This window comes from Sphingomonas telluris (genome assembly GCF_022568775.1).
GTDB lineage: Bacteria > Pseudomonadota > Alphaproteobacteria > Sphingomonadales > Sphingomonadaceae > Sphingomicrobium > Sphingomicrobium telluris.
In genome coordinates, this window is sequence record NZ_JAKZHW010000002.1 from 583,349 (window position 1) to 638,160 (window position 54,812).

A 54,812-nucleotide genomic window follows, 5' to 3' on the forward strand; every position below is an offset into this window, starting at 1 on the left:
TCGCCATCATCACCATGGTGCGGCTGATGACGAAGCTGTTGAGCATCACCGGGATCTCGCCTGTGACGTGGAAAAGCGGGACGTTGATCAAGGTGCGCTTGGCGGCCGGCGCTCTACCTTCTTCGGTGAGCAGTCCGAGCAGGACCATCAGGCCGATCGCATAGGTATAGACGCCGGTGGTGACCGCTCGGTGCGTGGACAGCGCGCCCTTCGCCTCCCCGGTCGATCCCGAGGTGAACAGGATCGTCGCTTCGTCTTCGGGACCGACGTCCGGCAGCACTGCGTCGCCGCTCCCGCCGTCGAGCAGTGGCGCAAGAGCCTGCTCCAGTGGCTGCTCGATCCTAAGGGTCACGAGCTTGCAGGTGCCGCAAACCCCCTCGATCCGCGTAGCTCGCGGCGCGTCGGCAATGATCAGGACCGGCGTGACCAGATCCAGCGCGTGCTGCATCTCGTGCGGCTGCCACCAGCCGTTGAGAAGGGTCGCGACTGCTCCCGCTTTCACGATTCCCATGTAGCTGACGACCCACGAGGGGCAGTTCCGCATGGCGATACCCACGCGATCTCCCTTGCGGATGCCGCGCGCCGCAAGCGCAAGCGCGACCTGCTCCGACCAGCGGTCGACGTCCGCGAAGGTCAGGCGCTCTTCGCCCGCAACGATGGCTTCCACCTGCGCGTTCAGGGCGCAGAATGTGCGGAAGAAAGTCGGCAGCGTGGCAGGAAAATTGGTGACGATGGCGCGCCCGTGCTCGTCCTCGCCGATAATCACTCGTCCGCCGGGTCCGGTCACCGCAGCCAGCATCTCGTCGTACCGCCGGTCGAGATCAGTCGGCAATTCCAACTCCTTTGCCTTTGACGCAGGCGACCTTATGAGGCGCTGTCCGTAAACGGGGAAGACCTTGGCGATACAAACAATAATCGGTGCAATCGTCTGGAACGATCTCGGCCTTGATCCGGTCGCTCTCGACCTCGGGTTCTTCCAACTGAGGTGGTACAGCCTTGCATATCTGGCCGGGATCTTTCTCGGTTACTGGTACCTGCTGAAGCTGATCAAGCAGCCGGGTGCTCCAATGGCCCGCCGCCATGCCGACGACCTGGTCTTCTACTCGGCCTTGGGCATCATTCTCGGCGGCCGCATCGGCTACGTGCTGTTCTACAACCTCAGCTATTACATCCAGCACCCGCTCGACATCCTGAAGCTTTGGGACGGCGGAATGTCCTTCCACGGCGGCCTCATCGGCACCGTGATTGGCATCCTCTACCTCAGCCGCAAAGAGAAGCTGCCCTGGCTGCGCATCCACGATTACGTGGCCTGCTGCGTGCCATTCGGGCTCTTCTTCGGCCGCCTCGCCAACTTCGTGAACCATGAGCTGTGGGGTGCGCCGACCACCGTGCCGTGGGCCGTCAGCTTCCCCGAAATGATTCAGGGTGTGATCGTGAATGGCCCGCCGCGGCACCCGAGCCAGCTCTATGAGGCGATCCTCGAAGGCATCGTGCTTTTCGCTATCCTCGCGTGGATGTTCTGGAGAACGCAGGCGCGGTACGAGCCGGGCAAGCTCGTGGGCGCATTCACCTTTTTCTACGGCCTCTTCCGTTTCCTCATCGAGTTCGTCCGTGAGCCGGACGCGCAGCTCGTCGGCTTTGCGCAGGCGACCGGCCTGCACATGGGCCAGTGGCTATCGCTGCCCATGATCATTCTCGGCGCGTGGCTGATGTGGACGGCGAAGGGCAGGCGCCAGCGGATCGAGCCGATCGCGGGCACGGAGAGCGTCGCCTGACACCTCTCGAACGGGCGCTGCGGGAGAGGATCCAGGCGGAAGGCCCGATCACCGTTGAGGCCTATATGGAGGCCTGCAACGCTTACTATTACGGCACGCGCGATCCGCTGGGTCGGGATGGAGATTTCACGACCGCGCCCGAAATCTCGCAGATGTTCGGTGAGCTGGTCGGCGCCGCGCTTGCCGATTGCTGGACGCGTGCGGGGCGTCCGGCGGACGCCGTCTACGCCGAGCTCGGTCCCGGTCGCGGCAGCCTCACGGCGGATGCGCTCCGCGTCCTGAGAAGCGCGGGCTTCGCTGGCAAGGTGCATCTCGTCGAGACCAGCCCAGTCCTGCGCGAGGCTCAGGCCAGGGCCGTCCCGGGCGCGCGGTGGCACGAGAGCATCGAAGACTTGCCCGCCAGACCCATGCTGCTCGTCGCCAACGAATTCTTCGATGCGCTGCCCATTCGGCAGTTCGTCGGCGGCATCGAACGGCGCGTGATCAATGCCGCTGGCGGCCTCGCCTTCGACCGCGACGGTGAGATCGTCGAGCAATCGCCCGCGCGGGAGGACGCTATGGCCGCCATCGCCACCCGCCTTGCCGGTAGCGGGGGTGCGGCGCTCCTCATCGACTACGGCCACGAAAAGAGCGCGCCCGGCGATACGCTCCAGGCCGTTCGCGGGCATTGCTACGTTCCGATCCTGACGGACGCCGGCGAGCAGGACCTGACGTCGCACGTGGACTTCGAAGCGCTGGGCCGTGCAGCGCGCGAGGCAGGAGCGGCCGTAACTCAGGTCATCACCCAAGGTGATTGGCTGAATCGCCTCGGTATAGGAGCGAGAGCAGCAGCTTTGGCGACGGCGAATCCCGAACGAATTCCGGAGCTTGAGACTGCAATCGACCGCTTGTGCCATGAGGAGCAAATGGGGCAGTTATTCAAGGTGATAGGCGCTCACGCAGACAATTGGCCGGCCCCCGCGGGCTTCGCCGAATGAGCTTCTCGTATCGCGCAGGCAGCCGCCGCGACGCCGAGACGGTCGACCGGCTCTTCCGCACCAGCTTCATGGCCACCTTCGCCCATCTGTATCGGCCCGAGGACCTCGACGCCTTCCTCAGCAAGTTTACCCCGCAGGCGTGGGAAGCGGAGCTTGCGGACGATCGCTTCGCTTTCCAGCTTGCCGAAGCGGACGGAGAGCCGGTCGGCTTCGTCAAGCTCGGACCGGCGGAGCTTCCCGTCGAGCGCAACGGCCCGGCGATCGAGCTGCGCCAATTCTATTTGCTTCACGAATGGCGCGGAGCGGGGGTGGCGCACGCGTTGATGAAATGGACGATGGAGGAGGCGAGGGTGCGCGGCGCCCGCGAAGTCTACCTGACGGTCTACACCGACAACCATCGTGCCCGTCGCTTCTACGAGCGCTACGGTTTTCAGGAAGTCGGTCCGTACAAGTTCATGGTCGGCGAGCAGGCCGACGAAGACATCATCATGCGAGCGCAGGTTTGAGCGAGGTCGAGGTATTCCGGTCCTCAATCCTCGACCGGGTTCCGCACGGCTTCCTAGGGCGCCGCGGCGGTGTTTCCGAAGGCGAAATGTGGGGCCTCAACACAGGCTACGGCAGCGGTGACGATCCCGACCTGATCGCAGAGAACCGCAGGCGCGTCGTGGAGGCCGTCCTTCCAGACGCGCAGCTTGCGACGGTGCACCAGGTTCATTCTCCGACGGTGGTCTATGCGGATCGCGAATGGCCTCACGACGAGCGCCCGAAGGCCGACGCCATGGTGACCGACCGGCCCGGCATTCTGCTCGGTGTCCTCGCTGCCGACTGCGCGCCGGTGCTGTTCGCGGACCGCGAAGCCGGCATCGTGGGCGCAGCGCATTCCGGCTGGCGAGGAGCGTTCGGCGGCGTGAACGAAGCGACGATCGAGGCGATGGAACGGCTCGGCGCCCGCCGCGAGAGGATCGCCGCAGTCGTCGGCCCCTGCATCGCGCAGAATTCCTACGAGGTGGACGAGAGCTTCCGCGAACGGTTCCTCGAGGTAGATCCGGAGAACGAGCGGTTCTTCGTCATCGGACCAGCGGGCAAGCCGCACTTCGATCTGCCGGCATTCGCATTGCACCGCCTCATCCGGGCCGGTGTCGGCGAAGCGGAGACGCTACGGCTGGACACCTATGCGGACTCCGACCGATTCTACAGCTACCGCCGGTCGACCCATCGCGACGAGCCGTCTTACGGCCGCCAGATTAGCGTGATCGGCCTGCCGGTTCGCTAGCAAGTCAGAAGCTCAGCTTATTGCCTTTTCGGGCGGCCTGATTGGCGCAGTCCGCGCTGTCGCGCTAAGGCGCCGCGCACAGGAGACATTTCTTGCCCACTGAAGACGATATCAGCGGTTCGCCGCAGCGCCGCCCCAAGCCGTCCACGACCAGCATCGGCAATCACAAGCTCAGGCCTTCGACCCTGATGCTGGGCTACGGGTTCGACCCGGCCTTGAGCGAGGGTTCGCTGAAACCGCCGGTCTTTCTCACCTCCACTTTCGTGTTCGAGAAGGCGGCGGACGGTAAGCGCTTCTTCGAAGGTGTCACCGGCAAGCGGCCGGGCGGCGCCGAAGGGCTGATCTATTCGCGCTTCAACGGTCCCAACCAGGAAATCCTCGAAGACCGCCTGGCGCTGTGGGAAGAGGCGGACGATGCGCTCGCCTTCTCCAGCGGCATGTCCGCCATCGCGACGCTGCTGTTGACCTTCGTCCAGCCGGGCGACGTCGTCGTCCATTCGGGCCCGCTCTACGCGGCGACGGAAACCCTGATCGCGAAGATCCTCGGCCGGTTCGGCATTTCCTATCTCGACTTCCCCGCGGGCGCGACGCGCGAGGAAATCGACGCGGTCATCGCCAAGGCGAAGGAAAAGGGACGGGTCGCGCTCATCTATCTCGAGAGCCCCGCCAACCCGACCAACGCCCTCGTCGACGTGGAAGCGGTCGCCGCGGCCCGAAACGCTGCGTTCCCGGAGGCGCAGCGTCCGCCGATCGCCATCGACAATACGTTCCTTGGTCCTCTCTGGGCGCACCCTATCAAGCAGGGCGCCGACATCAGCGTCTACAGCCTGACCAAATATGCGGGTGGTCACAGCGATCTCGTCGCAGGCGGCCTCGTCGGGCGTCAGGGGCTGATCGATCAGGTGCGCATGATGCGCAACACGATCGGGACGATCTGCGACCCGAATACGGCGTGGATGCTCCTGCGTAGCCTCGAAACGCTGGAGCTCCGCATGCAACGGGCAGGGCAGAATGCGGAGAAGGTCTGCGCCTTCCTGCGCGACCACCCGAAGGTCGAAAGCGTCGGCTACCTCGGCTTCCTCGAAGAAGGATCGCGCCAGGCGGACATCTACAAGCGGCATTGCACGGGCGCGGGATCGACCTTCTCGCTCTACCTGAAGGGCGGCGAGAAGGAGGCATTCGCGTTCCTCGACGCGCTGAAGATCGCGCATTTGGCGGTGAGCCTTGGCGGCACGGAGACGCTCGCGAGCGCGCCGGCAGCGATGACGCACCTTTCGGTCCCGGATGAGCGCAAGATGGCGCTGGCGATCACCGACAATCTGGTACGCATCTCCATCGGTGTGGAAGATCCCGACGATCTGATCGCCGATTTCGAGAACGCGCTGCGGTCGGTCTAGGACCAGTCCTCGATCGCCCAGCCGCGCTCGGCCGCGAGCGTCCGCAGCGGCCCGTGCGGGTTCACGGCCACGGCCTCGTCGGCCCACTCGAACACGGGCGCGTCGCTCGCATGGTCGGAATAGAAGCGGACATGGCCGCGCTCCAGGCCGCTCTTTTCCAGCCAGTCGGTGACCATCCGCAGTTTCGCGGGCCCGTAGCAATTCTCGCCGTCGATCTTGGCGTGCACACGCTCGTCGAGCCCTATGATCGAGCCCGTCCCGATAACGTCGTCGAAGCCGAGCTGCGCGCTGATGGCCTCAGCGTAGAGGCGATAGCTGGCGGTGGCCATGACGACGCGGCGGCCCTCCGCCTTGTCGCGAGCGATCGCCGCGCGAGCGCCGGGACGGACGTTCGATGCCGCGGTCTTTTCGGCGAAGCTGTCGACGAGCGGCTTTAGCTCGCGCGGATGACGTTTGTGGCCGAGCAGCAGGCGGTGGCAGATTTCCTTGAGCCGCGCCCGGTCGATCAGCTTCAGCGCGTAAGCGGCCATAGCAAGCGCTACGAACGGCAAAAGTAGGAGCCGCCAGGGCGCGCGGCGCACGGCGCAGTGCAGCAGGAACGGCGTGTAGGTCGCGTGCCGCGTGACGGTGCGATCCATGTCGTAGATGGCGAAGTCGGTCTTCATGCGCGGCCCTCGATAATGGCCGTCACAAGCTGATGATCTGCCGGCTTGTCTACGTCCACCGCGGCAAGCGGGTCGGAGAGTTCCACCGCGCGGATGGTGAGACCGAGCTTGCGGCCGACTCCGTCGAGCGCCTGCTGTAGCGTGCGAAAGCGCAGCGCGGCGCCGAGAAAGCCGAGAAAACCCAGCTGCCAGAGCACTCGAAGCACCTTCTTGCGGTCCTGCTCAACCGACTGCCACAGCTCGAGCGCGGGCTGCACTTGCGGGCCGCCAAGCAGGAACAGGTTCGCTCCGCTGTAGGCCCCGCCGCGGAACTTCAGCCAGGTACGTTGCGATTCCGGCAGGCGCTTCAGCAGAGAACGCCGTTCGACGAGACCGATCGCGATGTCTGCTCCCTGTGCCTTTGCGATGAAGTCATCGATCATCCCGGCGGTCAGGAGTGCATGGTCGGCAGTCGTCACCAGCAACGGCCATTGGGTATTCGGGTCGAGGCAGAACGCCTCGAGCGTGGAAGCGATCGTGCCTCCCGATGCTTCAACGCTGACGCGGTCGTCGGCTGGAAGGACGGCGCCGATGCGGTCCGGCTGCTGCGCGAGGACCCGGATTCGCTCGACGCTTCTGCTCTCGAGCAAAGCGCGAACCGGCCTGCAAACCATCGGTTCGCCGGCGATTGAAATGAGCGCCTTGAGGTCGGTGCCGTAGGCCTGGGCGAACGCGTCGACGCCGGGCCTCGATCCCGCAAGGACGATCGCGGTGACTTGGCTCATGCCAGCCAGGAGACGATCGGCTCGCCGCGGTCGTGCGCAGCCGTCGCCTGCGTCAGCCGTACCGCGTGGAAGATCAGCGAGAGCAAGGTCCACAGCGCGACCAACTCGATGCCGACGTCCGGATGTCCGAAAAGCAGCGCCGCGACGAGGATCACCATGTTCGGGTTGCGCCGGGCGGTGATCAGCCGGAACTGACTGTCGATTTTCTGCCAGACGTGGATGTGCATGCGGTTGAAGCGGCGCATGAAGATGCCCTCGATCACCCGCTGCGCAATATAGCCGCCGACGATCACCCACAGCAGAACGGTGGCGTAGACCGGCTCCAGCGGCGTTCCGTACGCGTCGAGGCCGTGGATCCATGCCCACCACCAGAAGGGCGGGTGGATGAGGTCGATGCCGTGGTCAAACACATTGCCCCATTTCGACGAGGCTCCGGTGCAGCGCGCGAGCTTTCCGTCGACCGTGTCGAGCACCATAAAGACGAAGCCCGACGCGACGCCGAGCCAATAGTCGCCGATCCAGAATAGATAGAAGGCGAGGACGCAGAAGACGGCGCCGATGGCCGTGATCATGTTCGGCGACATGCCCGCCTGCGCTGCCCAGCGGGTCAGATGGAACGCCGGCCTGCGCCACAGATAGAGCGTCAGGATGTCGGTGACGCCCTTGTAGGCGCCGTCGTAGGCCGCCTTCTCGACGCCGACCGGGCTCTCCGGATCGAGCGGCAGGACGAACGGCCGTTCGCGCTTCCGAAGTTGGGCGTTGTTCAGTTCCGCGCTCGCCGCATCGACGAGCTCGTATCCGTCGAGGGAGCCGCCTCCCTCCATTGCCGCCGCTACAGGCGCAGGGTCTTTTCCGGCCGGAACATGCGCCAGGACCGGCGTCCCCTGCAGCGTCAGTACGGCCCCCGGACGCCCCGAGATCTCGCGCAGCCACGCCGGGTCCCAGGCAAATGCCATGTTCGCGAGCAGTACCGGCAATCCAGGCGTAGGCTGGTCGGCCGTCTCCAGGCCCATGTTCTTTGCGATCCGGCAGGCACGAACCTTCGCGTCCATTCCGAAGAGCTGCGCCGGATTGGTCCCGACGGGCACGAAAAGAGGGCTGGGCTGACTGGCCATGAGCGGGAGCGCTTAAAGGGAAGAAGTCGGGCAAGAAAGTGGCGGCTTGCCTTCCCCTTGCCGGGAGTCCTGAATTCTAGCAGTGTCCGCGCCACATGGCGTCGAATGCGACAACTGCCGGTCCTACAGGCAACACGCTCCGCATTCGCGGAACGCTGACCATCACGCGCGCCGCCAGCATTCAGCGCGAGATCGATGCCGAGCCGGATCCTCTGACGATCGACCTGTCAGGCGTCGAGCGCATGGACACGGTGGGCGCATATCTCGTTCACCGCGCGATCCGCGACCGCGGCGCGAAGGTTGTCGGGGCAAGCTCCGAAGCGGAAAGCCTGCTTCATGAGGTCGCCGAATACGACAAGCCCACCAAGGTCCGGCCCGAAGAGCCTTCGAGCTTCGTTCGCGTCGTCGCCGAGCTTGGTGAGTGGGTTGCGGAGACCGGGCGAACCTTTCTCGGGTTGCTCGATTTCTTCGGTGCGACGCTGATCGCGCTTTCGAACCTCGTTGCTCGCCCCAAAAAGTTCCGCCTGAACGCCGTCGTCCAGCGGTTCGATGTCGTCGGCGTCCGCGCGCTCGGCATCATCGGGCTGATGAGCTTCCTCATCGGCATCGTCATCGGCCAGCAGGGCGCGGTACAGCTCCAGCAATTCGGTGCGGAGATCTACACGATCAACCTGATCGGCCGCATCACGGTCCGCGAGCTCGGCACGCTGATGACCGCCATCATGGTCGCGGGCCGCTCCGGTTCGGCCTTCGCTGCGCAGCTCGGGACGATGAAGATCACTGAAGAGATCGACGCGATGCGGACGATTGGCGTCTCGCCGATCGAAGCGCTCGTCATCCCGCGCCTGATTGCGGCCGTGGTAATGATGCCGCTGCTCGCCTTCTGGGCGATGCTGATGTCGCTGCTCGGCGGCGGCATCTTCGTTTGGCTGTCGCTAAGCATTCCGCCGCTGACTTACGTCCAGCGCCTTCAGGAGGTCATTCCGCTGACCGACCTATGGGTCGGCCTCATCAAAGCGCCGGTGTTCGGGTTCATCATTGCGCTCGCGGGCTGCTTCCAGGGCATGCTGGTCGAAAGCAACTCGGAGGAAGTTGGCCTCCGTACGACCACCGCCGTCGTTCAGTCTATCTTCCTCGTCATCGTCCTCGATGCCGTGTTCGCCGTCTTCTTCAGCGGGATCGGCTGGCTATGAAGGATTGCGAGCCGATCATCACGATCCGCGGCCTTGCCAACCGTTTCGGCGAACAAATCATCCATGAGAATCTCGACCTCACCGTGTGTCGCGGCGAAATTCTCGGCGTCGTCGGCGGGTCCGGTACCGGCAAGTCCGTTTTGATGCGCTCGATCATCGGCCTGCAGACTCCCGCCGCGGGTGAGGTCGAAGTGCTCGGCGAGAACATGGTCGGGCGGAGCGAGGACGAGGCGAAGAACATCCGCCGCCGCTGGGGCATCCTGTTTCAGAACGGCGCCTTGTTCTCGACCCTGACCGTCGCGGAGAACGTCGAAGTCCCGATCCGCGAATATTTCCCTTTCATCCTGCCGCCGCTGCTGGACGAGATCGCATCCTACAAGATCGCGATGGGCGGCCTGCCGGTGGACGCCGGACCCAAATATCCGTCGGAACTGTCGGGCGGCATGGTCAAGCGTGCGGGTCTCGCCCGGGCCCTAGCGCTGGATCCTGAGCTACTGTTCCTCGACGAGCCGACGGCGGGTCTCGATCCAATCTCCGCGGCCGCTTTCGACGAGTTGATCCTGTCGCTTCAGAAGCGGCTCGACCTCACCGTTTTCTTGATCACCCACGATCTGGACACGCTATACGCCATCTGTGATCGCGTCGCGGTTCTCGCGGATCGGAAGGTGATTGCAGTAGGAACGATCCCTGAACTCTTGGCTTTGGATCATCCTTGGATACAAGAATATTTTAACGGGCCGCGTGGTCGGGCCGCAGCGGATACGGCGAAGGAGCACGCGCAGGCCTGATGGAAACGCGTTCTAACTACGTGATGGTCGGTGCTGTGACGCTCGCGATGCTCGCGGGCCTGCTGCTGTTCACGGTCTGGATTGCCGGGCTCTCGAACAAGACGACCAAGTGCTACGATGTCTACTTCGCGCAGGGCGTCAGCGGCCTCAACAAGGGATCGAACGTCAGTTTCTCGGGCGTCCCCGTGGGGCAGGTGCAGCGGATTTCGCTGCTTCCTAATCGGCCGGAATTTGTCTGGGTCCGCATCGAGGTCGATAACGAGACGCCCGTGCTTCAGGGCACGACGGCGGAGATCAAGGGCGTCGGCTTCACCGGTGTCAGTGAGATTCAGCTGAGCGGCGCGGTGAAGGGTGCGCGGCCGATTACGCAGGCTGGCCCGCAGGGCTGCCCGGTCGTTCCGGCGAGTTCGGGCGGCCTCGGCGCTCTGCTCAACAGCGCGCCGGAGCTGATCGACCGCATCCAGCGCCTGACGGAGCGCCTGACCGAGTTGCTCAGTGACAAGAACCAAAACGCCGTCAGCGACATCCTCGAGAACGTGAACCGGACCACCAAGGTGCTGGCCGACCGCGCTCCCGAGATGGCCGACGCCATTGGCGATGCGCAGATCGCGGCTCGCAACGCCGGCGTCGCCGCGCAGCGGATTGCGATCCTGACCGACAATACGAACCGGCTGGTCGTCGAGCAGGGCGGACCCGCCGCGGAGGACCTGCGCAAGGCGATCGCGTCGGTTCAGAAGGCCGCCGACAATCTCGACGCGATCGTGTCGGATGCGCGACCGGGGATGCAGAATTTCAGCAAGTCGACCGTGCCCGAAGCCAACCGCCTGATCCGCGACCTGCGTGAACTGTCGCAGACCCTGAAGGGCGTTTCGGAACGCGTCGAACAAGGTGGCGTCGGCGGGACACTCGGCCCGAAGAACCTGCCCGACTACAAGCCAAGGAAGCAGTGATGAACTTGCCGACGCGTCTTCTGGGATCGGTTGCGCTGGCGGTGCTAGTCGGCGGTTGCTCGCTCAGCAGCGTCCTAGGCGGTGGCGGCAAGCCTCCCGCTACGCTGCTGACGCTGACGCCCGAGCTCGCCGCTCCCGGCGAGTTCGAGCGCGTCGCCAATGCGGGGCAGGCGGTCACGATCAACACGCCAGTCACATCCAAGGAACTCCACACGCTCCGCGTGCCTGTGCAGGTTACGCCGACCGACGTCCAATATGTCACGAACGCGCAGTGGATCGACACACCCGACCGGCTGTTCCGGGATCTCCTTTCCGAAACCGTGCTGAGGCGGACCAACCGCGTCGTGCTCGATCCGCGTCAGGCCGGCTTGGACCCGGGGCTCGTCGTCTCGGGCGAGCTTCAGCGCTTTGGCTACGATCCTGCGACAGGCCAGGCAGTCGTCCGTTTCGACGCCGCGCTGTCGACCGTCGGGGGAACGCGCGTCGAAACCCGCCGCTTCGAGGCTCAGGCGCCGAGCGACGGGAGCGCGGCCTCGATCGGCCCGGCACTCAACCGCGCGGCGAACGAAGTGGCGATCAAGGTCGCCGACTGGATTGGAAGCCGTCCCGCTTCCTAAGCGAGCGACTTGCTCACCTGCTCGAACACGTCGCGCGACAGGCCCGGCGTGTTCATGATCCGCTCCAGTTGCGACCGCATGAGCGCGGATCGCTTCGGCTCGAAGCGACGCCAGCGGCCGAACGGCGGCACCAGCCGCGCCGCGACCTGCGGATTCAGCTTGTCTGCGGCGACGATCATGTCCGCGAGGAAAGCATAGCCGCGGCCGTCGGCACCATTGAACGCCCAGTGGTTGACGCCGAACGTTCCGGCGAGCGCGCGTAGCCTGTTCGGGTTGGCGATCGTGAATTCGCGATGCGCCGCGAGAGTCAGCACCTGATCCAGCGTGTCGGTCCGTTGGGCGGCCGCCTGCAGCGCGAACCACTTGTCCAGCACCAGCGCGTCCTCGTGGAAGCGCTCGTAGAAGGCGGTGAGAGCCGCCTCACGCTCCGGAGCGTCGAGCGACACGAGCACGCTCAGCGCACCCTGGCGATCCGTCATGTTGTCGGCCACGTCGAACTGCGCCTTGGCCAGACCGGCGGCACGCGCCTGATCCGCCCCCGCGATCAGGCCGAGCGAGACCGAGCGGAGGCGCCGAGTGCCCTTTGCAAGCGGAGACAGGTCTGCGCCTGATCCGGCATCGGCAGCCTGGGCCTTGGCCAGATCGTCCATCAACGCGCTTCCGAGCGCATGGCGGAGATGTTCGCGCGAAGAGTGGATCGCATCCGGATCGACCACGTCCATGCGCTCCGCGATGACCGCTTCGGTAGGCAGCAGGATCGCCTCGGCCTTGAACGCCGGATCGAGCTCGTTGGAGCGCAGCGTGTTGCCGGCCGCCCGGATCAGCGGCTCGGCGTCGACCGCCTCACCCCGCGCTCCGGCGAGCAGCGCTTCGAAGGCCAGTTCCTGCATCGCCTCGTAGCGCGCGAAGGGATCGGCATCGCTTTGGGCGAGCCGCTCGAGCTCATCGCCCTTACGCTTCGCACGGACCACGACAGGCGCCGAGAAACCACGGTTGATCGACAGTAAGGGCGCTTCGTCGAGTCCTTCGAACCGGACGGTCTGTTCCGGCCGATCGAGGAGGATGAGCTGCTCCGACGCAATCTCGGCTCCGCTGGCTTCCCCGAGCAACGCCGTTCGCAGCGGGATCGGCATGGGCGCCTTGGACGGCTGGCCGGGCGTCGGCGCGACTCTCTGGCCAAGCTTCAAAAGCGCGGTGCCGGTGTCGGCATCATAGTCGATCCGCGCGTCCACCTGCGGCGTTCCGGCCTGCGAGTACCAGATCTTGAAGGCCGACAGGTCGACGCCGCTCGCATCCTCGAGCGCCTTCACGAAATCGTCGCAGGTCGCTGCTTCGCCGTCGTGCCGGTCGAAATAGAGGTCGGTGCCGGCGCGGAACTTCTCCGGTCCGAGCACCGTGTGGAACATGCGGATCAGCTCGGCGCCCTTGTTGTAGACCGTCGCCGTGTAGAAGTTCGAAATCTCGATATAGCTGTCCGGACGGACGGGGTGCGCGAGCGGACCGGAATCCTCCGGGAACTGCGCCATCCGGAGCACGCGAACGTCCTCGATGCGCTTGACGGCGGCGCTGCCCATGTCGGCCGAGAAGCTCTGGTCGCGGAAGACCGTGAAGCCCTCCTTCAGGCTGAGCTGGAACCAGTCGCGGCAGGTGACCCGGTTGCCCGACCAATTGTGGAAATATTCGTGCGCGACGACGGCTGCGATGGCGTCGAAGTCCGCATCGGTCGCAATCTCCGGATCGGCCAGGATGTAGCGCGAGTTGAAGACGTTGAGGCCCTTGTTCTCCATCGCGCCCATGTTGAAGTCGGAGACGGCGACGATGTTGAACTGGTCGAGATCGTACTCGCGGCCGTAGACCTTCTCGTCCCACGCCATCGCGGCCTTCAAGCTGGCCATCGCATGACCGGTCTTAGGCAGGTCCGCTTCGCGCACCCAGATGGCGAGATCGACCTTGCGGCCGCTCATGGTCGTGAAGGTGTCGCGGTTCGGCTTCAGGTCTCCGGCCACGAGAGCGAAGAGATAGGATGGCTTCGGGAACGGATCTTCCCACTCGGCCCAGTGGCGGCCGTGCTCGCCCTTGCCACTGGCGAGCTCGTTGCCGTTCGTCAGCAGGATCGGGAAGCGCTGCTCATCGGCATCCATGCGGACGCGATAACGGCTGAGGACGTCGGGCCGGTCGGGGAAGAAGGTGATGCGGCGGAAGCCTTCGGCCTCACACTGCGTGCACAGCATTCCGCCGGACGCGTAGAGGCCCATCAGTTTGGTGTTCTGGGCCGGATTGATTTCGACTTCGGTCTCGAGGTCCGCGCGGTCGCCTTCGATGTCGACGACGAGCTGCGGTCCCTCCATCCGCCAGGCTACATCTTGCCCGTTCGCAAGGACGTTCAGGGGCGTCAGTTCATCGCCGTCCAGCCGCAGCGGCCGGTCATGCGCGCCATTGCGCTCGACGGTCAGGCGCGACCGCACCCGAGTGACGTCCGCGTCCAAAGCAAAATCGAGGGCGATCTCCGGCACGAGCCAGTCTGGCGGCCGGTAGTCTTCCCTGCGGATCGTAGCGTGGACGGGGGCGGGCGGAGCTTCCGGCGCAGTCTCTGCGTCCGGCAAGGTGCGTATATCGGCCATGGGCGCGACTTAGGCACGGGTTCATTGCGGCGCAATCCGAACAAGCGCAGAGGAAAGCGGAAGCCGCCAGGACGTTTCGCCCCGAAGGAGCATCTGCGATGAAGCTAGCTTTCCTTCCTCCCGTCATGCTCGCTGGATTCGCCGCAGCCTGCACTCAACCCACGAACGACGCGCCCGCGTCAGCTGCCTCGACGCCCCGCGAGTGTTTCCGCGCCGCGGAGGTCAACGGCTACCACCCGCGGACGCCCACGTCGGTCGACGTGCAGGTTGGGGCGAGCCGATACTATCGGCTTGAGCTGCAGGGCACCTGCCCGAACGTCGACTGGTCGAACCGGGTTGCGCTCAAGACCCTCGGTGGAAGCAGCTGGATCTGCCAGGGCAATGACGCGGAAATCATCGTTCCCAACGCCGGCATGCCCGATCGCTGCCTCGTCGAGAGCGTCCGTCGCCTGAGCGACGAGGAAGTGAAGGCGCTAAAGCTGCATCCGTGACTTAAGCGGCGTCGGGAGGCACGACGACGTTCCGCCCACGCGTCAGGGCTCCAAGCATCCCGCCGAGCGCCAGGAAAGCGCCCGCGACTGCCAACGGCGTCCAGCGATAGCCTTCCAGCGCCGTCGAGAAGGCCATGGCGATGATCGGCACTATCACACTCGAATAGGCCGCCTTCGCGGGGCCGATCTTGCGGACCACCGGATAGTACAGGCTGAACGTCAGCACCGACGCCGGCAGGGCAAGGTAGAGGACGCCGGCCCAATAACCGATGCGATTATCGAACACCGGCGGGCCGGCCATCGTCAGCGCGAATGCGACATTCAGCATGGCGCCGGTCGCCATCGACCAGGCTAGCATGGCGAAGAGCGGAAAGCGCCGGACTTCCGGGCGAGCCTGGTAAACGTTGGCCGCCGACGCTCCGATCATCCCCACGAACGTCAGGCCGAGGCCCACCGCGATTTCATCCGCTCGTGCGGCATGCTGCTGAAACTCATGCACGAACAGCATGCTGATCCCGACGATCGCGACGAGAGAGCTCCACACGAAGCGCTTGCTCGGCCGATGGCCGAGGAATGCCCATGCCATCAGCGTGCTGGGAATGAGAAGCAGGGCGAAGATGGTCGCGACGATGCCGGACGTGATGTGCCGCTCGGCGAGGTAGACGGCGTTGAAGTTCACGCAGAACTGGGCAAGCCCGAGGAACAGTGCCGGCAGCAGCGCTCCACGCCCCAGTCCCAGCTTTTCGCCTTTCCACCGCGCAACCGCGGCCATCGCAACGGACGCGAGGATGAACCGGTATGCGACCGACCATTGCGGCGGCACCGTGCCGATCTGGTCGCGAATGACGATCCAGGTCGACCCCCAGATGGCCGTAAAGATAGCGAATGGCAGGACGACGTCCGTCGCCCGTGAGTGCCTCACAGGGCAGCGATGGCGGCCGCCAGCCGCTCCACGGGTTCTCCGCCTTGGTCCCAGCTGGTGACCAGGCGAATTTCGCCCGGAGCCCAGTCGTAGAAGTCGAAGCCGGCTGCCCGAAGCGTGGCCGCTTCATCGGGAGTCGCGCGAACGAAAATCTCGTTGGCCTCCACGGGATAGACCAGGCGCTCGCTGGCGGCCGCCGCAATGGTCCGGGCAGCGGCGTTCGCCGAGCGGGCGTTCTCGAGCCAGAGGTCGTTCTCGAGCATGGCCAGGATCTGCGCAGCCATCATGCGGCCTTTCGAAAGGAGATGTCCGGCGCGCTTGCGGCGGACGGCGACCTCTTCGGCGAGCCCGGGCTTGAAAAGGATCAGCGCCTCGGCGTTCAGGCCGCCGTTCTTCACGAAGCCGAACGACAGTGCTTCGACGCCCGCTCGCCACGTCACGTCGGCCGGGCTTGCTCCCGTGCTGACGATCGCATTGGCAAAGCGTGCGCCGTCCATGTGAAAGCCGAGGCCGTGGGCCTTCGCGCGTTCGCCAAGGGCGCAGACTTCATCGGCCGTATAGGCCAGCCCGTACTCGGTGGCATTGGTGATCGACAGCGCTTTGGGTTGGACCTGGTGCACGTCCTTGCGGATGCGCGCGACCGCTGCATCGACCGCCTCCGGAGCGACCTTGGCGCCCGGGCCGTCGACGAGCATCAGCTTCGCGCCGTGCGTGTAAAAGGCGGGCGCCCCAGCCTCATCATTCTCGATATGCGCATCGCGGTGGCAGATGACCGCGCCGAACGGCGGGCAAAGTGCCGCCAGCGCAAGGCAGTTCGCTGCGGTACCCGTCGCGACCCACAAGGCGCTCAAGTCTGTCTCGAACAATTCCGAGAAGGCGCCGTCCAGCTTCTGGCTGAGCTCGTCGCCGTCATAGGCGGTGCTCAGCTCGTTGGACTTCGCAATGGCCTCGATCACCGCCGGATGGGCGGCTGCCGCATTGTCTGAGAAGAACCGCATGACGTGCCGAATGGCGGCGGCGGCACCGCCGGTCAATGGCAGCGAAATTTTGGGGCTTGCGCGTGCGCTACAAATGTAGCACGCTACAAAAGTAGCGCGAAAGGATTCCGAGTCTTATGCTCAACAAGCTGCCCCCAAGAGAGCGCCAGATCGTCGACCTGCTGTACCAGCACCACGGCGGTCTGCTGGTCGCGGAGATCTGCGAATCGCTCCCCGACCAGCCGAGCGGATCGGCCGTGCGGACGATGCTCAAGCGGCTCGAGGACAAGGGATACGTGCAGCGCACGGAATCCGAGAAGGGCTTCCTCTACAGCCCCGCAGTCTCCGACGCGGTCGCCCGCAAGACCGCTCTGTCGGACGTCGTCCGGGTCTTTTTCAACAATTCACCGGCCGGAGCGGCTACTGCGCTGCTCGGCATGTCCGGGCTCGACTCGTCGGAGCTGGATGAGATCGAAGCGATGATCGCCAAGGCTCGCGCCGCCAAGAACGGCAAGGGAGCGAAGTGATGGAATATCTGCTTTCAATCGCCGCCAAGTCCCTGCTGATCGCGGGCGGAACCCTGCTGCTCCTTAAGGTAATGCACCGGCGGTCTTCGTCAGACCGCAGCTGGGTCGCACACCTCGGCCTGCTGGCGTTGCTGCTGCTGCCCGTCGGCGCGCTGGCGCTCCCGGCACTGAACGTCGTCGGACCGGCCTTCCTCGCCACGGACGCGACGCCCGTATTTTCTCCCGCACACAACGGCACGATCGTGGATGCTCCCGCCGCGTCGGAGGTCGCGAGCAGTACCGAACCCTTTCAGCCTGCGACGGCAGGCGGCGGGGGCGCCGGCATCGATTGGCTCTTCTGGGCCTATGTCGCTCCGGCTGGCATGCTCCTTCTGCTCACCCTGATCGCGCTCGGTCGGCTGCGGCTGCTGAAGGCGAGGGCGAAAGTTCTGCTCGAGCCGCACTGGCTGCAGGCGCTGGCGCAGGCGCAGCACCGCATGGGCTTCAAGAACGGGACTGCACTGCTGACCAGCGATGAGCTCCGCTCGCCGATCAGCTGGGGCCTGATGCGTCCGGTGATCCTGCTCAACACCGACGCGACCAAGGCGCGCGACGAAGCCGAAGCGATCATCGCCCACGAGCTGGCGCACGTCGCCGGCCTCGACTGGGCGAAGCTGATGCTTTCGCGGATCACGGTGGCCCTGTTCTGGTTCAACCCGCTGGTCTGGCTGTTGGCTCGTGAGGCGCACCAGCTTCGCGAGGAAGCGGCCGACGACGCAGTGCTGGCAGCGAACATCGAGGATACTCAATACGCCAACCTGCTGGTCGGCATTGCGCGACACGAGTGCAACGGATTGCTGCTCGGTGCGCACGGCGTTGCGCCCGGCAAGGGGTCGCTGACACGCCGCGTGAAGCGCGTGCTCAACGCCGCGCTCGAGCGGGCACCCGGCGGGTGGCGGTGGAGCAGTGCGGCGGCGTTCTTCGCCGCTGGCATGACCGTTCCGGTTGCTGCTCTCCAGTTCGTGGCGCCGACCATCGCCTCGGCACAGTCGGAGGGAAGGTTCGTGGCCGACGCACCGCCTGCGCCCCATTCCGTGGCGAATGTCGCCGAAGCTCCCGCGCCGCTCGCGCCCCCGGCAGTTGCTCAAGTTCCGGCTCCGCCGGCCACGCCGATCGCTCCGGAGGCGCCTCGCGCAATGGTGGACGTGAGCGCAACCACGCAGGCGGCACTCGCAGCAGCGAGTCACGCGACCGCCGAAGCGCATGACGCGATCGATCGAGCGATTGCGCTGAAGGCCGTCGGCGCTTCGCCCGCCTATGCCCAGGCACTGCGAAACGCTGCGCCGAATATGCACCTGTCGAACGAGGACATTATTGCGCTCAGGGTGATGGCGATTACTCCGGAGTATCTCGGGGATCTCGCGCGATCCGGCCTTCCAAACCTCGATGCGGACGCTGTCGCCGAAGCGCGCGCGCTCAACATCGACGGCAATTACATCCGGGGAATGGCCGCGGCCGGATATCGTGGGATCTCGCTCGACGATCTCAGCCAGATGAAGGCGGTGGGGATCACGCCTGCGGACGCCGCGCGATACCGAAAGGCGAGCCGCGGTCTTCCGAGCGTGGACGCGCTGGTCACGGCCAAGACGTCCGGCCTGACGCCGGAGGACATCGACCCCGACGACGGCGAGTGACGCCGACCGACTGAACTAAATTCCGACTGACGACCAACCAACGCCCGGCCTCGGGCGAACGGGCGAGCCTTGCCCAAGCATTTTTGAAGGAGATTTGCGATGATACGTATGTTCGCATTCCTTGCCGCGATCTTTGTTTCGATCGTCGCGGTGACATCGGCCACTGCGATTGCCAGCGACGGCGGCCCGATCAGCTTCCGCATCGACGCAGACCGCGGCAACGCTGGCGAGGTCAAGGCGACCTTCAGCAAGCGGGACCGCAAGCACAACGAATGGTCCACCGGCATTCCGGTGAACCAGCTGGAAGGCTTCAGCGTCGCGAGCCTCCGGTCAAGCTCAAGCCAGCCAGTGCGTTTCGCGGTAGTCCGCGATGCCGGTCGGCTGGATTGCGCCGGTACGGGCAGTCGCTCGGTGGCTTCGGGTGGCTGCACGTTCGCGGCGAGCGCGGCGTTGAGCGACTTCCTCGCGAGCCGGGGCGTCCGGCGACCGAACGAGGATGAGAGCTTCTCGATGATGGCGCTGAACGTCCGCCGCGACTTGGTCGAGGCGCTCCATGCCGCGCGCTATCCCGCCCCAACCCCCGAAGATCTCGTCGGTCTTACTGCGCTCGACGTGAACACAGCTTACATTTCGGGCTTGTCCCGCGTCGGTTACAGGCCGCCGAACCTGGAGGCGCTTCTTCAGTTCAAGGCGCTGAACGTCACGCCCGATTACATCGAGGGCTTCGTTCGCCACGGCTATGGCAACATGAACCCGGATGAGCTGGTCCAGCTCAAGGCGCTCGACATCAGCGCCGATTATGTCGCGAGCTTCCAGCGTGTCGGCTATCGCAACCTCACCGCCGATCAGCTTGTGCAGCTGAAGGCGCTTGGCGTGACTGCGGACTATGCGCAGGCCGTGCAGCGCGGGAGCGCGCAGCTGCCTTCGCCGGACAAGCTGGTCGAGCTTCGAGCGATTGGCTTCCAGCCGCGTTGACCGCTAGCCGGCGCGCGGGCTCGCCTGCCATCCGCCTCCTAGCGCGCGGAACAGGTCGATTTGCGCGTCGGCGACCTGGCCGTTGATGTCGGCCACCTGGGCCTGCGCTTCGGCGAAGGTCCGCTCTGCGTCCAGCAAGGCGAGCGAGTCGACCTGCCCCTCGCGCTGCTGCGCGCGAACGATGTTCGCAGCGATCTCCGCCTCATCGCGCGCGGCCTTCAGCGCCTCGCGGCGGCGCAGCGCGTTCGCGTAAGCCGAAAGCGCCGTTTCGGTTTCCTGCAGTGAGCGCATCACCGTTCCGTCGAACTGCGCCAACGCCTCCTGAGTGCCTGCCTCGGCACCGGCGACCCGCGCTCTTGCGCGCGCGTGATCGCTGAACGACCAGCTGATCAGCGGTCCCAGCAGGAAGCCGATGGGATTGCTGAACAGGTTGCCGAGGCTTCCCGCGCTCGAACCCACCGACCCGCCAAGGGTCACCTGCGGGTAGAGCTCCGCCGTGGCGACGCCGATGCGCGCGGTTGCGCCCGCCAGCCTGCGCTCGGCTGCGCGAACGTCGGGCCTCCGGGCGAGCAGTTGCGCGCCGTCGCCGACCGGGATCGGGTGCGCGAGGTCGAGCGAAGAGGTGCGCGCGCCCGCATTTACGGGGAGTTCGGCGGGCGCGCGGCCGGTCAGCACAGCCAACCGGAAAAGAGCGGAATCGCGTTCGGCGGCAATGGTCGGAAGCTCCGCCTGCCGCTGGTTGCGGAGCGCGGCGATGCGCGCAGTATCGAGCCGTGTAGTCTGGCCGATGTCGACCTGCTTCTTCGTCAGGCGAAGCGATTCATCGAGCAGCGAAACAATACGCTGTCCGACCGCCAGCCGCTCGGCCGCGCTCGCCGCATCGGCGTAGGCTCGCGCCGTATCGGACACGATCGCGATGCGGACGGCGTCGGCGTCCGCGTCCGCAGCTCCGACGTCGGCGCGGCCCGCTTCGACATTCCGGCGGACTCGCCCGAACAAATCGACCTCGTAGGCGACCTGAAGTCCGGCATCGAAACTCGTCGACGCGTCGGACTCCGTAACATCGCGGCCGTGGGTCACACCCGCGTTCACACCGCCCTGCGGCAGGCGATCCACCTTGATCTCACGCAGCGCAGCGCGTGCCTGGGCAAGGCGGGCGACCGCCGCACGGACGTCCGTGTTGTGAGCGAGCGCGTCGGCGATGAGGCTGTCGAGGACCGGATCGTTGTACAGCCGCCACCAATCGTCCGGCACCGGCGCGAGCGCCTGCACCGACGGATTGTTCGCGGCAACGAACGGACCGGCTGCCGTCGACGCGGTTGCGGGCCGAACATAGTCGGGTCCGCTGCTGCATGCCGCGAGGGCGAGCGCCGACACTGCGATGGTCAGTCTCTTCATCGTGAAATTCCTTATTCTGCCGGCAGCAGCGCGAGCTGCTCGTCGCCCGCCGCACCGCCGCGCCGGCGCTGGGCCAGCCGCTGACCGAGCGTGCGGCAGGCGACGTAGAAGGTCGGCGTGAAGATCAGGCCGAACGCGGTGACGCCGATCATCCCGAAGAACACTGCCGTGCCGAGCGCCTGGCGAAGCTCCCAGCCCGGACCGCTCGCGATCACCAGCGGCAGGGTGCCGAGGACGAATGCGAAGCTGGTCATCAGGATCGGACGCAACCGGGCCCGCGCCGCATCGACGGCGGCGTCGATCGGCCCGAGCCCGCGCTCTTCCGCCTGCTTGGCGAACTCGACGATCAGGATCGCATTCTTCGCGGCCAATGCGATGAGGACGATCAGGCCGATCTGCGTCAGGATGTTGTTGTCCAGCCCGCGCAGGTTCACGCCGGTCATCGCCGCCAGCAACGTCATCGGTACGATGAGGATGATCGACAGCGGAAGCAGCAGGCTTTCGAACTGCGCCGCCAGCACCAGGAAGACGAACACCACGGACAGAGCGAAGATCAGGATGGCGATATTGCCGGCCGCCTGCTGCTGGTACGCGATGCCCGTCCACTCGGTGGAGAAGCCCGCGGGCAGCTTGGCCGCCAATTTCTCCATGATGTTCATCGCCTGGCCCGTCGACGTTCCCGGCGCAGTCTCGCCGTCCACCTCGACGGCCGGGAAGAGGTTGTACCGTGTGACGCGATACGGCCCCGTCTTGTCCTGGAACGTCGCGACCGAACCGATCGGCACCATCGCACCGCTGTTCGAACGAGTCTTCAGCTGGGCGATGTCGCTCGGGTCGTCACGGTACTGCGCATCCGCCTGAGCGGTCACGCGATAGGTGCGGCCGAGCAGGTTGAAGTCGTTGACGTAGGCCGATCCGAGATAGACCTGCAGCGCCTCAAAAACCCGCTCCGGAGGAACGCCGAGCATGTCCGCCTTGGCGCGGTCGATGTCCGCCCAGATGCGCGGGGTGGCCGTGTTGTAGAGCGTGAAGACGTTCGCGAGATGCGGGTCCTGGTGCGCTTCGCCGATCAGCTGCTGGGCAGCCTGTTCGAGCGCCTGGTAGCCCTTGTCGCTGCGGTCTTGCACGATCATGCGATAGCCGCCGCCGCTGCCGATACCCTGGATGACGGGCGGCGGGATGACGAAGACGAACGCCTCGTCCATGTCGGCCAGAGCGGCGCGCATGTCGTTCTCGATGTTCTGCTCGGTGCGGTCGGTCCCGGCGCGCTCCTCGAATGGCTTGAACGTGACGTAGGCGGCGCCGGCGTTGGATGCCTGCGTTCCCGAGGCTCCGTCGAAGCCGGAGAACATCACCGCCTGGTCGACGCCGGGCACCTTGCGGAGCTTGGCGACGGCCTTCTTCAGCACCGCGTCCGTGCGCTCGATGGAGCTTCCGGGCGGGAGCTGGATTGCGGCGAGCGCGTAGCCCTGGTCCTGCGAGGGTATGAATCCGGCGGGCGTGTAGACGAAGATGCCGACGGTCAGCGCGACGAGCCCCGTGTAGATCGCAAGCGCTCGCTTCGGTGCGCGCAGGATGCGGCGCGTAAAGTTGCTGTACCAATCGCTCAGGCGATTGAAGCCGTCATTGAAGCGGTCGCCGGCGCGATGGACGAAGCCCATGATGCCGGACTCCGCGCGATGTTCGCTCTTCGGCTGCAGGAGCCGCGCGGCCAGTGCAGGCGAGAGCGTTAGCGACAGCAGCAGCGAGATGATCGTCGAAGCCGCAATGGTCACCGCGAACTGGCGGTAGAATTCGCCCGTGATCCCGGTGAGGAAAGTGACCGGCACGAACACCGCGCAGAGCACGAGGACGATCGCCACGAGCGCCGTCGAGACTTCATCCATCGACCGGTGCGCCGCTTCGCGCGGAGACATGCCGCTCTCGAGGTTTCGCTCGACATTCTCAACCACGACGATGGCGTCGTCGACGACGATGCCGATCGCCAGCACCAGGCCGAACATCGACAGCGTGTTGAGCGAATAGCCGAGCGCCAGAAGCACTGCGAACGATCCGATGAGCGACACCGGAATGGCGACGATCGGGATGATCGCTGCACGCCAACTCTGCAGGAACACGATGATCACCAGGACGACGAGCAGCATCGCTTCGAGAAGCGTTTCCTGGACGGCGGTCATTGATTCGCTGATGAACTCTGTCGGGTTCCAGATGATCCGGTACTCGAGTCCCTTCGGAAAGCTCTTCGCAGCATCCGCTAGCTGCGCCTTCACACCCTCCGCGGCCGCAAGTGCGTTCGTTCCCGGACGCTGCGTGATGCCGAGGATGATAGAGTCCGTGCCAGACAGATAGGCGTTTACGCCATAGTCGCTGGCGCCGAGCTCGACGCGCGCCACGTCGCGGAGGCGCGTGATCGCGCCGGTCGTCGGATCGGTACGGATGATGATGTTCGCGAATTCGTCGGCCGTCTTGAACCGGCCCTGCGTTTCCACGTTGAGCTGCTGCGCGGCGCCGGTGTCGTACGGCGGCTGTCCGACTACACCGGCGGCGACCTGCACGTTCTGCGAGCGCAGCGCATTAACGACTTCGCCGGCGGTCAAGCCGAGGGTCGAAGCACGGCCTGGGTCGATCCAGACGCGCATCGCATAGTCGCGGGCGCCGAAGATCTGGACGTCGCCAATACCGTCGACGCGGGTAAGCCGATCACGGATCTGGGTGAGCGCGTAGTTGGACACGTAGCCGCGATCGAGCGAGCCGTCCGGCGACAGCACGTTCACGGCCATCAGCCAGCTCGGCTGCTCCTTGCGGACGACCACGCCCTGACGGCGCACTTCTTCCGGAAGCGCCGGCTCGGCCAGCGCCACGCGGTTCTGCACGAGCACTTGAGCCGTATCGAGGTTGGTGCCGATCTTGAACGTGACGGTGATCGTTACCCGTCCGTCCCCGGTCGACTGCGACGACTGATAGAGCATGTTGTCGACGCCGTTGATCTGCTGCTCGATGGGAGCGGCGACCGTGTCCGCGACGGTCTCGGCCGAAGCACCCGGATAATTGGTGCTGACCGTCACCGTCGGCGGAACGACGTTCGGAAACTGCGAAACCGGCAGCCCGAAATAAGCGAACAGGCCGACGATCGTGATGATGATCGCGATCACGCCGGCAAAGATCGGGCGCCGGATGAAGAAGTGGCTGAACTGCATGGGAAGTGGCCTTGATTATCTGGCGGCCAGAGTCGCCTGGGAGGCGCTTGGCGTGTCGGGCGGCGGAGCCTTGGCGGCGGCCGTCTCGGCAGATTGAATTTGCGTGACGCGCGGCTTCACCTTCGCCCCTGGCATCGCGAACTGGACGCCTTGGATGATGACTTGGTCGGCGGTGGTCAGGCCCGAGCGCACGACGCGGAGGTCGCCGACGAGCGGCCCTGTTTCGACCGGCTTGGCCGAGACGGTGCCGTCCTTGCCGACGGTCAGCACAATCTTGCGCGCCTGGTCCGTGCGAATCGCCGCGTCAGGAACCAGCAGTGCAGGAGCCGTTCCGCCGTCCGCCAGGCGCATGTTTCCGAACATGCCGGGCGTCAGGAAATAGTCGGGGTTGTGCACGACGGCGCGCGCCCGGATCGTTCCCGAATTCTGACTGATGCCATTGTCGGTGAAGTCCAGCCTGCCGCGCCAATTGTACGACGCCTCGTCCTGCAACCGGATCTCGGCGACTTCGCCCGCGGCACCCGAACGACGCTCGCGGGAGTCCTTGAGGTACAGGGACTCGGGAACGTCGAAGGTGAAGTAGATCGGGTCGAGCGCGTTGATCGTGGTCAGCAGCGAACCGTTGCTGTCGCCCGAGCTCACGAGATTGCCGACATCGATGCGGCGGTCGGAAATCCGTCCGCTGATCGGCGCGCGAATCTGCGTGAACTCGACGTCAAGCGCACGCTGGCGAACGCGAGCCTGCGCCGCTGCGAGTGCCGCGCTCGCGGTCCTCACCTGCGCCGTCAGTTGATCGACGTTCGCCTGCGATACGGCATTCGCGGCCAACAGCCGCTGCGCACGGCCGAGGTTCAGCTGTGCAAGCGCCAACTCACTCTGCGCTGTCGCAACGCCGGCACGAGCTTCCGCAAGCGCCGCCGTGAATGGGCGCGGATCGATGGTGAAGAGCAGCTGGCCCTTCCGTACGATCGCGCCGTCCGTGAAGTGGATTCCCACGACCTGGCCGGACACGCGCGGGCGCACGTCGACGGTGCGGCTGGCTTCGAAGCGACCGACATAATCATCCCACAGGTTCACCTCACGCTGGAGGGGAGCCGCGACCGTCACCGAGGGGAGTGGAGGAGCAGCAGCTGGGGAGGGGTCGCTGTTCCAAAGAGTGACAGCCGCGGCAAGCACGACCAGGGGAGTTCCAAAGATTGCGGCGCGTTGCCACAGGGGACGATCCTTGATGGCAACGCGCACGCTTTGCGCGCCGCCATCCACGGGGACCTTGGTGATCATATTCATGCGGCAATCCTTCGCGGAGCGCTGAGGACCGAATTGATGCTGCCGGCCATCAGCTCATATTGGTCCGCCGTGAATCCGGCGGAGAGGAAGTCGGCGACGTCGTCGCCGGGGACGGTGAAACCGAAATGCCAGGTGAGGACCGCGATGCGGCGCAGCGCTTCCAGCTTCTCGTTGGCGAGCTGCGGATTTCCGCGTGCAAGCAGCCAGTTCCAGAGGCGGCGCAGACGTCCGGCGGCACGAATGGTCCACAATTTGTCGACACGGGCGAGGCGGATCACAGACCATTCCAGCGGCGAGAAATCCGGCTTCGCGTTGCGCGGCGTGGCCATCGCCGAAAGGACGATCGGCTGCGAATTGTGCGTTTCAATGCGCTCGAGGTAGGCCAAGTTCATTCTCCCACTTTTTCCGGACGAGCGCCGTCGTTCGCCGGAATTGGGTCCGACGCGGGCACTCTGCTCGGCACGCAAAAAGCCGTTCGACGAAGCGCTCAGCTTCGGCCGTGATCAGCTATCGATGTGTTCTAACTGGCGGGCGTCAGAACCCGCGGAAGGTACAAGCCAAGTTCAATGCCATCGTCCTTTTTTTGTTTTTGACGATCGAAGCGATGCCAGAGTCCTGATCGCACGCTTTCTGTACTGGTCAGTATAAAGTCGGGTAAGCGACGTCAACCAAAATTCTGTACCGGGTGATAAAAAAATCTGACGAGGTGATAAATTCTAAGCGCTGGGCCACAGGGCGAGGCCGCTTTCGACCAGGCTGTCGAGCTCATCGCGGTTGGCGCCCTGGCTCGCCTGGACCGAAATGCCCTGTAGCAGCGCGATCAGGACTCGCATCAATCCTTCGGGATCGACGTGTGCCGGCAGGTCGCCTTCCTCCTTGGCGCGGATGAAGCGCTCGGTCAGCGCACGCTTGCCCGCATCTCCGCGCTTCACGACTTCCTCGCGGACGGTCTGCGCCTCGGGGCCGCAAGCGACGGACGTGATGACGCCCATGCAGCCGTGCGGCTGATCGCAGCTCATGACGTTGTCGACGGATCCGCGGAGCATCACCTCGGCAACTTTGCGGGCGGTCGGCTGCTCCAGCGCCCGGCGAATGTACGCCAATTTCTCGGTCTCGTAGAGATCGAGCGCCTTGCGGAAGAGCGCGTCCTTGTTGCCGAACGCGGCGTAGAGACTCGGGCGGGTGATCCCCATCGCTTCGGTCAGGTCGTTGAGCGAAGTGCCTTCGTACCCCTTTTCCCAGAAGACGCGCAGCGCCTGCGCAAGGGCGGCATCCACGCAAAATTCGCGCGGTCGGCCGCGGCAGGCGAAGGGCGAAAGCTTATTCATATCGTTCGGTACATAATTACGACCGCAACGAATTACCAGCAGATTCGGTTTCAGTCAGAGACGAGTGGTCGCCCGAGCCGGTTTCGAAGAAATGGTGCTGCCGGTGAGGATTGAACTCACGACCTCAGCCTTACCAAGGATGCGCTCTACCACTGAGCTACGGCAGCACTGACCGGAGGAGGGCCGCCTATGGCCAAGCGGGTCCCGCGCGTCAACCCGACTTGCCGGGCATCCGCGCGCCGGACTAGTGGGCCACATGACCGACAAGGACAAGGCTCGCGAGGAACGGCTCGCCGCCGCGCTGCGCGAGAACCTGCGGCGCCGCAAAGCGCAGTCGCGGGAGCTGGCGGACGAGCCGCCGAAGCCGGAGGGTTCACCTAAAGGCTGACGAGAGCCTGCCTTTCCGACGGAGCGCAACGCCAATCAGGCCGAAACCCATCAACATCGAGACCCAGGTTGCCGGCTCGGGTACCGCGGCGCTGTTCCGGAAGACGAAATTGAAGGTCGAGCCCTCGGCTCCAACTTCGTACGATTCCAACTGCGTCGGCGCTAAGTTCGGGTCGAACAGCGCGCTCGAGAAGTTCAGGCCCGCCAGGTTGAACCCGATGTCGGTGCAGATCCCGCTGCAGGTCAGCTCAAGTCCAAAGTCGCCCAGCGCCCCCGACCCCGAAAGGTCCGAGAACCGCACATAGGCGTCGCCGAAGAAGGGGGAATAGAAGCCAAGATCTCCCGTTCCTGGTCCAGGAACCTGCGGTGGACCACCGGTGATCAGGAACGCCATGCCGAAATCGAAGATCGACGCCTGGTCGACCGGATCGAGTGGCGTGGACGTCTGCTGGTCATTGCTCAGATGGACGGAGCCGTCGATGAACTGCTCCTTCAGCACAGTCGCGAACAGATAATCAGTGGGAGAGTTCGTGAAGGTCAGGCCGACCGGAACGGTTGGTGGATCGTTCACTCCGCCAAGGCAGCATGGCCCAAGGGTGACCGTGACGTCGGACTGCAGGCCGGAACCGTAATTGACATCGAAGGGGAGAACGATGGCATCTCCATCCTCCGCGTCTGTCGAGATCTCGTAAGTGGTCCCGTACTGGTTGCCGTCGATCACCGTCCTTCGGGCTTCCCCAGCCGTCGGCAGGCAGCAGGTGAAGACCGCGGCAAGCAGCAACCGTCGAGTTTGCGCGAACGTGGTGCCAGGCATCGGGAGCCCCCTTAACGCACTGAGTCGCAACGGAGTCTGTACGCCCGGCCTTTATCAAAATTGACGATGTAACGCTAGCTTGTCCGGCCCGTTCAGATTGGCGCGCAGGCCTCTTCGAGCCAGGCGAGATCGTCGCCCGTCAGGCGCGGCCCGATCTTCTCCACCACCTGGGCATGATAGTCGTTGAGCCACGCGAGTTCTTCGGGGCTCAGCGTCTCCTTGGCGATCAAGCGGCGCTCGATCGGCGCGAACGTCAGCGTCTCGAACCCGAGCGTCTCCTTCTCCGCGCCAACGACCGGATGATCGACGACGAGGACGAGGTTCTCGATGCGGATGCCGTACTCGCCGGTCTTGTAGTAGCCCGGCTCGTTCGAAAGGATCATGCCTTGGCGCAGCGGCTCGTCTCCGCCCGATTGAGCGCTGCCGACGGGCGAAATGCGCTGCGGACCTTCGTGAACCGAGAGGAAGCTGCCGACGCCGTGTCCGGTGCCGTGGGCATAGTCGAGACCCGCTTCCCACAGCGGCCGGCGAGCGAAGCTGTCGAGCTGGCTGCCGCGCGTACCCTTCGGGAAGATCGCGGTCGCCACCGCGATGTGGCCCTTGAGTACTCGGGTGAAGCGATCGCGCATTTCCGCGGTCGGCTCGCCGATGACGACCGTCCGCGTGATGTCGGTGGTCCCATCGAGATACTGGCCGCCTGAGTCGATCAAATAGATCGAGTTCATCTCGAGCTTGCGGTTGGTCTTCTCGCTGGAGCGGTAGTGGACGATCGCCCCGTTCGGGCCAGCGCCCGAAATGCTGTCGAACGACAAATCGCGCAGTTCCGGATCTTCGCGGCGAAGCGCCTCAAGATGGTCGGACGCCTTAAGCTCATCGACGTCGCCCTTCGGAGCCTCTTCCTCGACCCAGCGAAGAAAGCGCGAGATGGCCGCACCGTCGCGCTCCTGCGCCGACTTCTGCCCTGCAATTTCGACCGGGTTCTTGATCGCCTTGGCGAGGATGGTCGGATCGCGGACCGGAATGATCTTCGCGCCCGCGCGATCGAGCGCTTCGAAGATTGCCGCGACAGCGCGTTCCGGATCGACAGCGACAGTCCGGCCCCGGAGCTCGCCGAGAGCGGACTCGAACGCGTTGCGATCATGAAGGCGAACGCCATTGCCGAGGTGCTGCTGGACCTCAGCGCTGATCTTCTCCGGGTTGACGTAGAGGTCGGCGGTGCCGTCCGAACGGACGAGGGCGAACGCCAATGCAACCGGCGTCCGAGCGACGTCCTCGCCGCGCACGTTGAACGCCCACGCAATCGAGTCGAGCGCGGACAGGACCGCGGCATCCGCGCCCTGCTTCTCCAGCCAGTCGGCGATTTCATGCCGCTTATCGGCGGAGGAGCGGCCGGTGTACTTTTCCGGATGCGCCGCGAGGTGCGCCTTCGACGCCTCGGGCCGATCCGACCAAACCTTGTCGATCGGGTTCTGCTCGACGGCCACCAATTCGGCACCGCGAGCCGCGAGCGCCTCCGTCGCCTTCTTCACCCAGTCGCGGCTGTGCAGCCACGGGTCGTAGCCGATGCGCGCACCCTCGGGCGCGTGCTCCGTCAGCCAGTCGGCGACGCTCGTCTCGGGCACTGACTGGTACGACCAGTCCTTGCCGTCGACCTGTTGGCGAACTTGGAGCGTGTAGCGCCCGTCGACGAAGATCGCGGCTTCCTGCGGCAGCACGACCGCCGAACCCGCCGAGCCTTCGAAGCCCGTCAGCCAGGCGAGGCGCTGAGCATAGCTGCCCACATACTCGCTCATATGTTCGTCGGTGAGCGGGACGACGAAGCCGTCGAGCTTGTCGGCCTTGAGTTGCTCGCGAAGCGCCTTCAGGCGGTCTGCATAACTGGACATCGGCGCTACCTAAGCCTCTGCGCCAACCTCAACAAGCTTTGCGGCCGCGCCCTTAGAGCAGGAAGTCGGACGCTACCAGGTTCGTCGCGGGATCGATGCAAATGACGAAGTCCGCGACTCCGTCGCCGTTCACGTCGCCCGAGACGTATGTGTGGCCCGCATTTTGGTAGCTACGGAGTTCGCCAACGTGGTTCGAAAAGGCGGCAGTCCCGATGAACGTGAATGCCTGATCGCCCGCGACCGACGTATTCGCGTCGATGGCCTTCAGCGAGATATGGTCCTTCTGCGAATGCGAGAAGTCGAGGATGTTGTCCATCGACGAAGCGGTGCTGTCGCCGATGCTCGTGTAGATGAAATCATCCTGGCCGGCACCTCCGGTCAGCTGGTCCGCGCCAGCGCCGCCGGTTAGCGAGTCGTTCCCATCGCCGCCATTGACAATGTCGGCGCCCGCATTGCCCAAGAGCGTGTCAGCGCCGGCAAGGCCGTTGATCGTGTCCTCTGCGACACTTCCTGTCAGAGTGTCCGCCTTGGCCGTGCCGTTGAGCGTCAGGCCGTCGCGAATGTTGGCGATGGACACCGAGAGGCTCTGGCTATCCACCAGCGAGCCATCCGATGACGTCACAACGACCTGATAGATATTGTCGGCATTCGCGTCGTTTGGCGCTTCGTAATTCGGCGCACTGACGAAGCGGAGCTCGCCCGTCGCCGAGTTGATCGTGAAGCGGCCCGCGTCCACCCCTCCGCTGATGGCGTATGTCTGTCCGCCTTCCGGATCGGTGGCGACCACGCTGGTGACGAGCGTGCCGTTCTCATTGACCGTGAGCGAGGCGGACGAACCACCGCCATTGGAGGTGATGACCGGCGCCTCGTTGACGTTCCCGACTTGCACGCCGACGGCCTGCGTTGTGCTCAGCGACCCGTCGCTGGCCCGAATCAGTAGGTCGTAGACATTGTTGCCGTCGGCGTCGGCCGCGGCTTCGAAGTTCGGGGCCGCAATGAAGGACAGCGCGCCGGTCTGCGCGTTTATGGCGAAGCGCTCGGCGTCGGCCCCGCCAGCGATGGAGTAAGTTACCGCATCGCCATCCACGTCCGTCGCATGGACCTGGCCGACCGCCGTGCTGTTTTCCGCGACCGCGAAGTTCGCACCCGACGTGAAAGTCGTGCCCTCGTTCACATTGCCGACCTGGACAGCGATGGCCTGGGTCGCGCTGAGCGAGCCGTCGCTGGCGCGGACAAGGAGGTCGTAGACGTTATTGCCGCCGGCATCCTGCGGGGCCTCGAAGTTGGGCGCGGTGACGAAGGACAGCGCACCGGTCTGCGCATTGATGATGAAGCGCGAGGCGTCGGCGCCGCCGACGATGGAGTAGCTCACGGCGTCGCCGTCGACGTCGGCGGCCTGTACGCTGCCCACGAACGTGCCGTTCTCCGCGATTGCGAAGCTGGATCCGGACGTGATCGACACGCCTTCATTCACGTTCGAGACGGTGATCTGGACGGCCTGGAACGCGCTGAGCTGCCCGTCGGAGGCGCTTACCATCACGTTGTAGAAATTGTCCTGACCCTCATCGCCCGGCGCTTCGAAGTCCGGAGTACTAACGAAGCTAAGCTTGCCGGTATTCGCGTCGATGGTGAAGAGCGTCGCGTCGGCGCCGCCGCTTATGGAATAGACCAGTACGTCATTGTCCGGATCGGAGCCGGCAATCGTGGCGACTGCAGCCGTGCCCTCGGGAAGGTTCAGCGCGAGGCTGGTGCCGCCGGCGATGAGCGGCCGGTCGTTGACGTTGCCAACGGCCACGGAGATCGCCTGGCTATCGCTTCCGCTGGCCGTGCTGGCCGTCACGACGACGTCGTAGACATTGTCCCCGTTCGCATCCGCCGCCGACTCATAATCCGGCGCTTGCACGAACCGCAGGTCTCCCGTCTGGGCGTCGATGCTGAAGAAAGCGGCATCTGCGCCGCCGGCGATCCCGTAGCTGATTGCGGCGGCCTCGGGGTCCGTTGCCGCGACCTGCGTTACGTCGAGGCTGCCTTCTGCGACCGTCGTCGAGGCGGCATTGCCACCGCCGTTGGAGGTGATGACGACCGGCTCGTCGACGTTCCCGACAGCAATGGCGAGCGCCTGGGCATCGGTGCTCGAACCATCGCTCGCGCTGACGACGACGTCATAGACGTTGTTCGCATCGGCATCCGACGCGTTTTCGAAATTGGGCGCCTGCAGGAAACTGAGCTGTCCGGACTGCGGGTCGATCGTGAAAGCCCCAGCGTCGGCACCTCCGGCAATCAAATAGGTGATGGTGGCGCCTTCGGGATCGCTGGCGGCGATCTGGGCCGCGATCGTGCTGTTTTCATCGACAGAGAGCGAAGCCGTACCGCCACCGCCGCTCGAGGTGATCGTCACGGGTTCGTTGACGTCCCAGATGTTGAGCGTGACGTGCAGCACGTCGCTGTGGACGCCGTCGCTCGCGACCACGTCGAAGACATAGCTGTTCGTGCCTTGAGCACTACCGGGCGCTTCGTAATCGGGCGCGGTCCGGAACTGGACCGACCCGCTGGACGGATTGATCGTAAAGCTCGCCGCATCCTCGCCGGCCAGGCTGAAGACGACCGTATCGCCGTCGGGGTCGGTCGCCTGGAACGAGAGGAAGGATGTGCCTCCCTCGGCCATGCCTGAAGAGATGGAATCGCTCTGCCAAAATCCGATAACCGGTGCGCTGTCGTTGCTGTTGCCGACTGTCACCGTCAGCGTTTGCGTATCAGACGCGGACCCGTCCGAAGCAGCAACGATCACTTGATAGACATTGTCATGATCGGCGTCGGCAGGAGCCTCATGGTCCGGCGCAGCCGCGAACGACAGTTCGCCTGTGGTCGAGTTGATGACAAAGCTGTTGGCGTCGGTTCCGCCGACAATAGTATAGCTGATGGTGGGAGAGTTCGCGTCTGAGGCCGCCACGGTCGTCACGGCAGGGTTATTCTCGTCGACGGACAGCGATGCGATGTCGCCACCACCGTTGGAGGTGATGACCGGCGGCTGGTTCGCGACGGCCACTGAGACCCGCAGCGTTTGCGTATCGGCCAGTTCGCCGTCGCTGGCACGCACGATCACTTCGTAGACGTTGTCGCCGTTGCTGTCGGTTGGGCTTCCTGCTTGCGGAGCCGAGTTGAACACGAGGGCGCCGCTCGTGGGATTGATCGCGAATTGCGCTGCGTCTGCGCCGCCAACGATGGCGTATTGCAGGGCTTGGCCGCCCCCCGCGTCGATCGCGTGAACGGCCGTCACCGTCGTCTGGCCTTCGGTTGCCGAAACGGCCGCTGAGTCGCCTCCGCCGTTGGAATCGATAACAGGCGCGACGTTGGCCTTTAGAAACTGCGCCTCGATCGTGACGGCGCCGAAAGAAGCCGGCTCATTGGCCCAGGTTGCCAGGACACGGCCGTCAGCGAGTGTCGTCAGCGACGGGACGGTCTGATAGCCGGAGCCCAGGGTGTTCACCAGGAACTCGCCGCCGACTTTTGCGCCGGTCGAGCTGAATACCTGGGCCTTGATCGCCGCTAGACTTCCATCACCCGAGAGAATGTCGTCATCTGTTCGCCACGCGACGATGAACCCCCCGTCCGGCGTTCCGGTCACGCTGGGCTGCCACTGTTGGGCATAGGTCTGCGTGTTGACGCGGAACTCCGTGCCGACCTTGGTTCCGGCGGCGCTGAAGATCTGCGCCATCACGGCAAGGTCGGAGTCGCCGCTTACACCCGCCGACGTCCAGGTGACGACGAAACCGCCGCCAGACAGCGCGGTTACGGATGATCCGCTCTGCGCGCTGCTCGAAGAGGTGTGGACCTGGATATCGGTGGTGAGCGCCGTTCCGGTGGAACTGAAGAGCCGCGCCCGGATGTCGCCGCCATTGGCGGAATCCGTCCAGGTCACGAGAAAGTTGCCATTCGACAATGTCGTTACGTCGGAGGCCGATTGGGCGCCCGTCGTGGTGTTGTTGACGCGGAACTCCGTGCCGACCTTGGTTCCGGTGGCGCTGAAGATCTGCGCCTTGATGTCGTCGTCACCCGAAGCGCTGCTTGTCCAGGTAGCGACAAATCCACCGGTCGAAAGCGCAGTCAGTTCGGGGGAGGCTTGCGAACTTGTGGTCAGCGTGTCGACGAGGAACTCGCCTCCGACGGCTGCGCCTGACGCATCGTAGAGCTGTGCCTTGACGGCGTTGCCGCTTCCGTCAGCCGCGGTGTCGAACGTTGTCCAGGAAATGACGAAGCCGCCCCCGGACAAAGCCGTGACGGAGGGTTGGTACTGGGTATCGAGCGTTGCGGAGTTGACCAGGAACTCAGTGCCGATCTTCTCGCCGGTCGCGCTGAACAGCTGCGCCTTGATCGCGCTCCCGCTGCCATCCTGTGGATCCAGGTTGGAGGACCAAGCGACGATGAAACGCCCGTCGGCGAGCGTCGTCACCGTGGGCGCAATCTGGCCGCCTTGCGTGAAGCCCCCTGACATCGGTGTAACGATCGAATTGGTGTTGACGGTGAACTCGGCGCCGTCCGTGAAATATGTCGTCATTTCCGCCCCCTACGGGACGCACGCAAACGAACCGGCGAGCACCCCTGCAAAGACCTATTTAGCATGGATTAACAGGAATATAATGCGATTTTTGTGTGATCTTCCCCGTCAGGCCCCGCCCGCGAACGTCCTATTCCTGTAGGCAGTAGGCACGCTAAGAGCGTAGCATGGACAAGCCCACCGACATTGCAGGACCACCCGTCGCCGAGCAGCGGCCTTACAGTTACGAACGCCATGGTGTGACGATCGACGATCCGTGGCACTGGATTCGCGACCAGGGCTATCCGCAGGTCACCGACAAGGATGTTCTCGCCTACCTGACTGCAGAGAACGACTATTTCGAGCAGTGGGCCGAAGGGCACCGCGCGCTGCTCGACGAATTGTTCGAGGAGATGAAAGGGCGGATCAAGGAGGACGAGTCCTCGGTCCCGATCCGCGATGGCGACTGGCTCTACTGGTGGGCGTTCAAGCCGGGCGCGCAGTACCGCACCTGGTATCGCAAGAAGTTCGCCGGTGGCGAGGACGAGATTATCTTCGACGAGCCGCTGGAGGCCGAGAGGAAGGAATATTTCCGCCTGGGCGCGATGGACGTCAGCCCGGACGGCAAGCTCGCCGCGATCCTCGTCGACGACAGCGGAGCCGAGCGCTTCACCCTGCGCATCCGCGACCTCGCGACGGGCAAGGACATCGAGACCGTCACCGACGTGGCGATCGGGCAGCCGGTTTGGACGAGCGGCTCCGACGGCGTCGTCTTCAACGAGGTCAACGAGAACTGGCGCAGCTATCGCGCGCGTTTCCACCGCCTCGGGACACCGACCGAGCAGGACGTCACCCTGTACGAGGAGACCGAGGCGCTCGGCTTCACCGTCGGCGTCGGCAAGTCGCAGGACCGCAGCCTTATCTTCATCGCGACGGGCGACAATGCCACGAGCGAAGTCCGCTTCGTTTCCGCCGACGACCCGACGCAGCCGCTGACCCTGATCTCGCGCCGCAAGGAGAAGCGCCAATACGAGGCCGACGCCGCGCACGGGAAGCTGTGGATCCTCACAAACGACGACCATGTGAACTTCCGCCTGGCCGAGGCCGATCCGGCCAATCCCGAAGAATGGCGGACGGTCATTTCCGGATCGGACCGCGTCTATCTGCGTCACGTCACGTCGTACCGCGATCACCTTGCGATCCAGCAGCGGGTGGACGGCCTCGATCAGCTGATCTTGCGCACGTACCAAGGCGACGAGCGCCGCATCCCGTTCGCGGAGGCCAGCTACAGCACGGCCTTCCTCGGCAATCCGGAATTCGCTCCTGAAGCTTATCGCCTGGCCTATTCTTCACTCGTCACGCCGGCGACGATCTACGACTATCACCCCGAGGACGACCGGCTGGAGGTTCTCAAGGTCCAGGAGATCCCGTCGGGCTACGACCCGTCGAAATATGAGACCGAGCGCCTGATGGTCGATGGCCGCGATGGAGTGAAGATCCCGGTCTCCGTCGTCTATCCAAAGGGCTTCGTAAAGGACGGAAGCGGGAAGCTCTTCCTCTACGCGTACGGCGCGTACGGATACGCCGTCCCGCCAGCGTTCAACACCAACCGCATCAGCCTGCTCGATCGCGGCTGGGCCTATGCGATCGCCCACATCCGCGGCGGCGACGACCTCGGCTACCAGTGGTTCCTGGACGGCAAGCTCGAGAAGCGGACGAACACGTTCAGCGACTTCGTCGACGTGGCCAAGGGACTGATCGCGGAGGGCTTCACCCACAAGGGCGGCATCGGCATAAACGGCGGCTCGGCCGGCGGCGAGCTGATGGGCGCGGTGGTCAATTCCGATCCTGATCTATGGGGGGCGGTGGTGGCCGACGTGCCCTTCGTCGACGTGCTCAATACGATGCTGGACGACACCCTTCCGCTCACGCCCGGCGAGTGGCCGGAGTGGGGCAACCCGATCACCGACAAGGCGGCGTTCGACACGATCCGCGGCTATTCGCCCTACGACAATGTGAAGCCTCAGGCCTATCCGCCGATGCTGATCACCGGCGGCCTGACCGACCCGCGCGTCACCTATTGGGAACCCGCCAAGTGGGCCGCGAAGCTCCGCGCGACGAAGACCGACAACAACCTGCTCCTCCTCAAAATCAACATGGGCGCAGGCCATGGCGGCAAATCCGGACGCTGGGAGCGGCTGCATGAGGTCGCGGAGACCTACGGCTTCGTTCTGACGCAGGTCGACGGCGAGTGATCCGTCGCCTGCTGCTGATGCTGGCGCTGCTCGCCGCAACGCCGGCCGCCGCGCAGCAGGCCCAGGTCAATGTGACGCGCACCGGCGATGCCTTCGTCGCCGAGTTCGACCTTCCGCGTGCCTCTCCGGCCTGGGGCTTCTTTCGCTCCTCGCCTGCGAGAGACAAGCAGTCGTGGCGCTTGCAAAGCTGGCAGGTCCTGACGCCCGGCGTCGCGCTTCAGCGGTGCGGCAACTTCGATGCCCTGGTCGGCGTGAACGGGCGGCCCATCCCACCGAAGGTGCGGGTGCGCGTGACGCCTTTCACGGGCGAACTGCTGGCCGACTATGTGCCAGCGTTACGTCTGGGCGGAGACAGCGTCGCCATCTTTGATGGGCATTTCGCGGTCTTTTCCGTCAACCGCGTGACGGTTTTCGATCGGCTTGCCGGGAGGCCGCCTCCGGGCAGCGTCATCGACACTGGGACCCGTGTCCGTTTTCGCGGGACCAACCTGCGGCTCGCTGGCGACGTCGACGGCTACCGCCGGGGCGACAGCGAAGGCACCTACGGACTCTACGACGTGCCCAGGCCGGTCGTGCGAATGGGTATAGCGACCGTGCTCGACACCGACCTGCCGCAGTGGATCGCCGCCGACCTCGCTTCGTACACGCCGCGCGCGATCGAAGTCCTGTCGGCGGGGCTTGGACCCTCTGGCGTGGCGGAGCCCACGATCCTCGCGGCGTGGGAAGGTGCGAACCGCGAGGGCGCCAGCATGAACGGAGGCACGCTGAAGGGTCTGATCCTCATGCGCTTCGAAGGCCGGGCGGCGCTGAAGCCGGTCCCCGCGCTGACCGACTTGGCGCACTGGTTCATCGCGCACGAGGCGTCGCACTTCTGGCTGGGACAGAGCGTCCATTACGGATCGCAGCGCGACAGCTGGATCATGGAAGGCGGCGCCGACCTGCTGGCCGTGCGGACCGTCCAAAGCCTCAACCCTGCGTTCGACGGTCGCGCCAAGCTCAACGAAGCCATCCGCGACTGCTCCGATCTGGCCTTCCAGCCGGTTGCGACAGCAATCGACCGCAACCAGGTGCGGGCGAACTATGCTTGCGGCCTCGTCTTCGCCTTGGTCGCGGAAAGAGCGAGCCGCGGCGACTTCTATTCGTTCGTTCGCGCGCTCGTCGCCGCGAACCTCGCCGATCAAGAGGTAACGACAGCTGACTGGCTCGCGGCGTTCGAGCGCGCGGGCGGCTCGCGCGCACAGAGCAACCAGATCCGCGTTCTCGTTGAACGTGGATCGGCGTCACCGAAGCAAGCGATCGCGAAGTTGCTGCGTGACGCGGGCACTCCGTTCGCACTCAACAGGGAAGGGGTGCCGCAACTGCAATGACGCATTCGGTCTTCGAAATGGCGCTCGCGGCCGCGCCCGAGCACATCGACGAGCTTGGGCATGTCAACAATGCCGTCTGGGTCCAATGGATTCAGCAAGTCGCGATCGCGCATTGGGAGAAGGTCGCCGACCCGGCGCACAAGAGCGCCTACTTCTGGGTCGTGACCCGGCATGAGATCGACTATCTGCGCCCGGCAGTCGAAGGCGACGTGGTCACCGCGCGGACCTGGGTCGGCGAACCCAAGGGCGCACGATCCGATCGTTATATGGAATTCATCGGTCCCGGTGGTCAGGTCTGCGTGCGCTCGAAGACGAGCTGGGCCATCGTCGATAGTGCGAAGGGACGTCCGGTGCGCGTTCCAGCCGAGGTGATCGCGCCCTTTTTCGACGCCTAGAAGCCGTTCATTGCGTCCTTCAGCGCCTGCTGGTCGGCGGGCGTGATCGGCGACCCGGTGATATCTGTCGCATTCTCTGCGGCATTGCCTTCGACCTGGTCCGGAGCAACGACTTCGATAGCGAACCAGATAATACCCGCGGCCCAGACGAGCGCCATCCAGCGGCTCCTGAAGATCGAGCTGTGCTTGATCGGGATCATGCCCCCATCATGACCCAAAATCCGTTAAGCGCTCGTTTCGCGGCATGCTGCCGACAGCCGCAAACGGCCCGGCGCTTGCTCTCTTTTCCGGACCGTGCATCCACTGTCAGAAGTCGAGCGTTCGACTGTCCGAGTCGTGGGTGAACGGATTGGCCAAGCATAACGACATTGCTCCTTTCGAGCGTCGGGAAGCGCGCAGATGGACGCGGGTCACCGACTATGTCGTCGACGTCGATCCGCACGTCCGGGAAAGCTTCGAACCTAGCTTCGGTCGGCCTCGCCAATCGCGCGCGGACCTGCGGCGCGCATCGGCCAAGAAGGTCAGCCGGAAAAGCCTGTGGCTCCCCGTCGCGGCCTTGGCATTGGCCGCGGCTCTGAGCGCCTGGGGAAGCGGACTAATGGACCGGTCGGCACGGATGCGTCAGGCGGCGGACGCGACGACGACCCGTGGACTGGTCTTCGGAATGTGCAGCGACGGCGGCCTGACCAATTGCGTCGCGAGCGGCGACAGCTTCTACCTCGGCGGCAGGACGGTTCGCATCGCCGCGATCGAAGCGCCCCAACTCTACGGTGCCGCCTGTCCGCGCGAAGCGCAGCTAGGCCGGCAATCGGCCCTGAAGCTCCAGACGCTTCTTAATTCCGGCGAGCTTCAGATGACGAAGCCCGGCCAGGATCTCGATCGCTATGGCCTGCTGCTTCGCAACGTGACGGTGAACGGCAAGGATGTCGGCCAAGCCATGACGGACGCCCGTCTTGCCCGCGAGATCGGAGACATGACCCGCAGCTGGTGCTGACCGGTTCGCCGGGCGCTTCAGGAACCCGTTCGAATCGAAACGTTTCTCGCGGCGCGGAGCGACGCGTTGGTGAGTCTCGCGCTCGGCTCCGAGTCTCGGTGAAGGAGCACTCAGATGAAGACGATGATGCTGCTTGTCGCAGCGGGCGCGATGGCGTTCGCTCCGGCAACCGTGATGGCTGCGCCTGGTGGGAACGGGTCCCCTAATGGCGCGGGGTGGACCCATATGAAGGGCCCTGACCATCCGACGGGGCAGGCGTTCGCCGAATGCGGCGAGGATGGTCCGACCCCCGGCCGGGCGGCCGACGCGCCTGGCGGCGGTTCCGCTTTTGCGGATGAGGAGATCAGCGTCGCCGGCGCACATTATGCGGGAGAGCAGCCCCAAAATTCCCGCAACACGGCGTCCGTGTCGCAGTACGATACCGCCTGCCTGCACCAGCCGCAGTAGAACCGGCAACGAGTAGAGCGGCGTCCAGCTTCTGCTAAAGCAGTTGCGAACAGGAGGGGCGCCGTCATGCCAGAGCTGAAGCGCAAGCCGTACGAGAAGCTGCTCGAGCCGCTGCAGGAGGAACTGGCGCGAATGGCCCGCTGGGTCTCGGTCACCGGACACCGGCTTGTGGTGGTGTTCGAGGGCCGCGACACGGCAGGAAAGGGCGGGGCCATCAGCGCCATCTCGGAGCGGCTGAACCCTCGCCAGTGCAATACGATCGCTTTGCCGAAGCCGAGCGAGGATGAGCGTAGCGAATGGTATTTCCAGCGCTACGTGGCCCACCTTCCCGCGGCTGGTCACATCAGCCTATTCGATCGCAGCTGGTACAACCGCGCCGGCGTCGAAAAGGTGATGGGCTTCGCGACGAAGGAGCAGGTCGACGCCTTTCTCGTCGCCGCTCCGCAGTTCGAGCGAATGCTCGTCAACGACGGCATCATCCTCCTCAAATATTGGCTGAGCTGCGACCAGGAGGAGCAGGAGAAACGCTTCGCCGAACGGACTGAAGATCCGCTGAAACGCTGGAAGCTATCGCCGATCGATCAGGCGGCGCGCGAGAAATATGACGAATATACAAAGGCGCGCGAGGCGATGCTCAAGGCCACGCACACCGAATGGGCGCCGTGGACGCTCGTGAATTTCAACGATCAGCGTATCGGGCGGCTGACGCTGATCCGCGACCTGCTCGACCGGCTACCCGACACGGAGTGCAAGGAGCCGAAGCTCGACTGGCCCAAGCTCAAGGGCAAGCCCGCGAAGGAACGCTTCACGGTGCTGAAGCCCATCCCGGACTATCCGGTTGCCGAAGGAGACTCCGGCTAGATCAGCAGCGGAGGACGTCAGCCCCGTACCACATCCGGTCGCACTTGCCCGCTGTGACCCAGCGCGGGAAGGCGCGGTCCGGGCGGTCATGCCACCAGTCGTTGTAGCTGTCGGGCTCGAACGAGCGATTGTTGTAGAGGGCCCACTCACCGCCGTACGATTCCATGATGACGTCCGTCCGGGCGCGGGGGTCAAGGCCTCGGCCTCCATTGGCGAAGCGACCGTCGAACGGATCGTGAGGATTGCCGTGGTGGTTGCCCCCGCGGTGATCGCCTCCGCGGTGGATCCTCACGGAATCTGCGGACTCTGCCGACGCGGGGATGGCCGGAACCGCAATGGCGAGTGCGGCCAGGCTGAGCAACATGTTGCGCATGTCGCCTTCTCCTTCTGCCCACCCGGCAAACCTCCAACGTCGTATCATAGCATATGTTGCTGTGTTGCAGGATGGGACGATCGGCGATTCCGGCCTCAGCTATGTCGCCAATTGGAAAGCCCGTGTCACTGAACGGCAAGCGCCACCTGAACGGCGGTTTCACACAGCTGAGAATAACATTCTTGCGAGATGGATTGCTTCAATTGGACGCTTATCGACCCCTGCCTGCCGACGCGCCGCGCCATTGGCGCGATGAATTCATCGGGCCCGAGTATCTGGCGGGATCTGCGCAATTCATCCTCGCGTATCTCGCCGCCAACAGCGCGAAGCCCATCCACCTGCTTCCGCGTCGGCCGTTCCGCGAGCCCAAGGAGGCGCGCAACGAGATCATCCTCGTGCGCTCCGGCCTGCTCGCTCTTTACACGACCGACGACACGGGACGCCGCCAGATCGTCGCCCTGCGCTATCCCGGCGAGGCCGTGCTTCCGATGGAGCGCAGGCTGAAGATCGGGGTCCAGCCGGTCGTCCGGTCGGAGATCGCGGCAGGGGACGCGCGCTCGTTCGACGATGCCGTGCAGGATTCGCCCGAGTTCCGTCGGCTGGTGCAGCAGGTGGTGCAGCGGAACCATGCGGTGGCCTTCGAATGGCTGACCAATTGCGGCCTCCGCGATGCGACCTCGCGGATCGCGCATCTCATTTGCGAGACCTTTCATCGCCTCGGCGTCGATGCGGAGCGCGATGCGCTGCGCAGTCCACTGACGCAGCAGCTGATGGCGCAGATCACGGGACAGACCGCCGTCAACGTCAACCGCGTGTTGTCGGACCTGGAGCGCAATGCGACCATTCGGCGCAACGATCGCGAGATCGAGGCCCTCAACTTCCCAGAGCTCAAGCGCATCGCCGGCTTCGACCCGTCCTATCTGGGCTGAGGCCCGACACCCGCGTCCAACTCCCGTTAAGCTTCGGCGTCGCAATGGTCGCCGGATCGTGAGAGGGTGTTGCGTATGATGGCAGGGCTGCCGATGTTCGTGCTCGTCGCTGCGCAAGCCGCGCCGCCCGCCCAGGCTGCGCCCGCTCCGCAAGCCCAGCCCGCATCCGCTCCGGCGCCTGAGCCATGCAAGGTCACCGAGCCCAAGGACGTCAAGGAAGACACGCGCGAGATCGTCGTCTGCGCCCAGAAGCCCGAAGGCTATCGCATCGATCCCGACGTGCTGGCGGCGCAACGAGCGAAGAAGAAGGGACAGAGCGTCGGTCCGCGTCCACCCGAACGCTATGTCGACAATAGCTGCCAGAGCGTCGGCCCCCAGGGCTGCATCCAGGGTCCTGCAATCGACCTGCTCGGGGCCGCGCTGATGGCCGCGAACATGACGCAGAAAGCGGCCAAGGGAGAGAATGTCGGCAAGATGTTCGTCACGCAGCCGCAGTCGAGCGACTACCAGCGGTATCTCGACGCGAAGCAGGAACGCGAGGTGAAGGAGTGGGAGAAGGCCGCGGCCGCCTATGCCAAGCAGGTGGCCGCGCAGAAGCAGAAGGCGGCTGAGCAGCAGTCGGCGACGAAGGCCACGGCCCAGTGATCCGCTAACCTGGCGGTAAGCTCGCTGCGTTATGCCAGTCGAATGAGCGGCAGCATCATCGCCAAATATGTGAATCCGTGGAGGTTCCGGCGTCAGCAGGCGGAGCTGCGGGTGAAGACCATCCGCCAGCGCGACGGCGACAATTGCCGGCGGTGCAAGCGGCCGATCCGCTTCGATCTCACAGACGGCCACGACCAGGGCCCGAAGGTCGAGGCGATCACCTTCGACACGGCGACCCCGAGCGATGCGATCGAGAACCTCTGCCTGACCCACGGCCGCTGCAATTCGAAGCACGGCTGCGACACGGCCGAGGTCAAGGAGCGCGCCCGGATCAAGCATGAAGCGGCTTTGTTCGAACGGTCGCGCAAGCGCCGCCGGGCGTAAGCGGCTCAACAAGCTAACCTTTCCGAAACCGCTTCACGGGTAATCTGGCGTCATGGCTGCTCCGCTTCCAACCACGAAAAAGTCCGTCAACCTGGCGGGCCCCGTGCGCGTGTCGCGGATCCGTCGCGATCCGCCGCCGATCGCGCAGAAGATCAGCGTCAGCGACCCCGAAGACCGGGATGCGCGCACGGTCGTCATCGGCGTCGTGTCGTTCGCACTGGCGATCGTGATCGTCATCCTGGGCTTCAGCACCTACCAGGGATGGTCGCCCCAGCACGTGACGATCCGCGACCTCTAGCCCTGCAGGGCGGCGTCCGAGAGACGCGGAAGTTCGCCAAGTTCACTCCTCAACGCGCATGTGCGGGCGCGCACGCGTACGCGAGGGGCTGGTCGGCCTCGGCGAGGACTTTGAAGATTGCAGGCGCATCCTAGGCCACAGATCGGCGGCTGTAGGACAGCGGTTTCGTAAGCTGGCCGCTCGCAACCCATTGCGAAGCCGCGGCATCTCGATGCAGATTGAGCCGAGTCATTCAGGACGGAGCGTGATGCCGCCTGCCATTTTGCCGCTCGAGCCCATCGCCGTCTTCACGCACGACTTCCGGTCGCAATCCCCGCTGCGCTCGTGGCCGCCGGTGCCCGCCGAGCAGATCCACCAGGGCGAGATGCTGGCTCTCCACACGTTTGGATCGCTTCTCGAGGGCATCCGCTCGCCGCGGCACATCTACTTCGCTTCGTGGCGCGATCCGGATCCGAATGCTTTTCCGGAGGCGGAGCGGAGCAAGCCCCCGACTTCCATTTTCTTCGTCGGCAATTTTGGACTCGCGCCGTACGAGGTGACGGCGTCGCTCATCGAGACGGCCGAGATGTTCAACCGGCTGGACCGGGCCCTGCTACGCTTCACGCTTGTGCGCGACGAGCACGGCTCCTTCCGGCTTGACGATCTCGAAGTGGAGATGACCGATCCTTCGTCATCGAAGCCACGAATGTTCCGCTCCTGCTGGAAAGGCGAGGATATCAGGAGCCTCGACCTGTCGCTGCAGTTTGATGCGCCAGCGACCCGCCGCGATCCCTTTCGCTTCCACATGCGAGCGAGGCTGCCACGCCGCTACAACCGCCGCGACCCGATCGAGGACGAGCATGTGGAATTCACCGCGTCGGGCGGCGCCATGCCGTTGCCGCCTTGGGTCAATTACTGAGGCGGCTCGAGCGTAGTGACGTGCGATGGCGGCTCGCTGGCCGCGCGCGTCAGACCACCCAGCCGTCAGGAATTACGGGTGTCAGCGAGTAACTGACGCCCGTGATGTCGTAAATCAGAGCGAGCTCCCCGTTCGGAGCGTAAATAAGGATCTCGTCGGTCGGATAGTTTATGACCATGGTTACGTCGCGGCTGTCGTCGAACAGGACGACCTGGTCGCGTGTCTCGGACACTTCTTCGAAGTGCCAGAAATTGGCCTCGATCCAACTATTCTCATCGACCTCGACGATCGGCGGAACCGCGTTCGGGTTTGTGTCTCGGCCCACGAAGTCGACGGTGGCATAGGTTTCCATGCCGGTGTGCTCGCCGATGTGCTGCACCGCGTGACCGGGAATGTGCTCGATGGCTCGGGAGGGTAGCGCTGGCATACTGAAGCTCCTTACGAACTTGCGCGCGACCAACGAAGTTTACCAATATTCCGCTGTGACCTCAATCAGATAGAGAGTTGTTAGACGCGGGACACATGGCGCTTTGCAGGCAGCGCACCTAGGTGAGCGATTGCCGAGCAATCGCGAACAAGAGACTAAACCCTAACTAAAGCTAAGTTGTTGCGCGCAGTTGCTCGTGAGATACGCCGCGTCGCGCTGAATGCACGTGACCGGTGTCGCGAAGCTTTTGGCCCCGTGCATCCTCGCCAGAGGAAGGGGGCACTTATGCTCAACTCACACCGAATCCCACGCAGCCTTCTCTCGACTGCAATTGCCACGGTCTCAATGCTTGCTGCAGGCTCCGCGGCTTCCGCGGCGCCGCTCGCGAAGCATTCGGGCGGCGCAAGCGTCAGTGTTTACGCGACCGGCTTCAACAACCCGCGCCAGCTGAAATTCGGCCCCGACGGCAATCTCTACGTTGCCGAAGGAGGCCCGGGCGGCACCGGTTCGACCGTCGGCCAATGCACCCAGGTCGTCCCCCCGGTGGGGCCGTACAAGGGAAGCGCGACCGGCGGGCGGATTTCAAAGGTCGTCAATGGCGTCCGCACGACCGTCACGGACCAGCTGCCGACCAGCTCGGCGAGCGAGATCATCGGCGGCGACGTCGAAGGCGTCGCTGACATCGACTGGATCGGCAACACGCTCTACGCACTCGTGGCCGGAGGCGGATGCTCCCACGGCGTCGCCAACCACCCGAACGGCATCTACCGGGTGAGCGCCAACGGATCGACGACGCTGGTTGCCGATCTCGGCGCGTTCCAGCAGGCTCATCCGGTCGCGCACCCGGAACCCGGCGACTTCGAACCGGACGGCACCTGGTACAGCATGGTCTCGGTCCGAGGAGCGCTCTACGCGGTCGAGCCGAACCATGGCGAGCTCGACAAGATCACGCCCGACGGTCACATCACGCGCGTCGTCGATATCAGCGCGAGCCAGGGCCATATCGTCCCGACGGCGATCGCGCAGCACGGCGTTTTCTACGTCGGCAATTTGAACACCTTCCCGATCCAGACGGGCTCATCCAAGATCCTGAAGATCACCCCGTCAGGGCAGATCGACACGGTGGTCTGGGACCTGACGACCGTGCTCGGCGTCGCCTTCGACAAAAGAGCCCGCATGTACGTGCTCGAGATGACGGTCGGGGCTCCGTTCCCGACGCCCGGCAAGGGGCAGATCGTGCGCGTCACCGGCTTTGGGAAGAAGGAGGTCATCGCTGACGGACTGGTGCTTCCGACCGGCCTGACGATCGGGCCGGACGGTGCGCTCTATGTCTCGGCCAAGGGGCTGGGTTTCCCGCCGTCCTTGCCGGAGGGTCCGGGCGAAGTGCTGCGGATTACGGTGCCTGACTAACGAGGCACCGAGCGTAGCGCCGCCGACGCGAAGCGTCGCCGGCGCAGCGCGAAGAGATGCCGAATAGCGGCCGGCGGGTGGCCGAAGGGCGTTAACGTTGCGGGCTATTTTGAATTCGAAGCGCGCATCGGTTTTGGTGGCAGCTTCAGGGCTTCTACCAAACGCGCTACGTTTCCACGAAACTTGCCCTTGATCTCGACGACCTCGATCGTTTCATTCGCTGATGGGTCTTTTCGTTGCGTAGGAAAGCTCCGGAGTAACGGCGCAGCTTTGGACAGCCCCTCAGGGTCAAGGACAATGAGTTTCGCTTTCCGTTTCACTGCGACCCACGAGCGCAACATCGCGTTGAGATGATTGTCTGAGAACGAATAGCCCACGATTGCCAATACATTAGTGCGATCAAGAGCCCGCTGAAACTCGTGTCGAAGGCTAAGGAACGGCCCATCTGGATTTAGCTTCTCACTTTGACCACCAAAGACCATCGCTCTTGGCCTTTGCTTCCACGACTTTTCGCTTTGCTCGAAGACGATCTCATCGCGCTTTATTGAGTACCAATTTACTGATCCATGAAGCTTGATGAGCCTTTGCTGACTCGGCAGAAAGCGGATGACTCGGCGCTCATTCCATTGTGAAAGACCATAGTCGAAGTCGACGTTTTCTTGCTTTCCCGCCTGCTCCACTAGAGTGTCATAGTTAAGCGTGCCGATGCACTCAAGAGTACCATTAGTTTGCTTTAAGAAGTCACAGATATACCCAATGTCTGGGCTATCTATACATAAAAGGCTACCCAACACATCTAAATATTGCCGAAGTATAGAATCTGGATCGTATTCGGACTCTTCCGGTAGGCCCAGCAGGCCTTCTAGTCCTCTTCGTAGATAGTCCTGATCAATACTTACGTGGAATTGATCGCGGTAGGTTTGGCTTACCTGAATGGCTTGCCTTAAAAAGTTATCGATCTGGAACGTGCTTTGCCTCGGACCTTTAGCTGGAACCACCGCTCCCAGCTATAAACAAACTCTCCAAGCACATCGCGGTCACGGTACAGTAATCTCTTGAGGGCGTCGTATACTTCCTCGATGTTGACTTTATCGAATGGCGACCCACCAATCCGAGTATTCCTGACCAAAAGCTTGGATACGACAAATCCAAACAATCTGGCCGAAGACGCATCCCTTGCGCGTAGCGCTTCGTAAGCAGACTTAGTAAGGTCGAATGCACTCTCAAGTCCGGCATCAATTGATGCCCCAGCGCCAAGCAATACAACGGGCTTAGCCAAGCGTGTGCACCCGAGTTCTAGAGCTTTGGACCGGAACCATTCAAATCGGCCGCTTTGAATAGATCAGCGAGCGTGCCAAGGTTATTCGGGAGTGATTCGTCTTTAGTGGACATCGCCGCAAGGATCTCTCCAAGAGTTCCAGTTGTTGAACTCTTCGTACCCGAGTTTTGGGGAGCGCCAAACATTCCGAGCGCATTTGTCGTGCTTGGTTGGGGTTTAGAGATCGATGCCTGCAACCGGTCAACAGCCCAACGGAGATAAGCGAACTCGGCTAGCAAATCGGCGAGTGCAATTTTTTCTTCATTCCCGCTCTGCCTTAGCGACTCGACTGTCGCGGCCATGCTGACCGGGCTTTCAGAGCTTCCTTTCTCAAGGCCAGCTTCCACTTGGATGGCCAGTTCCTTCTTCGCGTTGTCGACACTCCTTAAATCTCTCAGGTCAAACTCAATTGCCCGCACCGGCGCGTTATCGAAGGGTATCCGCTCTCCCTTTCGAATGAGGTGGATGAAGGGCTTTCGAGTTACGTGACGGATTGCGATCTCATAGAACGCATTTGGATTTCCCATTGAGAGATCGGCTACGACTAAGTCAGCAGTTTCAATCGCGTGAATAATTTGATTAGTGATTATGCCGGGCTCTCCAAGCTTGTCTGCCCGGCTGAGGGACATTGAAAACGGGGACGCGGATAAGACAGGCTTCAAGATGAAATCGTGCAGCAGATCGGCGTCGTTCCGAATCTCGGAGCCCTCGTCGCCAATCGGGCAAATTACGAAGCACGTCTTAGGTTTCATATCGTCTACTCCGCCGCCACCCCCGCAGCGCTGAACATGTCGCCGGTGCCCTCGCCGTCGCTGGCACCCGCCGCCTCAGCCGCCTCAGCGCCTGACCCATCGTTCGCAGCCGCCTTGGCCTTCTGCCGGCGGTCGAAATTGTCCCACACCTCGTTCCAGGTCCCGCGGGTCGCGGCCTTCGAGTACTCCGTCGCGCGGGTCTCGAAGAAGTTGGCGTGCTCGACGCCGTTGAGCAGCGGGGCGAGCCACGGCAGCGGGTGCTCGTCGACCATGTAGATCGGCTGGAACCCGAGCTGGCCGAGGCGCCAGTCGGCGATGTAGCGGATGTACTTCTTGATCTGCTTGGGCGTCATGCCCTCGACCGGGCCCATCTCGAACGCCAGGTCGATGAACGCATCTTCCAGCCGCACCGTCTTCTGGCAGGCGTCGATGATGTCTTCCTTCACCGCCTTGGTCAGGCAGCCGCGTTCCTTCACGAAGGCGTGGAACAGGCGGACGATACCTTCGCAGTGAAGGCTCTCGTCGCGGACCGACCAGCTGACGATCTGGCCCATGCCCTTCATCTTGTTGAAGCGCGGGAAGTTCATCAGCATCGCGAAGCTGGCGAACAGCTGCAGCCCCTCGGTGAAGCCGCCGAACATCGCCAGCGTCTTGGCAATGTCCTCGTCCGTGTCGACGCCGAAGTTCTGCAGATAGTCGTGCTTGTCCTTCATCTCCTTGTACTGGAGGAAGGCGCTGTACTCGCTCTCCGGCATGCCGATCGTGTCGAGCAGGTGCGAGTAGGCGGCGATGTGCACCGTCTCCATGTTGGAGAAGGCGGTCAGCATCATCTTGATCTCGGTCGGCTTGAACACGCGGCCGTACTTGTCGTGGTAGCAGTCCTGCACCTCGACGTCGGCCTGGGTGAAGAAGCGGAAGATCTGCGTGAGCAGGTTGCGCTCATGGTCGGTGAGCTTCTGCGCCCAGTCGCGGCAATCCTCGCCGAGCGGCACTTCCTCCGGCATCCAGTGGATCTGCTGCTGACGCTTCCAATATTCGAACGCCCAGGGGTATTCGAACGGCTTGTACGCTTTGTTGGACTGCAGAAGGGGCATGACTAAGCTCCTTGAGGAAGTGTTGCGGGACCGGCCGCATTGCCGATCGCGAAAGCGGTGAGCAGCGTTCCGAACGCGGCCGCCATCATGCCGGCGATCAGCATTGCGGTGCTCTTCGGGTTCTCACCGACGCCGCCGCGGATCGCGACGATCATCATCGCGACACCAACCAATATGGCGATCGGACCGACGATCATGAAGATGAGCGTGCCGGTGCCCATCAGTTGATCCTCCGGGCGCGGGCTTCGATGAAATTGTCGCGGTAGACGACCTGCGACTTGCGGGCGCCGACGCCGAACACGACGATGCCGAGGAAATAGCCGAAGTCGTACCAGCCGCCGTTGTTCGGCACCGCGTAGACCGCGACCTTGTCGACGAACAGCGACACGATCCACGCGACCGGGAAGATGAAGCCGTGCCACACGCCGAGCAGGAAGCCGGGTGCCTGCGGCGCGACGGCCGCGCTGTCCTGCGTCGCCGCGCAGGCCGAGAGGGCGAGGGATGCCGCGAGGATTGCGGCATATGGAGGCCGGAGCGCGCGCGACACCCCGCCGCGCGGGCCCCGGCCTCGTTCCCCCACCCGGGGACTGTGAAACTGAAGAGCGGTCACTGGCCCATCTCCGCCGGCGAGGGCCGGTAGTCGAGCAGGGCCAGGCCGTGGATCGCCAGCAGGATGGCGACGATGAACAGGAGTACCGCGCTCTGGCTGCCGTACGCCTCGCCGTCGGCCGTGCGGCGGCGATATTGCCACACGCCCAGCGCGAACAGCGCGGCGGCCAGCGCAAGCTCGATGACCTGCTGAGTGCTCACTTCGGCAGCAACCCCGCGACGCCGTAGCGTTGCGCGACCTGCAGCAGCTCGGCGCTGAAATAGACGGTCGCAACGAACCCGATGAAGTCGAGCAAGACCAGCCCGCCGACGACACCGCCGGCGACCTTCGCGACCTGGCGGGTCCGCTGTGAGATTACTGGCAGGCCAGGCATTCGTCGTAGTCCGTGGTCGTGGTGACCTGGATTTCGCGGAGCTCGGGCGTGTTGTCCGCTTCCACCCCGCCGGCGAAACCGGCGCGCTGCACCGACTTGGAGCGCAGGTAGTAGAGCGACTTGATGCCCAGCTCCCACGCGCGGAAGTGGAGCATCAGCAGGTCCCACTTGTCGCAGTCGGCCGGGATGAACAGGTTCAGCGACTGCGCCTGGTCGATGTAGGGCGTGCGGTCGCCCGCAAGCTCGAGCAGCCAGCGCTGGTCGATCTCGAAGCTGGTCTTGAACACGTCCTTTTCTTCCTGCGTGAGGAAGTCGAGGTGCTGGACCGAACCGCCCTGCTCGAGGATCGAGTTCCACACCTTGTCGGTGTCCTTGGCCTTGTCCTTCAGCAGCTTTTCGAGGTGCGGGTTGCGGATCGAGAAGGAGCCCGACAGCGTCTTGTGGGTGTAGACGTTGGCCGGGATCGGCTCGATGCAGGCCGAAGTGCCGCCACAGATGATCGAGATCGACGCGGTCGGCGCGATCGCCATCTTGCAGCTGAAGCGCTCCATCACGCCCATGTCCGCGGCGTCCGGGCACGGCCCGCGCTCCTTGGCGAGCATCATCGACGCTTCGTCGACCTGCGCGCGGATATGCTTGAAGATCTTCATGTTCCACGACTTCGCCATCGCACCCTCGAACGGGATGCCGCGGGCCTGGAGGAAGGAGTGGAAGCCCATGACGCCGAGGCCGACCGAGCGCTCGCGATCGGCGCTGTACTTGGCCCGCGCCATCTCGTCCGGCGCGCGGGCGATATAGTCGCTGAGCACGTTGTCGAGGAAGCGCATCACGTCCTCGATGAAAGTCTTGTCCTTGTTCCACTCGTCCCAGGTCTCGAGGTTCAAGGAGCTGAGGCAGCAGACGGCGGTGCGGTCGACGCCGAGATGGTCCTTGCCGGTCGGAAGGGTGATTTCCGAGCAGAGGTTGGACGTCGTCACCTTGAGGCCGAGATCGCGGTGATGCTTCGGCATCGTCTTGTTCACGGCGTCGATGAAGATGATGTACGGCTCGCCGGTCGCGAGGCGGGTCTCCACCAGCTTCTGGAATAGGCTGCGTGCGTCGACCTTGCCGCGCTCCGATCCGTCCTTCGGGCTGCGCAGCACGAATTCCTCGCCGTTGCGGACCGCTTCCATGAACTCGTCCGTGACGAGCACGCCGTGGTGGAGGTTGAGCGCCTTACGGTTGAAGTCGCCGGACGGCTTCCGGATCTCGAGAAATTCCTCGATCTCGGGGTGATTGATGTCGAGATAGCAGGCGGCCGAGCCGCGACGCAGCGAACCCTGGCTGATCGCCAGCGTGAGGCTGTCCATCACGCGGACGAACGGGATGATGCCGCTGGTCTTGCCGTTGAGGCCGACCGGCTCACCGATGCCGCGGACGCTGCCCCAATAGGTGCCGATGCCGCCGCCCTTGGAGGCGAGCCACACGTTCTCGTTCCAGGTGCCGACGATGCCGTCGAGGCTGTCGGAAACGCTGTTCAGATAGCAGCTGATCGGAAGGCCGCGGCCGGTGCCGCCGTTCGACAGCACGGGCGTCGCCGGCATGAACCACAGCTTCGAGATGTAATCGTAGATCCGCTGCGCGTGGTCGGCGTCGTCGGCGTAGGCCGCGGCGACGCGCGCGAACAGGTCCTGGTTCGTCTCGCCCGGAAGCAGGTAGCGGTCGCGCAGGGTTTCCTTGCCGAAGTCGGTGAGGAGCGAGTCACGAGACTCGTCGGTCGTGACCTCGAACGCGCGCGCGTCAACCGTCTTGGACGTGCGGACTGCCGTCGCCGTATCGTCGCTCGGAACTTCTGAGCCGGTAGAAAAATCCATTACGCTTCCCCGTCCGCTATCGGCCTCTTCAGGAGGCCTTTGTTCCCCAATTGTTCGACTCGGAGCCATGCCGGTCATCCTAGCCGTTTTCGGCGTTCAGAGGGGCTTTTTCACTGGTCGTCCCTGTGGAAATCGGGGACGAGTTTGCCCATCACCGGAATATAGTGATTCCAGCGCGAAACACCAGTAATTGCGAGTATCCCCCTGTTCGCTACAACCTATTGTGCCTCAATCGCATTAGGACGCAAGCGGGTAAATTCGTTGTGAAGCAAAAAATGCTGTGGATGAGTCCCATCCGCAACGACCGTCCCAAAGCGAGTCAGTTTTCAGAAGAGGAGGCCAGCCGCCTCCGCGATGGGCGTCAGCCGCGAGTGACGGCCGAGGCGGGTTCAGGCGGGTCGAAGGGCTCGGAATTCGCACGGCTTCTGCCGAATTCCCGCCAGCGTTTTTGCGCCCTGTCGAAGGCCACCGCGGCAAGGCACGACATAAGGTAGGCGATAGCCGCCGCGGACAGCATCGAAGGCAGGCTTCGCTGGTCCCAGACGGACCGAATCGCCGTCAGCATCATCGGATGGATGCAATAGATGATCAGCAGATAATGCTTGCGTCTCGACAGCCACTCGATTGACTTCGCTGCAGGCAGGGCACGGGCGAACAGAAACACCGACAACGCGAACGGTATCGTTGCGAGCGTCACCGCCATCTTCCGGTCGGACGAATAGCCCGGGGCCGTTGCCAGCCACTTGTCGTCGAAGACTTGCAGCCAATAGCAAAGGAACGCAGCCAGGCCGAACAGGACCGCCCATCGCGGAACGTTTCGCCTGGCGAGCAGCACGCCGATCATCACCAGCAGGGGCGACGTCAGGGCGAGCGCCCGGAAGGCGTGACCCTGATAGCCGAGAAACATCTGGTACGGACCGGTCAGCAGCCCGAGAGCGGCGATTGAGCCGAGCACGACCCAGGTCAGGCGCTCACCCAGGAATCGAAGGGAGAGGGAGGTGACGGACAGAGCCGCCGCCAGCGCCGGGAGGAACCAGAGGTGCCGGGTCGTCACTCCGAACGTGACGTCGTGGAGAAGGTCGAGATAGCCGTTCCCGCTCGAGTGCCATGCCGTCACAGCATAGAAGGCGCCCCAGCCGGAGAAGTAGGTGACGACCGCGTAGATCGCCATCCACAGCAGATAGAGGGGGATCAGCTTTCCAAGCGACCAGCGGGTGACCGCGAAGGGGCTGCCCTCGCGCCACCGTAGGAAGTAGCCGCTGGTGATGAAGAAGGCAGGCACCGAGCTCTGGGCGGTGACCAGCAGAAGGAACGTCGCGAAGCTGCGTTCGAGCGGCAAGCCGAACAGCCACCAGGCATGCGCCATCACCACGGTGAACATGAGGGCGAACCGCATCGCGTTCACCCCAGGTTCGCTGGACTGCCTCGCGGCCATACAACTCGCCCCCTTTGTAATGACAAGTTAACAGGACTGCGTGCGGGGTGAACAGCAGTAATTGTAAGGACTTCGGCCCAGCCTAGGACGGCGTCGATGCAATCACACCAGCGCGAATTTGCGGGAAGCGCGTTGTCCGCGCATGACCTGGACGCCGGAGCCGACCTACGAGAAGCCCGAAATCAGCGTTCGCGCGACGACTCTCTATTACCAGATCGTGGCGCCGATCATGCTTCCCTTCATCGAGCGGCGCCTGCTCAACCTGTACCGCTGCCGCGAGGGGAAGTGCTTCTTCCAGCGCAACCGCGAGCACCCGCCCACGGGCAAGGAGTTCGACGAGCTCGTCCATTTCGAGCGTGTCGAGCAGAAGAACGGCCGGGCCGAGAAGTATCTCTACGTCGAGAGCGCGCGGGAGATCGCCGGTTGCGCGGGACTGCAGTGCGTGGAGTTCCACGGCTGGGGCAGCCGCGCGGGTGAAGTCGAGACGCCGGATCGGCTCGTCATCGATCTGGACCCTGACCCCGCGATCGGCTTCGAAGCCGTGAAAGAGGCCGCACTGCAGTTGCGGCGGTCATTCGATGCGGTCGGCCTCGAAAGCTTCGCTCTGCTTTCGGGCGGCAAGGGCATCCACGTCGTCGTGCCGCTGCAGCCGGTGGCAGAGTGGGACGAGGTACGAGGCTTTGCCAAGGCATTCTGCACAACGCTGGCCGAAGCGGATCCCGAGCGGTTCACCGTCGCGCTTCCGAAGAGGGAGCGGCGCGGCCGCATCTTCCTCGATTTCCTGCGCAACCAACGCACCGCCACGGCGATCATGCCTTATTCGGCGAGGGCTCGTCCGGGTATGCCGGTGGCCGCGCCGGTCGCCTGGGACGAACTGGGCGACCTTGATCGATCGGACGCCTTCACGATCGCCCAAGTGGAGGCGCTCCTGAAGCGCGCCAGAGGTCGGAAGCTACGGGGCTGGGGCGCTGCAGCGCAGTCGCTGCCGAGGCTGGCGGGCTAGCACCAACCCATCTTGAACCCGCCGAGATAGCGGTGCGCGAGCCCGTTCTCCCGCATCTCCGAGGCGATCGATTGATAGGTTCCATCCGGCAGCTTCCGCTGAAGGGTGCGCAGGTCGCGGCCGTAGCGATCTTGCGTCGAATAGATCGGCGCGACCATCT

At 64.2% G+C, this 54,812-nt stretch carries 55 protein-coding genes and 1 tRNA gene (2 of these 56 running past the window's edge); 27 read left to right on the forward strand and 29 right to left on the reverse strand.

The window, feature by feature from the left end:
- A protein-coding gene (locus LZ016_RS13910) for a class I adenylate-forming enzyme family protein (RefSeq protein WP_366512932.1) crosses the window boundary here: on the reverse strand, window positions 1–832 show its 5' end (the start). 833 nt of this gene lie to the left of the window's left edge; the window shows 832 of its 1,665 coding nt (coding positions 1–832); it begins with the start codon at window positions 830–832; its stop codon lies off the left edge, out of view.
- Window positions 833–896: 64 nt separating this feature from the next.
- On the opposite strand from LZ016_RS13910, the gene lgt reads away from it, so the two are divergent.
- The 5 genes from lgt (at window position 897) to LZ016_RS13935 (ending at window position 5,422) form a co-directional block, all read left to right on the forward strand.
- Window positions 897–1,775: a prolipoprotein diacylglyceryl transferase gene (gene lgt / locus LZ016_RS13915; protein ID WP_241448053.1), complete on the forward strand. Its 879-nt coding sequence runs from the start codon at window positions 897–899 to the stop codon at window positions 1,773–1,775.
- Window positions 1,703–2,752 (forward strand): class I SAM-dependent methyltransferase, encoded by a 1,050-nt coding sequence (locus LZ016_RS13920; protein ID WP_241448054.1) that lies wholly within the window; start codon window positions 1,703–1,705, stop codon window positions 2,750–2,752. The genes lgt and LZ016_RS13920 overlap by 73 nt, the downstream gene beginning before the upstream one ends.
- Entirely contained in the window at window positions 2,749–3,258 is a 510-nt protein-coding gene (locus LZ016_RS13925) for a GNAT family N-acetyltransferase (protein WP_241448055.1), read from the forward strand. Before LZ016_RS13920 ends, LZ016_RS13925 begins: the two co-directional genes overlap by 4 nt.
- A complete protein-coding gene (gene pgeF, locus LZ016_RS13930) occupies window positions 3,255–4,025 on the forward strand; it encodes a peptidoglycan editing factor PgeF (RefSeq protein WP_241448056.1) in 771 nt (256 codons plus the stop codon). The genes LZ016_RS13925 and pgeF overlap by 4 nt, the downstream gene beginning before the upstream one ends.
- A gap of 92 nt (window positions 4,026–4,117) precedes the next feature.
- The gene (locus LZ016_RS13935) at window positions 4,118–5,422 is read left to right on the forward strand and encodes a cystathionine gamma-synthase family protein (RefSeq protein ID WP_241448057.1); all 1,305 of its coding nucleotides are present in this window, start codon (window positions 4,118–4,120) and stop codon (window positions 5,420–5,422) included.
- Here the strand turns inward: LZ016_RS13935 and LZ016_RS13940 are convergent.
- Genes LZ016_RS13940 through LZ016_RS13950 form a run of 3 tightly spaced genes read right to left on the reverse strand, consistent with a single transcriptional unit; the run spans window position 5,419 to window position 7,966 of the window.
- Window positions 5,419–6,087: an HAD family hydrolase gene (locus tag LZ016_RS13940; protein WP_241448058.1), complete on the reverse strand. Its 669-nt coding sequence runs from the start codon at window positions 6,085–6,087 to the stop codon at window positions 5,419–5,421. The genes LZ016_RS13935 and LZ016_RS13940 overlap by 4 nt on opposite strands.
- Window positions 6,084–6,851, reverse strand: a complete 768-nt coding sequence (locus LZ016_RS13945) for an NTP transferase domain-containing protein (RefSeq protein WP_241448059.1) — start codon at window positions 6,849–6,851, stop codon at window positions 6,084–6,086. Before LZ016_RS13945 ends, LZ016_RS13940 begins: the two co-directional genes overlap by 4 nt.
- Window positions 6,848–7,966, reverse strand: a complete 1,119-nt coding sequence (locus LZ016_RS13950) for a CDP-alcohol phosphatidyltransferase family protein (RefSeq protein WP_241448060.1) — start codon at window positions 7,964–7,966, stop codon at window positions 6,848–6,850. The genes LZ016_RS13945 and LZ016_RS13950 overlap by 4 nt, the downstream gene beginning before the upstream one ends.
- A 95-nt stretch (window positions 7,967–8,061) precedes the next feature.
- Between LZ016_RS13950 and LZ016_RS13955 the strand changes: the two genes are divergently transcribed.
- From LZ016_RS13955 to LZ016_RS13970, 4 genes are read left to right on the forward strand one after another with little or no spacing between them, the layout of a single operon-like run.
- Complete coding sequence (locus LZ016_RS13955) at window positions 8,062–9,159, forward strand: ABC transporter permease (protein ID WP_241448061.1); 1,098 nt, start codon at window positions 8,062–8,064, stop codon at window positions 9,157–9,159.
- The gene (locus LZ016_RS13960; RefSeq protein WP_241448062.1) at window positions 9,156–9,947 is read left to right on the forward strand and encodes an ABC transporter ATP-binding protein; all 792 of its coding nucleotides are present in this window, start codon (window positions 9,156–9,158) and stop codon (window positions 9,945–9,947) included. Before LZ016_RS13955 ends, LZ016_RS13960 begins: the two co-directional genes overlap by 4 nt.
- The gene (locus tag LZ016_RS13965; RefSeq protein ID WP_241448063.1) at window positions 9,947–10,897 is read left to right on the forward strand and encodes an MlaD family protein; all 951 of its coding nucleotides are present in this window, start codon (window positions 9,947–9,949) and stop codon (window positions 10,895–10,897) included. Before LZ016_RS13960 ends, LZ016_RS13965 begins: the two co-directional genes overlap by 1 nt.
- Window positions 10,897–11,514 (forward strand): ABC-type transport auxiliary lipoprotein family protein, encoded by a 618-nt coding sequence (locus LZ016_RS13970; RefSeq protein ID WP_241448064.1) that lies wholly within the window; start codon window positions 10,897–10,899, stop codon window positions 11,512–11,514. Before LZ016_RS13965 ends, LZ016_RS13970 begins: the two co-directional genes overlap by 1 nt.
- On the opposite strand, the gene pepN is transcribed toward LZ016_RS13970, so the two are convergent.
- The gene (gene pepN, locus LZ016_RS13975; RefSeq protein WP_241448065.1) at window positions 11,511–14,135 is read right to left on the reverse strand and encodes an aminopeptidase N; all 2,625 of its coding nucleotides are present in this window, start codon (window positions 14,133–14,135) and stop codon (window positions 11,511–11,513) included. The genes LZ016_RS13970 and pepN overlap by 4 nt on opposite strands.
- A 98-nt stretch (window positions 14,136–14,233) precedes the next feature.
- On the opposite strand from pepN, the gene LZ016_RS13980 reads away from it, so the two are divergent.
- On the forward strand, window positions 14,234–14,626 hold the full coding sequence (locus tag LZ016_RS13980) for a DUF6491 family protein (RefSeq protein ID WP_241448066.1): 393 nt from the start codon (window positions 14,234–14,236) through the stop codon (window positions 14,624–14,626).
- A gap of 1 nt (window position 14,627) precedes the next feature.
- Here the strand turns inward: LZ016_RS13980 and LZ016_RS13985 are convergent, their stop codons facing one another.
- A complete protein-coding gene (locus tag LZ016_RS13985) occupies window positions 14,628–15,548 on the reverse strand; it encodes a DMT family transporter (RefSeq protein WP_241448067.1) in 921 nt (306 codons plus the stop codon).
- Window positions 15,545–16,546 (reverse strand): threonine aldolase family protein, encoded by a 1,002-nt coding sequence (locus tag LZ016_RS13990; RefSeq protein WP_241448068.1) that lies wholly within the window; start codon window positions 16,544–16,546, stop codon window positions 15,545–15,547. The genes LZ016_RS13985 and LZ016_RS13990 overlap by 4 nt, the downstream gene beginning before the upstream one ends.
- A 116-nt stretch (window positions 16,547–16,662) precedes the next feature.
- On the opposite strand from LZ016_RS13990, the gene LZ016_RS13995 reads away from it, so the two are divergent.
- From LZ016_RS13995 to LZ016_RS14005, 3 genes are all read left to right on the forward strand, one after another.
- Window positions 16,663–17,052, forward strand: a complete 390-nt coding sequence (locus LZ016_RS13995) for a BlaI/MecI/CopY family transcriptional regulator (protein ID WP_241448069.1) — start codon at window positions 16,663–16,665, stop codon at window positions 17,050–17,052.
- Entirely contained in the window at window positions 17,052–18,725 is a 1,674-nt protein-coding gene (locus LZ016_RS14000) for a M56 family metallopeptidase (RefSeq protein ID WP_241448070.1), read from the forward strand. Before LZ016_RS13995 ends, LZ016_RS14000 begins: the two co-directional genes overlap by 1 nt.
- 99 nt (window positions 18,726–18,824) lie before the next feature.
- The gene (locus LZ016_RS14005) at window positions 18,825–19,700 is read left to right on the forward strand and encodes a hypothetical protein (RefSeq protein ID WP_241448071.1); all 876 of its coding nucleotides are present in this window, start codon (window positions 18,825–18,827) and stop codon (window positions 19,698–19,700) included.
- A gap of 3 nt (window positions 19,701–19,703) precedes the next feature.
- On the opposite strand, the gene LZ016_RS14010 is transcribed toward LZ016_RS14005, so the two are convergent.
- From LZ016_RS14010 to LZ016_RS14035, 6 genes are all read right to left on the reverse strand, one after another.
- Window positions 19,704–21,098, reverse strand: coding sequence for an efflux transporter outer membrane subunit (locus LZ016_RS14010; RefSeq protein WP_241448072.1), 1,395 nt, complete (start codon window positions 21,096–21,098; stop codon window positions 19,704–19,706).
- 11 nt (window positions 21,099–21,109) lie between these two features.
- Window positions 21,110–24,295 (reverse strand): efflux RND transporter permease subunit, encoded by a 3,186-nt coding sequence (locus LZ016_RS14015; protein WP_241448073.1) that lies wholly within the window; start codon window positions 24,293–24,295, stop codon window positions 21,110–21,112.
- 15 nt (window positions 24,296–24,310) lie between these two features.
- Window positions 24,311–25,582 carry an efflux RND transporter periplasmic adaptor subunit gene (locus tag LZ016_RS14020; protein ID WP_241448074.1) on the reverse strand — a complete coding sequence of 424 codons (1,272 nt, stop codon included), beginning with the start codon at window positions 25,580–25,582 and terminating at the stop codon, window positions 24,311–24,313.
- A complete protein-coding gene (locus LZ016_RS14025; RefSeq protein ID WP_241448075.1) occupies window positions 25,579–25,974 on the reverse strand; it encodes a hypothetical protein in 396 nt (131 codons plus the stop codon). The genes LZ016_RS14020 and LZ016_RS14025 overlap by 4 nt, the downstream gene beginning before the upstream one ends.
- A 324-nt stretch (window positions 25,975–26,298) precedes the next feature.
- A complete protein-coding gene (locus LZ016_RS14030; RefSeq protein ID WP_241448076.1) occupies window positions 26,299–26,910 on the reverse strand; it encodes a TetR/AcrR family transcriptional regulator in 612 nt (203 codons plus the stop codon).
- A 92-nt stretch (window positions 26,911–27,002) separates the two neighbouring features.
- Window positions 27,003–27,077, reverse strand: a tRNA-Thr gene (locus LZ016_RS14035).
- Window positions 27,078–27,166: 89 nt separating this feature from the next.
- Between LZ016_RS14035 and LZ016_RS15580 the strand changes: the two genes are divergently transcribed.
- Window positions 27,167–27,298 (forward strand): hypothetical protein, encoded by a 132-nt coding sequence (locus tag LZ016_RS15580; protein ID WP_277622780.1) that lies wholly within the window; start codon window positions 27,167–27,169, stop codon window positions 27,296–27,298.
- Here LZ016_RS15580 and LZ016_RS14040 read toward each other — a convergent pair.
- The 3 genes from LZ016_RS14040 to LZ016_RS14050 form a co-directional block, all read right to left on the reverse strand.
- Window positions 27,284–28,111, reverse strand: a complete 828-nt coding sequence (locus LZ016_RS14040) for a PEPxxWA-CTERM sorting domain-containing protein (RefSeq protein WP_241448077.1) — start codon at window positions 28,109–28,111, stop codon at window positions 27,284–27,286. The genes LZ016_RS15580 and LZ016_RS14040 overlap by 15 nt on opposite strands.
- Window positions 28,112–28,203: 92 nt before the next feature.
- Complete coding sequence (locus tag LZ016_RS14045) at window positions 28,204–29,997, reverse strand: aminopeptidase P family protein (RefSeq protein WP_241448078.1); 1,794 nt, start codon at window positions 29,995–29,997, stop codon at window positions 28,204–28,206.
- Between the two features lie 52 nt (window positions 29,998–30,049).
- Window positions 30,050–34,552 carry a cadherin domain-containing protein gene (locus LZ016_RS14050; RefSeq protein ID WP_241448079.1) on the reverse strand — a complete coding sequence of 1,501 codons (4,503 nt, stop codon included), beginning with the start codon at window positions 34,550–34,552 and terminating at the stop codon, window positions 30,050–30,052.
- 167 nt (window positions 34,553–34,719) lie between these two features.
- Here LZ016_RS14050 and LZ016_RS14055 point away from each other — a divergent pair, with 167 nt between their 5' ends.
- The 3 genes from LZ016_RS14055 to LZ016_RS14065 are packed head-to-tail and all read left to right on the forward strand — an operon-like array spanning window position 34,720 to window position 38,548.
- Complete coding sequence (locus LZ016_RS14055; protein ID WP_241448080.1) at window positions 34,720–36,786, forward strand: S9 family peptidase; 2,067 nt, start codon at window positions 34,720–34,722, stop codon at window positions 36,784–36,786.
- Window positions 36,783–38,153 (forward strand): M1 aminopeptidase family protein, encoded by a 1,371-nt coding sequence (locus tag LZ016_RS14060; RefSeq protein ID WP_241448081.1) that lies wholly within the window; start codon window positions 36,783–36,785, stop codon window positions 38,151–38,153. The genes LZ016_RS14055 and LZ016_RS14060 overlap by 4 nt, the downstream gene beginning before the upstream one ends.
- Entirely contained in the window at window positions 38,150–38,548 is a 399-nt protein-coding gene (locus tag LZ016_RS14065) for an acyl-CoA thioesterase (RefSeq protein WP_241448082.1), read from the forward strand. The genes LZ016_RS14060 and LZ016_RS14065 overlap by 4 nt, the downstream gene beginning before the upstream one ends.
- Here the strand turns inward: LZ016_RS14065 and LZ016_RS14070 are convergent.
- Window positions 38,545–38,748 carry a hypothetical protein gene (locus LZ016_RS14070; RefSeq protein WP_241448083.1) on the reverse strand — a complete coding sequence of 68 codons (204 nt, stop codon included), beginning with the start codon at window positions 38,746–38,748 and terminating at the stop codon, window positions 38,545–38,547. The two genes, LZ016_RS14065 and LZ016_RS14070, sit on opposite strands and share 4 nt — an antisense overlap.
- 149 nt (window positions 38,749–38,897) lie before the next feature.
- On the opposite strand from LZ016_RS14070, the gene LZ016_RS14075 reads away from it, so the two are divergent.
- The 3 genes from LZ016_RS14075 (at window position 38,898) to ppk2 (ending at window position 40,850) form a co-directional block, all read left to right on the forward strand.
- A complete protein-coding gene (locus LZ016_RS14075) occupies window positions 38,898–39,542 on the forward strand; it encodes a thermonuclease family protein (RefSeq protein WP_241448084.1) in 645 nt (214 codons plus the stop codon).
- Between the two features lie 114 nt (window positions 39,543–39,656).
- Entirely contained in the window at window positions 39,657–39,989 is a 333-nt protein-coding gene (locus LZ016_RS14080; protein WP_241448085.1) for a hypothetical protein, read from the forward strand.
- A gap of 66 nt (window positions 39,990–40,055) precedes the next feature.
- Window positions 40,056–40,850 carry a polyphosphate kinase 2 gene (gene ppk2 / locus LZ016_RS14085; protein ID WP_241448086.1) on the forward strand — a complete coding sequence of 265 codons (795 nt, stop codon included), beginning with the start codon at window positions 40,056–40,058 and terminating at the stop codon, window positions 40,848–40,850.
- 1 nt (window position 40,851) lies between these two features.
- Here ppk2 and LZ016_RS14090 read toward each other — a convergent pair whose 3' ends face one another.
- Window positions 40,852–41,223, reverse strand: a complete 372-nt coding sequence (locus tag LZ016_RS14090; protein WP_241448087.1) for a hypothetical protein — start codon at window positions 41,221–41,223, stop codon at window positions 40,852–40,854.
- A gap of 203 nt (window positions 41,224–41,426) precedes the next feature.
- Between LZ016_RS14090 and LZ016_RS14095 the strand changes: the two genes are divergently transcribed.
- The 5 genes from LZ016_RS14095 (at window position 41,427) to LZ016_RS14115 (ending at window position 44,377) form a co-directional block, all read left to right on the forward strand.
- A complete protein-coding gene (locus LZ016_RS14095) occupies window positions 41,427–42,152 on the forward strand; it encodes a Crp/Fnr family transcriptional regulator (RefSeq protein WP_241448088.1) in 726 nt (241 codons plus the stop codon).
- A 75-nt stretch (window positions 42,153–42,227) separates the two neighbouring features.
- Window positions 42,228–42,797 carry a hypothetical protein gene (locus LZ016_RS14100; RefSeq protein WP_241448089.1) on the forward strand — a complete coding sequence of 190 codons (570 nt, stop codon included), beginning with the start codon at window positions 42,228–42,230 and terminating at the stop codon, window positions 42,795–42,797.
- Window positions 42,798–42,839: 42 nt separating this feature from the next.
- Window positions 42,840–43,181: a hypothetical protein gene (locus tag LZ016_RS14105; RefSeq protein WP_241448090.1), complete on the forward strand. Its 342-nt coding sequence runs from the start codon at window positions 42,840–42,842 to the stop codon at window positions 43,179–43,181.
- A gap of 52 nt (window positions 43,182–43,233) precedes the next feature.
- Window positions 43,234–43,479 (forward strand): hypothetical protein, encoded by a 246-nt coding sequence (locus LZ016_RS14110; RefSeq protein ID WP_241448091.1) that lies wholly within the window; start codon window positions 43,234–43,236, stop codon window positions 43,477–43,479.
- A 247-nt stretch (window positions 43,480–43,726) separates the two neighbouring features.
- A complete protein-coding gene (locus LZ016_RS14115; RefSeq protein WP_241448092.1) occupies window positions 43,727–44,377 on the forward strand; it encodes a hypothetical protein in 651 nt (216 codons plus the stop codon).
- Window positions 44,378–44,426: 49 nt separating this feature from the next.
- Here LZ016_RS14115 and LZ016_RS14120 read toward each other — a convergent pair whose 3' ends face one another.
- Complete coding sequence (locus tag LZ016_RS14120; RefSeq protein ID WP_241448093.1) at window positions 44,427–44,804, reverse strand: hypothetical protein; 378 nt, start codon at window positions 44,802–44,804, stop codon at window positions 44,427–44,429.
- A 285-nt stretch (window positions 44,805–45,089) separates the two neighbouring features.
- Between LZ016_RS14120 and LZ016_RS14125 the strand changes: the two genes are divergently transcribed.
- Window positions 45,090–46,214: a ScyD/ScyE family protein gene (locus LZ016_RS14125; RefSeq protein ID WP_241448094.1), complete on the forward strand. Its 1,125-nt coding sequence runs from the start codon at window positions 45,090–45,092 to the stop codon at window positions 46,212–46,214.
- A gap of 104 nt (window positions 46,215–46,318) precedes the next feature.
- Here LZ016_RS14125 and LZ016_RS14130 read toward each other — a convergent pair whose 3' ends face one another.
- From LZ016_RS14130 to LZ016_RS14170, 9 genes are all read right to left on the reverse strand, one after another.
- Complete coding sequence (locus tag LZ016_RS14130) at window positions 46,319–47,212, reverse strand: SIR2 family protein (RefSeq protein WP_241448095.1); 894 nt, start codon at window positions 47,210–47,212, stop codon at window positions 46,319–46,321.
- 298 nt (window positions 47,213–47,510) lie between these two features.
- Window positions 47,511–48,284 (reverse strand): hypothetical protein, encoded by a 774-nt coding sequence (locus LZ016_RS14135; RefSeq protein WP_241448096.1) that lies wholly within the window; start codon window positions 48,282–48,284, stop codon window positions 47,511–47,513.
- 5 nt (window positions 48,285–48,289) lie between these two features.
- The gene (locus tag LZ016_RS14140; protein WP_241448097.1) at window positions 48,290–49,378 is read right to left on the reverse strand and encodes a ribonucleotide-diphosphate reductase subunit beta; all 1,089 of its coding nucleotides are present in this window, start codon (window positions 49,376–49,378) and stop codon (window positions 48,290–48,292) included.
- 2 nt (window positions 49,379–49,380) lie between these two features.
- Window positions 49,381–49,599, reverse strand: a complete 219-nt coding sequence (locus tag LZ016_RS14145; RefSeq protein ID WP_241448098.1) for a hypothetical protein — start codon at window positions 49,597–49,599, stop codon at window positions 49,381–49,383.
- The gene (locus tag LZ016_RS14150; protein WP_241448099.1) at window positions 49,599–49,925 is read right to left on the reverse strand and encodes a hypothetical protein; all 327 of its coding nucleotides are present in this window, start codon (window positions 49,923–49,925) and stop codon (window positions 49,599–49,601) included. The genes LZ016_RS14145 and LZ016_RS14150 overlap by 1 nt, the downstream gene beginning before the upstream one ends.
- Window positions 49,926–49,984: 59 nt before the next feature.
- Window positions 49,985–50,188 carry a hypothetical protein gene (locus LZ016_RS14155; protein WP_241448100.1) on the reverse strand — a complete coding sequence of 68 codons (204 nt, stop codon included), beginning with the start codon at window positions 50,186–50,188 and terminating at the stop codon, window positions 49,985–49,987.
- Window positions 50,185–50,361, reverse strand: a complete 177-nt coding sequence (locus LZ016_RS14160) for a hypothetical protein (protein ID WP_241448101.1) — start codon at window positions 50,359–50,361, stop codon at window positions 50,185–50,187. The genes LZ016_RS14155 and LZ016_RS14160 overlap by 4 nt, the downstream gene beginning before the upstream one ends.
- Entirely contained in the window at window positions 50,343–52,214 is a 1,872-nt protein-coding gene (locus tag LZ016_RS14165; RefSeq protein ID WP_241448102.1) for a ribonucleoside-diphosphate reductase subunit alpha, read from the reverse strand. The genes LZ016_RS14160 and LZ016_RS14165 overlap by 19 nt, the downstream gene beginning before the upstream one ends.
- A gap of 361 nt (window positions 52,215–52,575) precedes the next feature.
- Window positions 52,576–53,610: an acyltransferase family protein gene (locus tag LZ016_RS14170; protein WP_241448103.1), complete on the reverse strand. Its 1,035-nt coding sequence runs from the start codon at window positions 53,608–53,610 to the stop codon at window positions 52,576–52,578.
- Between the two features lie 181 nt (window positions 53,611–53,791).
- Between LZ016_RS14170 and ligD the strand changes: the two genes are divergently transcribed.
- Entirely contained in the window at window positions 53,792–54,652 is an 861-nt protein-coding gene (gene ligD, locus LZ016_RS14175; protein WP_241448104.1) for a non-homologous end-joining DNA ligase, read from the forward strand.
- Here ligD and LZ016_RS14180 read toward each other — a convergent pair.
- Window positions 54,649–54,812: the final stretch of a thermonuclease family protein gene (locus LZ016_RS14180; protein ID WP_241448105.1), read on the reverse strand. Its footprint extends 295 nt past the window's final position; only the last 164 of its 459 coding nucleotides appear in the window; its start codon lies beyond the right edge, outside the window; the stop codon is at window positions 54,649–54,651. The genes ligD and LZ016_RS14180 overlap by 4 nt on opposite strands.

Excerpts from the sequence above, each read along its gene's own strand:
- LZ016_RS13950 (WP_241448060.1), bottom strand. The coding sequence starts at position 7,966 with ATGGCCAGTCAGCCCAGCCCTCTTTTCGTGCCCGTCGGGACCAATCCG.
- LZ016_RS14050 (WP_241448079.1), bottom strand. The coding sequence starts at position 34,552 with ATGACGACATATTTCACGGACGGCGCCGAGTTCACCGTCAACACCAAT.
- LZ016_RS13940 (WP_241448058.1), bottom strand. The coding sequence starts at position 6,087 with ATGAAGACCGACTTCGCCATCTACGACATGGATCGCACCGTCACGCGG.
- LZ016_RS14065 (WP_241448082.1), top strand. The coding sequence starts at position 38,150 with ATGACGCATTCGGTCTTCGAAATGGCGCTCGCGGCCGCGCCCGAGCAC.
- LZ016_RS14110 (WP_241448091.1), top strand. The coding sequence starts at position 43,234 with ATGGCTGCTCCGCTTCCAACCACGAAAAAGTCCGTCAACCTGGCGGGC.
- LZ016_RS14160 (WP_241448101.1), bottom strand. The coding sequence starts at position 50,361 with ATGCCTGGCCTGCCAGTAATCTCACAGCGGACCCGCCAGGTCGCGAAG.
- LZ016_RS14030 (WP_241448076.1), bottom strand. The coding sequence starts at position 26,910 with ATGAATAAGCTTTCGCCCTTCGCCTGCCGCGGCCGACCGCGCGAATTT.
- LZ016_RS14140 (WP_241448097.1), bottom strand. The coding sequence starts at position 49,378 with ATGCCCCTTCTGCAGTCCAACAAAGCGTACAAGCCGTTCGAATACCCC.
- LZ016_RS14165 (WP_241448102.1), bottom strand. The coding sequence starts at position 52,214 with ATGGATTTTTCTACCGGCTCAGAAGTTCCGAGCGACGATACGGCGACG.
- LZ016_RS13955 (WP_241448061.1), top strand. The coding sequence starts at position 8,062 with ATGGCGTCGAATGCGACAACTGCCGGTCCTACAGGCAACACGCTCCGC.
- LZ016_RS14010 (WP_241448072.1), bottom strand. The coding sequence starts at position 21,098 with ATGAAGAGACTGACCATCGCAGTGTCGGCGCTCGCCCTCGCGGCATGC.
- LZ016_RS14000 (WP_241448070.1), top strand. The coding sequence starts at position 17,052 with ATGGAATATCTGCTTTCAATCGCCGCCAAGTCCCTGCTGATCGCGGGC.
- LZ016_RS14135 (WP_241448096.1), bottom strand. The coding sequence starts at position 48,284 with ATGAAACCTAAGACGTGCTTCGTAATTTGCCCGATTGGCGACGAGGGC.
- LZ016_RS13965 (WP_241448063.1), top strand. The coding sequence starts at position 9,947 with ATGGAAACGCGTTCTAACTACGTGATGGTCGGTGCTGTGACGCTCGCG.
- LZ016_RS14170 (WP_241448103.1), bottom strand. The coding sequence starts at position 53,610 with ATGCGGTTCGCCCTCATGTTCACCGTGGTGATGGCGCATGCCTGGTGG.
- LZ016_RS13990 (WP_241448068.1), bottom strand. The coding sequence starts at position 16,546 with ATGCGGTTCTTCTCAGACAATGCGGCAGCCGCCCATCCGGCGGTGATC.
- LZ016_RS14025 (WP_241448075.1), bottom strand. The coding sequence starts at position 25,974 with ATGAACTTGGCCTACCTCGAGCGCATTGAAACGCACAATTCGCAGCCG.
- LZ016_RS14005 (WP_241448071.1), top strand. The coding sequence starts at position 18,825 with ATGATACGTATGTTCGCATTCCTTGCCGCGATCTTTGTTTCGATCGTC.
- ppk2 (WP_241448086.1), top strand. The coding sequence starts at position 40,056 with ATGCCAGAGCTGAAGCGCAAGCCGTACGAGAAGCTGCTCGAGCCGCTG.
- pepN (WP_241448065.1), bottom strand. The coding sequence starts at position 14,135 with ATGGCCGATATACGCACCTTGCCGGACGCAGAGACTGCGCCGGAAGCT.
- LZ016_RS13960 (WP_241448062.1), top strand. The coding sequence starts at position 9,156 with ATGAAGGATTGCGAGCCGATCATCACGATCCGCGGCCTTGCCAACCGT.
- LZ016_RS14015 (WP_241448073.1), bottom strand. The coding sequence starts at position 24,295 with ATGCAGTTCAGCCACTTCTTCATCCGGCGCCCGATCTTTGCCGGCGTG.
- LZ016_RS13970 (WP_241448064.1), top strand. The coding sequence starts at position 10,897 with ATGAACTTGCCGACGCGTCTTCTGGGATCGGTTGCGCTGGCGGTGCTA.
- LZ016_RS15580 (WP_277622780.1), top strand. The coding sequence starts at position 27,167 with ATGACCGACAAGGACAAGGCTCGCGAGGAACGGCTCGCCGCCGCGCTG.
- LZ016_RS14055 (WP_241448080.1), top strand. The coding sequence starts at position 34,720 with ATGGACAAGCCCACCGACATTGCAGGACCACCCGTCGCCGAGCAGCGG.
- LZ016_RS14100 (WP_241448089.1), top strand. The coding sequence starts at position 42,228 with ATGATGGCAGGGCTGCCGATGTTCGTGCTCGTCGCTGCGCAAGCCGCG.
- LZ016_RS14115 (WP_241448092.1), top strand. The coding sequence starts at position 43,727 with ATGCCGCCTGCCATTTTGCCGCTCGAGCCCATCGCCGTCTTCACGCAC.
- LZ016_RS14145 (WP_241448098.1), bottom strand. The coding sequence starts at position 49,599 with ATGGGCACCGGCACGCTCATCTTCATGATCGTCGGTCCGATCGCCATA.
- LZ016_RS13945 (WP_241448059.1), bottom strand. The coding sequence starts at position 6,851 with ATGAGCCAAGTCACCGCGATCGTCCTTGCGGGATCGAGGCCCGGCGTC.
- ligD (WP_241448104.1), top strand. The coding sequence starts at position 53,792 with ATGACCTGGACGCCGGAGCCGACCTACGAGAAGCCCGAAATCAGCGTT.
- LZ016_RS14125 (WP_241448094.1), top strand. The coding sequence starts at position 45,090 with ATGCTCAACTCACACCGAATCCCACGCAGCCTTCTCTCGACTGCAATT.
- LZ016_RS14020 (WP_241448074.1), bottom strand. The coding sequence starts at position 25,582 with ATGAATATGATCACCAAGGTCCCCGTGGATGGCGGCGCGCAAAGCGTG.
- LZ016_RS14070 (WP_241448083.1), bottom strand. The coding sequence starts at position 38,748 with ATGATCCCGATCAAGCACAGCTCGATCTTCAGGAGCCGCTGGATGGCG.
- LZ016_RS14105 (WP_241448090.1), top strand. The coding sequence starts at position 42,840 with ATGAGCGGCAGCATCATCGCCAAATATGTGAATCCGTGGAGGTTCCGG.
- LZ016_RS13995 (WP_241448069.1), top strand. The coding sequence starts at position 16,663 with ATGCTCAACAAGCTGCCCCCAAGAGAGCGCCAGATCGTCGACCTGCTG.
- LZ016_RS14045 (WP_241448078.1), bottom strand. The coding sequence starts at position 29,997 with ATGTCCAGTTATGCAGACCGCCTGAAGGCGCTTCGCGAGCAACTCAAG.
- LZ016_RS13980 (WP_241448066.1), top strand. The coding sequence starts at position 14,234 with ATGAAGCTAGCTTTCCTTCCTCCCGTCATGCTCGCTGGATTCGCCGCA.
- LZ016_RS14120 (WP_241448093.1), bottom strand. The coding sequence starts at position 44,804 with ATGCCAGCGCTACCCTCCCGAGCCATCGAGCACATTCCCGGTCACGCG.
- LZ016_RS14090 (WP_241448087.1), bottom strand. The coding sequence starts at position 41,223 with ATGCGCAACATGTTGCTCAGCCTGGCCGCACTCGCCATTGCGGTTCCG.
- LZ016_RS13925 (WP_241448055.1), top strand. The coding sequence starts at position 2,749 with ATGAGCTTCTCGTATCGCGCAGGCAGCCGCCGCGACGCCGAGACGGTC.
- LZ016_RS14080 (WP_241448085.1), top strand. The coding sequence starts at position 39,657 with ATGAAGACGATGATGCTGCTTGTCGCAGCGGGCGCGATGGCGTTCGCT.
- LZ016_RS14040 (WP_241448077.1), bottom strand. The coding sequence starts at position 28,111 with ATGCCTGGCACCACGTTCGCGCAAACTCGACGGTTGCTGCTTGCCGCG.